This window comes from Streptomyces goshikiensis, from assembly GCF_014650555.1.
GTDB lineage: Bacteria > Actinomycetota > Actinomycetes > Streptomycetales > Streptomycetaceae > Streptomyces > Streptomyces goshikiensis.
Map to the genome: position 1 here is coordinate 112,879 of NZ_BMVE01000006.1, position 56,425 is coordinate 169,303.

53 protein-coding genes, 3 tRNA genes and 1 pseudogene (1 of these 57 cut by a window edge) are annotated in these 56,425 nt (G+C 74.0%); 41 read left to right on the forward strand and 16 right to left on the reverse strand.

Annotated features, from left to right (window positions below):
• Positions 1–173 precede the first annotated feature (173 nt).
• The 5 genes from IE248_RS19235 (at position 174) to IE248_RS19255 (ending at position 5,610) form a co-directional block, all read left to right on the forward strand.
• On the forward strand, positions 174–989 hold the full coding sequence (locus tag IE248_RS19235) for an ABC transporter permease (protein WP_073799336.1): 816 nt from the start codon (positions 174–176) through the stop codon (positions 987–989).
• Positions 982–1,884, forward strand: coding sequence for an ABC transporter permease (locus IE248_RS19240; RefSeq protein WP_373301551.1), 903 nt, complete (start codon positions 982–984; stop codon positions 1,882–1,884). The genes IE248_RS19235 and IE248_RS19240 overlap by 8 nt, the downstream gene beginning before the upstream one ends.
• Before the next feature lie 15 nt (positions 1,885–1,899).
• Entirely contained in the window at positions 1,900–2,874 is a 975-nt protein-coding gene (locus IE248_RS19245) for an ABC transporter ATP-binding protein (RefSeq protein ID WP_190031250.1), read from the forward strand.
• A gap of 81 nt (positions 2,875–2,955) precedes the next feature.
• The gene (locus IE248_RS19250) at positions 2,956–3,744 is read left to right on the forward strand and encodes a DUF1707 SHOCT-like domain-containing protein (RefSeq protein WP_190031251.1); all 789 of its coding nucleotides are present in this window, start codon (positions 2,956–2,958) and stop codon (positions 3,742–3,744) included.
• Positions 3,745–4,254: 510 nt separating this feature from the next.
• Positions 4,255–5,610, forward strand: coding sequence for a DUF445 domain-containing protein (locus IE248_RS19255; protein WP_373301552.1), 1,356 nt, complete (start codon positions 4,255–4,257; stop codon positions 5,608–5,610).
• A gap of 58 nt (positions 5,611–5,668) precedes the next feature.
• Here IE248_RS19255 and IE248_RS19260 read toward each other — a convergent pair whose 3' ends face one another.
• Both IE248_RS19260 and IE248_RS19265 read right to left on the reverse strand, forming a co-directional pair.
• Positions 5,669–5,968: a hypothetical protein gene (locus IE248_RS19260; protein ID WP_073799341.1), complete on the reverse strand. Its 300-nt coding sequence runs from the start codon at positions 5,966–5,968 to the stop codon at positions 5,669–5,671.
• 44 nt (positions 5,969–6,012) lie between these two features.
• Positions 6,013–6,189, reverse strand: a complete 177-nt coding sequence (locus IE248_RS19265; RefSeq protein ID WP_158074344.1) for a hypothetical protein — start codon at positions 6,187–6,189, stop codon at positions 6,013–6,015.
• Positions 6,190–6,361: 172 nt separating this feature from the next.
• Here IE248_RS19265 and IE248_RS19270 point away from each other — a divergent pair, with 172 nt between their 5' ends.
• The 3 genes from IE248_RS19270 (at position 6,362) to IE248_RS19280 (ending at position 8,681) form a co-directional block, all read left to right on the forward strand.
• On the forward strand, positions 6,362–6,898 hold the full coding sequence (locus IE248_RS19270; protein ID WP_229895401.1) for a GNAT family N-acetyltransferase: 537 nt from the start codon (positions 6,362–6,364) through the stop codon (positions 6,896–6,898).
• A gap of 333 nt (positions 6,899–7,231) precedes the next feature.
• Positions 7,232–8,245 carry a hypothetical protein gene (locus tag IE248_RS19275; protein ID WP_190031252.1) on the forward strand — a complete coding sequence of 338 codons (1,014 nt, stop codon included), beginning with the start codon at positions 7,232–7,234 and terminating at the stop codon, positions 8,243–8,245.
• A 10-nt stretch (positions 8,246–8,255) separates the two neighbouring features.
• The gene (locus IE248_RS19280; protein WP_190031253.1) at positions 8,256–8,681 is read left to right on the forward strand and encodes a very short patch repair endonuclease; all 426 of its coding nucleotides are present in this window, start codon (positions 8,256–8,258) and stop codon (positions 8,679–8,681) included.
• Here the strand turns inward: IE248_RS19280 and IE248_RS19285 are convergent.
• The gene (locus IE248_RS19285; RefSeq protein WP_124288851.1) at positions 8,678–9,679 is read right to left on the reverse strand and encodes an SEC-C domain-containing protein; all 1,002 of its coding nucleotides are present in this window, start codon (positions 9,677–9,679) and stop codon (positions 8,678–8,680) included. The genes IE248_RS19280 and IE248_RS19285 overlap by 4 nt on opposite strands.
• A 56-nt stretch (positions 9,680–9,735) precedes the next feature.
• Here IE248_RS19285 and IE248_RS19290 point away from each other — a divergent pair, with 56 nt between their 5' ends.
• The 4 genes from IE248_RS19290 to IE248_RS19305 all read left to right on the forward strand — a co-directional run bounded on the left by IE248_RS19290 (position 9,736) and on the right by IE248_RS19305 (position 12,770).
• Positions 9,736–10,596 carry a class E sortase gene (locus IE248_RS19290; RefSeq protein WP_229895402.1) on the forward strand — a complete coding sequence of 287 codons (861 nt, stop codon included), beginning with the start codon at positions 9,736–9,738 and terminating at the stop codon, positions 10,594–10,596.
• A gap of 53 nt (positions 10,597–10,649) precedes the next feature.
• A complete protein-coding gene (locus tag IE248_RS19295; RefSeq protein WP_073799499.1) occupies positions 10,650–10,988 on the forward strand; it encodes a DUF6412 domain-containing protein in 339 nt (112 codons plus the stop codon).
• Between the two features lie 116 nt (positions 10,989–11,104).
• On the forward strand, positions 11,105–11,791 hold the full coding sequence (locus IE248_RS19300; protein ID WP_073799346.1) for a YidC/Oxa1 family membrane protein insertase: 687 nt from the start codon (positions 11,105–11,107) through the stop codon (positions 11,789–11,791).
• Positions 11,792–11,912: 121 nt separating this feature from the next.
• Positions 11,913–12,770, forward strand: coding sequence for a fumarylacetoacetate hydrolase family protein (locus IE248_RS19305; protein ID WP_190031254.1), 858 nt, complete (start codon positions 11,913–11,915; stop codon positions 12,768–12,770).
• 123 nt (positions 12,771–12,893) lie between these two features.
• Here IE248_RS19305 and IE248_RS19310 read toward each other — a convergent pair whose 3' ends face one another.
• The gene (locus IE248_RS19310; protein ID WP_190031255.1) at positions 12,894–14,009 is read right to left on the reverse strand and encodes a Gfo/Idh/MocA family protein; all 1,116 of its coding nucleotides are present in this window, start codon (positions 14,007–14,009) and stop codon (positions 12,894–12,896) included.
• A gap of 55 nt (positions 14,010–14,064) precedes the next feature.
• Between IE248_RS19310 and IE248_RS19315 the strand changes: the two genes are divergently transcribed.
• The 13 genes from IE248_RS19315 (at position 14,065) to IE248_RS19375 (ending at position 27,216) form a co-directional block, all read left to right on the forward strand.
• Positions 14,065–15,219: an ROK family transcriptional regulator gene (locus IE248_RS19315; protein WP_229895403.1), complete on the forward strand. Its 1,155-nt coding sequence runs from the start codon at positions 14,065–14,067 to the stop codon at positions 15,217–15,219.
• A gap of 465 nt (positions 15,220–15,684) precedes the next feature.
• A complete protein-coding gene (locus tag IE248_RS19320) occupies positions 15,685–16,422 on the forward strand; it encodes a hypothetical protein (RefSeq protein ID WP_053065764.1) in 738 nt (245 codons plus the stop codon).
• Between the two features lie 33 nt (positions 16,423–16,455).
• Positions 16,456–17,220: a GntR family transcriptional regulator gene (locus tag IE248_RS19325; protein WP_073778316.1), complete on the forward strand. Its 765-nt coding sequence runs from the start codon at positions 16,456–16,458 to the stop codon at positions 17,218–17,220.
• Positions 17,221–17,368: 148 nt separating this feature from the next.
• Positions 17,369–18,490, forward strand: coding sequence for a TIGR03364 family FAD-dependent oxidoreductase (locus tag IE248_RS19330; protein WP_190031257.1), 1,122 nt, complete (start codon positions 17,369–17,371; stop codon positions 18,488–18,490).
• A gap of 5 nt (positions 18,491–18,495) precedes the next feature.
• The gene (locus tag IE248_RS19335) at positions 18,496–19,206 is read left to right on the forward strand and encodes a phosphonatase-like hydrolase (RefSeq protein ID WP_190031258.1); all 711 of its coding nucleotides are present in this window, start codon (positions 18,496–18,498) and stop codon (positions 19,204–19,206) included.
• On the forward strand, positions 19,203–20,252 hold the full coding sequence (locus IE248_RS19340; RefSeq protein ID WP_073799350.1) for an ABC transporter ATP-binding protein: 1,050 nt from the start codon (positions 19,203–19,205) through the stop codon (positions 20,250–20,252). The genes IE248_RS19335 and IE248_RS19340 overlap by 4 nt, the downstream gene beginning before the upstream one ends.
• On the forward strand, positions 20,245–21,282 hold the full coding sequence (locus tag IE248_RS19345) for a 2-aminoethylphosphonate ABC transporter permease subunit (protein WP_229895404.1): 1,038 nt from the start codon (positions 20,245–20,247) through the stop codon (positions 21,280–21,282). The genes IE248_RS19340 and IE248_RS19345 overlap by 8 nt, the downstream gene beginning before the upstream one ends.
• Positions 21,269–22,066 (forward strand): ABC transporter permease, encoded by a 798-nt coding sequence (locus tag IE248_RS19350; protein ID WP_190031259.1) that lies wholly within the window; start codon positions 21,269–21,271, stop codon positions 22,064–22,066. Before IE248_RS19345 ends, IE248_RS19350 begins: the two co-directional genes overlap by 14 nt.
• Before the next feature lie 25 nt (positions 22,067–22,091).
• Positions 22,092–23,168, forward strand: a complete 1,077-nt coding sequence (locus tag IE248_RS19355) for a 2-aminoethylphosphonate ABC transporter substrate-binding protein (protein WP_190031260.1) — start codon at positions 22,092–22,094, stop codon at positions 23,166–23,168.
• A 105-nt stretch (positions 23,169–23,273) separates the two neighbouring features.
• Positions 23,274–24,812 carry an alkaline phosphatase family protein gene (locus tag IE248_RS19360; protein ID WP_190031261.1) on the forward strand — a complete coding sequence of 513 codons (1,539 nt, stop codon included), beginning with the start codon at positions 23,274–23,276 and terminating at the stop codon, positions 24,810–24,812.
• A gap of 127 nt (positions 24,813–24,939) precedes the next feature.
• Positions 24,940–25,719, forward strand: coding sequence for an HAD-IIA family hydrolase (locus IE248_RS19365; protein WP_037797633.1), 780 nt, complete (start codon positions 24,940–24,942; stop codon positions 25,717–25,719).
• A gap of 104 nt (positions 25,720–25,823) precedes the next feature.
• Positions 25,824–26,525, forward strand: coding sequence for a hypothetical protein (locus IE248_RS19370; RefSeq protein ID WP_229895405.1), 702 nt, complete (start codon positions 25,824–25,826; stop codon positions 26,523–26,525).
• A 10-nt stretch (positions 26,526–26,535) separates the two neighbouring features.
• Positions 26,536–27,216 (forward strand): class F sortase, encoded by a 681-nt coding sequence (locus IE248_RS19375; protein ID WP_037797631.1) that lies wholly within the window; start codon positions 26,536–26,538, stop codon positions 27,214–27,216.
• A gap of 80 nt (positions 27,217–27,296) precedes the next feature.
• Here IE248_RS19375 and IE248_RS19380 read toward each other — a convergent pair.
• Positions 27,297–27,370: transfer RNA gene (locus tag IE248_RS19380), tRNA-Lys, on the reverse strand.
• Positions 27,371–27,596: 226 nt separating this feature from the next.
• Between IE248_RS19380 and IE248_RS19385 the strand changes: the two genes are divergently transcribed.
• The 6 genes from IE248_RS19385 (at position 27,597) to IE248_RS19410 (ending at position 35,089) form a co-directional block, all read left to right on the forward strand.
• The gene (locus IE248_RS19385) at positions 27,597–28,925 is read left to right on the forward strand and encodes a peptidoglycan-binding protein (protein WP_073799503.1); all 1,329 of its coding nucleotides are present in this window, start codon (positions 27,597–27,599) and stop codon (positions 28,923–28,925) included.
• An 11-nt stretch (positions 28,926–28,936) separates the two neighbouring features.
• Positions 28,937–31,690 carry an SPFH domain-containing protein gene (locus IE248_RS37435; protein WP_229895406.1) on the forward strand — a complete coding sequence of 918 codons (2,754 nt, stop codon included), beginning with the start codon at positions 28,937–28,939 and terminating at the stop codon, positions 31,688–31,690.
• Between the two features lie 209 nt (positions 31,691–31,899).
• Positions 31,900–32,502, forward strand: coding sequence for a lytic polysaccharide monooxygenase auxiliary activity family 9 protein (locus tag IE248_RS19395; protein WP_073799505.1), 603 nt, complete (start codon positions 31,900–31,902; stop codon positions 32,500–32,502).
• A gap of 26 nt (positions 32,503–32,528) precedes the next feature.
• Positions 32,529–34,199 carry an AMP-binding protein gene (locus IE248_RS19400; RefSeq protein ID WP_190031262.1) on the forward strand — a complete coding sequence of 557 codons (1,671 nt, stop codon included), beginning with the start codon at positions 32,529–32,531 and terminating at the stop codon, positions 34,197–34,199.
• 68 nt (positions 34,200–34,267) lie between these two features.
• A complete protein-coding gene (locus IE248_RS19405) occupies positions 34,268–34,939 on the forward strand; it encodes a hypothetical protein (protein WP_190031263.1) in 672 nt (223 codons plus the stop codon).
• 76 nt (positions 34,940–35,015) lie between these two features.
• Positions 35,016–35,089, forward strand: a tRNA-Lys gene (locus IE248_RS19410).
• A gap of 96 nt (positions 35,090–35,185) precedes the next feature.
• Here IE248_RS19410 and IE248_RS19415 read toward each other — a convergent pair.
• A complete protein-coding gene (locus IE248_RS19415) occupies positions 35,186–35,944 on the reverse strand; it encodes an IclR family transcriptional regulator (RefSeq protein WP_008743995.1) in 759 nt (252 codons plus the stop codon).
• Positions 35,945–36,184: 240 nt separating this feature from the next.
• Here IE248_RS19415 and IE248_RS19420 point away from each other — a divergent pair, with 240 nt between their 5' ends.
• Both IE248_RS19420 and IE248_RS19425 read left to right on the forward strand, forming a co-directional pair.
• Positions 36,185–37,318: an LLM class flavin-dependent oxidoreductase gene (locus tag IE248_RS19420; RefSeq protein ID WP_073799357.1), complete on the forward strand. Its 1,134-nt coding sequence runs from the start codon at positions 36,185–36,187 to the stop codon at positions 37,316–37,318.
• Positions 37,319–37,571: 253 nt separating this feature from the next.
• The gene (locus IE248_RS19425) at positions 37,572–39,266 is read left to right on the forward strand and encodes a glycosyl hydrolase family 18 protein (RefSeq protein ID WP_190031264.1); all 1,695 of its coding nucleotides are present in this window, start codon (positions 37,572–37,574) and stop codon (positions 39,264–39,266) included.
• Between the two features lie 113 nt (positions 39,267–39,379).
• Here IE248_RS19425 and IE248_RS19430 read toward each other — a convergent pair whose 3' ends face one another.
• Positions 39,380–41,251, reverse strand: a complete 1,872-nt coding sequence (locus IE248_RS19430; RefSeq protein WP_100582591.1) for a putative bifunctional diguanylate cyclase/phosphodiesterase — start codon at positions 41,249–41,251, stop codon at positions 39,380–39,382.
• 354 nt (positions 41,252–41,605) lie between these two features.
• On the opposite strand from IE248_RS19430, the gene IE248_RS19435 reads away from it, so the two are divergent.
• Positions 41,606–42,841 carry a M6 family metalloprotease domain-containing protein gene (locus IE248_RS19435; protein WP_008743999.1) on the forward strand — a complete coding sequence of 412 codons (1,236 nt, stop codon included), beginning with the start codon at positions 41,606–41,608 and terminating at the stop codon, positions 42,839–42,841.
• 97 nt (positions 42,842–42,938) lie between these two features.
• Here the strand turns inward: IE248_RS19435 and IE248_RS19440 are convergent.
• The 7 genes and pseudogenes from IE248_RS19440 to IE248_RS19470 all read right to left on the reverse strand — a co-directional run bounded on the left by IE248_RS19440 (position 42,939) and on the right by IE248_RS19470 (position 49,064).
• Positions 42,939–43,012 (reverse strand) — tRNA-Lys (locus IE248_RS19440).
• Positions 43,003–43,582, reverse strand: a pseudogene (locus IE248_RS19445) (bifunctional DNA primase/polymerase). The gene IE248_RS19440 and the pseudogene IE248_RS19445 overlap by 10 nt, the downstream one beginning before the upstream one ends.
• 179 nt (positions 43,583–43,761) lie before the next feature.
• Positions 43,762–44,109, reverse strand: coding sequence for a DUF8844 domain-containing protein (locus tag IE248_RS19450; RefSeq protein ID WP_037797628.1), 348 nt, complete (start codon positions 44,107–44,109; stop codon positions 43,762–43,764).
• 96 nt (positions 44,110–44,205) lie between these two features.
• A complete protein-coding gene (locus IE248_RS19455; RefSeq protein WP_073799360.1) occupies positions 44,206–45,537 on the reverse strand; it encodes an AAA domain-containing protein in 1,332 nt (443 codons plus the stop codon).
• Positions 45,534–47,105, reverse strand: coding sequence for a hypothetical protein (locus tag IE248_RS19460; protein WP_190031265.1), 1,572 nt, complete (start codon positions 47,103–47,105; stop codon positions 45,534–45,536). Before IE248_RS19460 ends, IE248_RS19455 begins: the two co-directional genes overlap by 4 nt.
• A complete protein-coding gene (locus IE248_RS19465; protein ID WP_229895407.1) occupies positions 47,093–48,274 on the reverse strand; it encodes a hypothetical protein in 1,182 nt (393 codons plus the stop codon). The genes IE248_RS19460 and IE248_RS19465 overlap by 13 nt, the downstream gene beginning before the upstream one ends.
• Positions 48,201–49,064, reverse strand: a complete 864-nt coding sequence (locus IE248_RS19470; RefSeq protein ID WP_100582588.1) for a phosphatase PAP2 family protein — start codon at positions 49,062–49,064, stop codon at positions 48,201–48,203. The genes IE248_RS19465 and IE248_RS19470 overlap by 74 nt, the downstream gene beginning before the upstream one ends.
• Positions 49,065–49,201: 137 nt before the next feature.
• Here IE248_RS19470 and IE248_RS19475 point away from each other — a divergent pair, with 137 nt between their 5' ends.
• Positions 49,202–49,798 (forward strand): histidine phosphatase family protein, encoded by a 597-nt coding sequence (locus IE248_RS19475; protein ID WP_037797619.1) that lies wholly within the window; start codon positions 49,202–49,204, stop codon positions 49,796–49,798.
• Positions 49,799–49,852: 54 nt separating this feature from the next.
• Here the strand turns inward: IE248_RS19475 and IE248_RS19480 are convergent, their stop codons facing one another.
• Complete coding sequence (locus IE248_RS19480; protein WP_190031266.1) at positions 49,853–51,145, reverse strand: NsdA family TPR-like regulatory protein; 1,293 nt, start codon at positions 51,143–51,145, stop codon at positions 49,853–49,855.
• A 298-nt stretch (positions 51,146–51,443) separates the two neighbouring features.
• Here IE248_RS19480 and IE248_RS19485 point away from each other — a divergent pair, with 298 nt between their 5' ends.
• Together IE248_RS19485 and IE248_RS19490 are read left to right on the forward strand one after the other, a co-directional pair.
• Positions 51,444–51,893, forward strand: coding sequence for a hypothetical protein (locus IE248_RS19485; protein ID WP_063781057.1), 450 nt, complete (start codon positions 51,444–51,446; stop codon positions 51,891–51,893).
• A 31-nt stretch (positions 51,894–51,924) separates the two neighbouring features.
• The gene (locus IE248_RS19490) at positions 51,925–52,812 is read left to right on the forward strand and encodes a spermidine synthase (protein WP_190031267.1); all 888 of its coding nucleotides are present in this window, start codon (positions 51,925–51,927) and stop codon (positions 52,810–52,812) included.
• Between the two features lie 87 nt (positions 52,813–52,899).
• Here the strand turns inward: IE248_RS19490 and IE248_RS19495 are convergent, their stop codons facing one another.
• On the reverse strand, positions 52,900–53,454 hold the full coding sequence (locus tag IE248_RS19495; protein WP_190031268.1) for a hypothetical protein: 555 nt from the start codon (positions 53,452–53,454) through the stop codon (positions 52,900–52,902).
• A 78-nt stretch (positions 53,455–53,532) separates the two neighbouring features.
• Here IE248_RS19495 and IE248_RS19500 point away from each other — a divergent pair, with 78 nt between their 5' ends.
• The 4 genes from IE248_RS19500 to IE248_RS19515 form a co-directional block, all read left to right on the forward strand.
• The gene (locus IE248_RS19500) at positions 53,533–54,222 is read left to right on the forward strand and encodes a response regulator transcription factor (RefSeq protein ID WP_174261686.1); all 690 of its coding nucleotides are present in this window, start codon (positions 53,533–53,535) and stop codon (positions 54,220–54,222) included.
• 7 nt (positions 54,223–54,229) lie between these two features.
• Positions 54,230–55,609 carry a sensor histidine kinase gene (locus IE248_RS19505; protein ID WP_073799367.1) on the forward strand — a complete coding sequence of 460 codons (1,380 nt, stop codon included), beginning with the start codon at positions 54,230–54,232 and terminating at the stop codon, positions 55,607–55,609.
• A gap of 67 nt (positions 55,610–55,676) precedes the next feature.
• A complete protein-coding gene (locus IE248_RS19510) occupies positions 55,677–55,841 on the forward strand; it encodes a DUF5993 family protein (protein WP_229895408.1) in 165 nt (54 codons plus the stop codon).
• Positions 55,841–56,425: the 5' portion of a disulfide bond formation protein B gene (locus tag IE248_RS19515; protein WP_229895409.1), read on the forward strand. The gene runs 114 nt beyond the window's last position; the window shows 585 of its 699 coding nt (coding positions 1–585); it begins with the start codon at positions 55,841–55,843; the stop codon falls past the right edge of the window. Before IE248_RS19510 ends, IE248_RS19515 begins: the two co-directional genes overlap by 1 nt.

Genomic DNA, 56,425 nt, shown 5'->3' on the forward strand with positions numbered 1-56,425 from the left:
TCCGGAACTCCTCGACGCCGTACGAAATATCCACTTCTGTACCTCATGGTGTCTACCCGATGCCAGATGATTCCGCCCCGGACGGGCGTAAATCGTTCGCGTGGCTCGCCCCTCCGCACTAAGCTCGCGCGCTTTGGCCGACGTAGGAACGACGTGGGAAACGGAGGGATACGGTGCGTCAGAGAGCCGCTCTCTACGCGGCGGTGGCGGCGGGCGGTTTCCGCCGGTACGCCACCTACGGGACGGCGACCGCGGCCGGTGTGTTCACCAACACCGTCTTCGGTTTCATCCTCGCGTACACGTACATCGCGCTGTGGGACGAGCGGCCGGGGCTCGGGGGCTACGACCAGGCGCAGGCCCTGACGTTCGTATGGGTCAGCCAGTCGCTGCTGGCCGCCGGGTCGCTCATCGGAGGCGGGTTCCAGGAGGAGATGCAGGAGCGGATCCGGACCGGGGACATCGCCGTCGACCTGTACCGGCCGGCGGACCTCCAGGCGTGGTGGCTCGCCGCCGATCTGGGCCGGGCCGGCTTCCAGCTGCTGGGCCGCGGGGTGGTGCCGCTGCTGGCGGGCGCGCTGGCGTTCCCGCTGGCGCTGCCGGTGGACCCGGTGCGCTGGCTGCTGTTCCTGGTGTCCGTCGTGCTCGCGCTGGTGGTGGGCTTCGCGGTGCGCTACCTGGTGGGGCTGTCGGCGTTCTGGCTGATGGACGGGACGGGGGTCAACATGATGGCCGTCGTCGTCACGATCTTCTTCTCCGGGATGCTGCTGCCGCTGACCGTGTTCCCGGGCGGATTCGGCGAGTTCGTCCGGACCCTGCCGTGGGCGGCGATGCTCCAGGTCCCGCTGGACGTGCTGCTCGGCAAGAACGCCGGTGCCGGGGGAGCGGCCGGGGCGCTGGGTTTCCAGGCCTGTTGGGCGCTCGTACTGCTGGGGCTGGGCCGGCTGGTGCAGTCGGCGGCGACGCGGAAGGTGGTGGTGCAGGGTGGCTGAGGCGGTGGCGGAGGCCGGCGCGGGGGTGGCCCCGGGCGCGCCGGAAGTGCCGGGCGTGCCGGGCGCGCCGGAGGTGCCGGAGCGCAGCCGGGCCCTGGAGGGGGTGCGGGGCTACGGGCTGATCGTGGCGATGTGGATCCGGTCGACGATGACCTACCGGACGTCCTTCTTCCTCGCGACGTTCGGGAACGCGACGGTCCAGCTGCTGGACTTCGTCGCGATCTACATCATGTTCTCGCACGTGGAGGCGCTGGGCGGCTTCTCGCTGCCCGAGATCGCCCTGCTGTACGGGTCCTGCTCGGCTTCGCTGGGCCTGGCGGACCTGCTGCTCGGCAACACCGACCGGATCGGCGTCCGCGTCCGCGACGGCTCGCTCGACACGATGCTGGTGCGCCCGGTCCCGCTGCTGGCGCAGGTCGCGGCCGACCGCTTCGCGTTGCGGCGGCTGGGGCGGATCGTGCAGGGGCTCGGGGTGCTGGGCTGGGCGGTGTGGGCGCTGGACGTGGCCTGGACGCCCGGGAAGGTGCTGCTGGTGCCCGTGATGATCCTGGCCGGGGCGGCGATCTTCGCGGCGGTGATGCTGGCGGGGGCGGCGTTCCAGTTCGTCGCCGGGGACGCGGCGGAGGTGCAGAACTCCTTCACGTACGGGGGGAACACGATGCTCCAGTACCCGCCGACGGTGTTCGGGAAGGACCTGCTGCGCGGGGTGACCTTCATCGTGCCGCTGGCCTTCGTCAACTGGCTGCCCGCGCTGCACGTGCTGGGGCGGCCCGATCCGCTGGGACTGCCGGGGTGGGTGGGGTACTTGAGCCCGCTCGTGGCGTTCGTGGCGTTCCTGCCCGCGTCGCTGGCGTGGCGCGCGGGGGTTCGTTCGTACCGGAGCACGGGGAGCTGAGCGGAGGACATGGGCATGGGTGGCGGAGAAGTGCTGATCTCGTTGGACGGGGTCGAGAAGGTCTTTGACGTACGGCGCCGGGTGAGCCTGATGCGGCGGGAGAAACGCCAGGTCAGAGCGGTGGACGGGATCAGCTTCGAGGTCGCGCGGGGCGAGATGGTCGGCTACATCGGGCCGAACGGCGCCGGGAAGTCGACCACGATCAAGATGCTCACCGGGATCCTGACCCCGAGCGGCGGCCGGCTGCGCGTCGCGGGCATCGACCCGGCGCGGGAGCGGATGCGGCTGGCGCACCGGATCGGCGTGGTGTTCGGGCAGCGTACGACGCTGTGGTGGGACCTGCCGCTGAAGGACTCGTACGGGCTGATGCGGCGGATGTACCGGATTCCGGCGGAGCGGTTCGCCCGGAACATGGAGCGCTGCGTGGAGCAGCTGGACCTGGCCGAGCTGCTCGACGTACCGGTGCGGCAGCTGTCGCTCGGGCAGCGGATGCGCGGTGACATCGCGGCGGCGCTGCTGCACGATCCGGACGTGCTGTACCTGGACGAGCCGACGATCGGGCTCGATGTGGTGAGCAAGGCGAAGGTACGGGGATTCCTGCGGCAGCTGAACGGGGAGCTCGGGACCACGGTGCTGCTGACCACGCACGACCTCCAGGACATCGAGCAGCTGTGCGAGCGGGTGATGGTGATCGACCACGGGCGGCTCATGTACGACGGGCCGCTGCGCGGGCTGCACACGGCGGGCGGGGTGGCGGAGAGCGAGCGGACGCTGGTGGTGGACCTGGAGCGGGAGCTTCCGGCGATCAGCGTGCCGGGCGCGCGGGTGGTGAAGGTGGAGGGGCCCCGGCAGTGGCTGGCGTTCCCGGCGGGGGCATCGGCTGCGCCGCTGGTGGCGGCGGTGGCGGCGGACTATCCGCTGGTGGACCTGTCGGTGCGGGAGCCGGACATCGAGGACGTGATCGCGCGGATGTACGCGGGGCGGGGATGAGGGAGAAATCAGGGAAAGGCCCGGGGTCCGGCTCGGGGTAGGGCGTACTCCTGCGCGGTATGACTGCTTAGGGTGGTCCACATGAGTGACGAGCGGCCGCAGAAGCCGTTGCCGGAAGAGCAGTTGTCGCGGGAGACGACGTCGCTGGAGAAGGCGCCGTCGGTGTCCGGTCCCGGCGCCTCCGCGGCGCCCGCGGCGCCCGTGCTGCCGGGGCAGCCGGTCGCGGCGCCCGCGCTGCGCGCCTCGGACGCCGACCGGGAGCGGGTGGTGGAGCGGCTGCGCGACGCCGTCGCCGAGGGCCGGCTCGACATGGAGGAGTTCCAGGAACGGCTGGAGGCGGCGTACGCCTCGCGTACGTACGCCGAGCTCGAACCGCTGACCCGCGACCTGCCGGCCGTCGGCGGGGCCCCGGCGGGCGCCGCCGCGGCGGTGACCGGGCCGGGGCAGGAGCAGGCCGCGTGGCCCGAGCGGATCGGCGGTGCGGGTACCTCGTCCACGGCGGTGGCCGTCATGTCGGGGTTCCAGCGCAAGGGCCAGTGGACGGTGCCCGCGCGCTTCAACGCGGTGGCCTTCTGGGGCGGCGGTGACCTCGACCTGCGGGAGGCGAGCTTCTCGCAGCGCGAGGTGGTGATCACGTGCATCGCGGTGATGGGCGGCATTCAGATCACGGTGCCGCCGGGTGTGGAGGTCGACGTCCGCGGCATCGGCGTGATGGGCGCGTTCGACCAGCGCGGCAACCCGGGCCCCCTCCAGCCGGGCGCCCCGCGCGTGGTGGTGACGGGCTTCGCGATGTGGGGCGGCGTGGAGATCCGCGTCAAACCCCTCAAGTCCGACCGCGAGAACAAACCCCGCCGCCGCAAGGAACTCTGACGCCCCCTTCCCGGCCCCGCGACCCCAACGCCCCAACCCGCGCCGGAGCCCGTGCCCACGCCTCGGCCCGGAGCCCGTGCACCCCCGGCAGCGCGCCCGGCCCCTCGCGGAGCAGCGCTCACAGCGCGCCGGCGCGCCCCGCTGGGCACCCCTACGGGCCTGGCGACGCGACTCCGCCCGGCGCTGGGCACCCCTGCGGGCCAGGCGGCTCGGCGGCGCGGCTCCGCCCGCTGCCCGTCGCCTCTGTGGCGCGGCCCCGCCCTCGGTGCCGCTCGGCCGCCGGGGCCCGGCGCGCCTTCCGCCGTCCCGGCCCGGGGGCCTGGGTGTGCCCGGCGGGCTCGCGCCCGGCGGGTCCGGCTTGGCCGGCGCCGTCGACGTACGGGAGGGCACGGCGGTGTACGCCGGGTGCTCGCCGGCGAGGCGTATCGGCGTGCCGGGAACTCCTCGGGGCTCCCGGGAGTCGGATGCTATGCAGACAAAACCGGCGCCCCCGGGGGAAGGCAGGAGCACGTGGATCACCGCAGCGCAGCAGGAGGCGGCACAGCCCCGCCACCGCTACCCACCGGAAACGGCCCGGGCACCGGCACCGGCACCGGCATCGGCGGGTTCGTGTTCAACGCGGCCGACGAGGAGCGCCGCCGCGGCGTCCGGCGGATGAAGGCCACCGCGACCGGGCTGCTCGTCCTGGTCGCGCTGGTCTACGCACTCGCCAAGTGGGCCCAGGACACCGGCGCCGGCCCCTGGGCCGGCTACGTCGCGGCCGCCGCCGAGGCCGGCATGGTCGGCGCGCTCGCGGACTGGTTCGCCGTCACCGCCCTCTTCCGGCGCCCCCTCGGCCTGCCCATCCCGCACACCGCGATCATCCCGACCAAGAAGGACCAGCTCGGCGTCTCCCTCGGAGAGTTCGTCGGCGAGAACTTCCTCTCCGCCGACGTAGTCAAGGCCCGCCTCCACGCCCTCGGCATCGGCGGCCGCCTCGGCGCCTGGCTGGCGGAGCCCGCGCACGCCGACCGCGTCACGGCGGAACTCGCCGCCGCGCTGCGCGGAGCCCTGACCGTACTGCGCGATTCCGACGTACAGGCCGTCGTGGGCGAGGCGATCACGAGACGCGCCGAATCCGCCGAGATCGCCCCGGGCATGGGCAAGACCCTGGAGCGGGTCGTGGCGGACGGCGGGCACCACCGCGCCGTCGACCTGCTCTGCGCCAAGGCCCACGACTGGCTGGTCACGCACGGGGAGTCGGTCATGGACGCCGTGCAGGGCGGCGCCCCCGGCTGGACCCCGCGCTTCGTCGACCGCAAGATCGGCGACCGCGTGTACAAGGAGCTGCTCCGTTTCGTCACGGAGATGCGCGACATGCCGCAGCATCCGGCGCGCGGCGCGGTGGACCGGTTCCTCACCGACTTCGCCGCCGACCTCCAGTCCGACACGGAGACCCGCGCGAAGGTCGAGCGGCTCAAGTCGGAGATCCTCGCGCGGGGCGAGGTGCAGGACGTGATCGCCTCCGCCTGGACCGCGATCCGGTCCATGATCCTCTCGGCGGCCGAGGACGAGCAGAGCGAGCTGCGGCTGCGCGTCCGGTCCTCGCTGATCTCCCTCGGCGCCCGGCTGGCCACGGACGGCCGGCTCCAGGACAAGCTGGAGGGCTGGATCGAGGGGGCGGTGGTGTACGTCGTCACCACCTACCGGACCGAGGTCACCTCGCTGATCACGGACACGGTGGCGGGCTGGGACGCCGAGCACACCTCGCGGAAGATCGAGGCCCACATCGGACGGGACCTGCAGTTCATCCGGATCAACGGCACCGTGGTCGGTGCCCTGGCGGGCCTGCTGATCTACTCGGTGTCGAGGGCGTTCGGCGCCTAGACCGCGCCGGGACCACGCCAGCCCCCCCGGACCCCCGGCCCCCCGGCCAGGGGAGCGGTCAGCCGCGGTCCGCGACGGCCCACGCCGCCGCCGCGACGACCCCGGCCGCGCCGAACACCGCCGGCCAGGCCCCGATCTTCTTCGCCAGCGGGTGCGAGCCCGCGAACCCGGCGACGTACAGCGCGCCGAGCCCGGCCGCCGCGGGCGCGCCGGCCCGCCGGTGCCATTCCCGCCCGGCCGCGATGCCGGCGGCGCCGAGGACGACACCGCCCAGCGGCCGCACCTTGGTCCACCGGGCGACGGCGTACCCGCCCACCAGGCCGGCCGCCGCCACCACCGAGGTCGGTATCCGCTCCATGCCGCCCACTCCTCAACTCGTCCTGTCGTTCACGTCCTACGAGGCTAACGCGGCCGCCGCGCCACCCGACGGGCGCCCAGCGCCCCCAGGACGATCACCACCCCGCCGATCACGGCGTCCGGCAGCTCGTCCCGTACGGCGCGCGGCAGCGCCGCCAGGAGGCCGAGCACGAGGAGGAACGCGAGGCCGCACCAGCCGGCCGCCCGCAGCAGTCTGTCCACGGCTGCTCAACGCGCCCGCCGGGCGCCCCGACACGGAAGGCGCCGAGGGGATTTGTCGCACACTCGCCGCATCCGTGCGATGCGTGCTCCGGGAACCGGGAGCCCCTAAATTCGCTCTCCCACCCAAACGGGAAAATCACCGACACACCCCTACATCAGGAGCCGTCACATCGTGATCTGCTACGGACAGGCCGTCCTCGACCTCGCGGACGAACTGGTCGACGCCTACGCCGAGGTTTTCTCGGGCCCCCCGTGGAACGAAGGTGAAGAAACCATTCGCCAGTTCGCCACCCGACTGCAGGCCGACTCCCGTCGCGCTGGATTCCGTACCGCCCTCGCCCAGTCCGCGGCGGGCATCGACGGCTTCGCCACCGGCTGGATCACCCCGGCCGCCTTCCCGAGGAACCGCGCGTACGCCCAGGTCGCGGCGCAGCTCGGCGCGCCGCGCGTACGGGAGCTCCTGAGCGGCGCGCTGGAGATAGACGAGCTCGCGGTACGCCCCTACGCGCGCGGCCGCGGCACCGGACGGGCGCTGCTGACCGAGATCACCGCCGACGCCCCGGACGGGCGGGCCTGGCTGCTGACGTCCCGGCTGGCCACGGACACGGTCGCGACGTACCGGCGGCTGGGCTGGCACGAGGTCGCGGCCCGGCCCGGCACCGAGACGGGCGTCGTCGTCTTCCTGGCCCCGGAACACCCGGGCCACTAGGGCCGGGCGGCCCCCGGGCCCCCCGGCCCCCCCCGGGCCCCCCGGCCGCCGGCTCCCCGGCCGCCGGCTCCCCGGCCGCCGGCTCCCCGGCCTCCGGCTCCCCGGCCCTCCGGCTCCCCGGCCTCCGGCTCCCCGGCCCTCCGGCTCTCCGGCCCCTCGGCCCCGGCCTCCGGCCCTCCGCCCCCCGGCCCCTCGGCCCCGGCCCCTCGGCCCCGGCCCCTCGGCCTCCGGCCCCCCTCGGCCTCCGGCCCCTCCGGCCCCCGGCCCCCCAGCCCCCCGGCGCGGTCGGGCCCGGGAGGTTGCCGGCGGGCTCGCCCCGGGCATACCGGCGGCATGATCACGAACTCGGCAGGGGTCGGCGGCCGGGCCGCGCAGGTGGCCCGCAGGCAGCTCAACCTCGCCACCCGCCACCAGCTCACCGCCGCCGGAATCGCCCCGGGCACCATCACCTCCCGTACCTCCCGCACCGGCGGCCCCTGGCAGCGCTTACTGCCCCGGGTGTACCTGCTCCAGACCGGCCCCCCGGACCACCGCCAACGCGCCCTCGCGGCCGTCCTCTACGCCGCCGAGCCCGCCTCCGACCCGCTGTCCGGGGACACCGCCGCCCTCACCGGCGGCGCCGCCCTGGCCCTCCTCGGCATCCGCGACGCCCCGTACACCCCGGCGGACGTCCTGGTCCGCGCCCCGCGCCGGCCGGCGGGCACCCCGGAGGTCCGCCCGCTGCCCACCACCCGCTGGCCGCGCACCATCACCGTCTCGGGCATCCCCAGCACCCGCCCGGTCCGCGCGGCCGCCGACTTCGCCGCGCGCGCCGAGGACCCGGGGCTGGTCCGCTCGGTCCTGGCCGGCGTCGTCCAGTCCGGCTGGTGCCACCCGCAGGACCTGCACGCCGAACTCCGCGGCTCCCGCCTCCTGGCCCGCCCCGCGATCCGCGCCGCCGCGGCGGAACTCCTGGCCGGGGTCCGCTCGGTCGCCGAGGCCCGGGCCCGCGACACCCTGGAGGCGACGGACCTCCCGACCCCGCTGTGGAACGCCCGCCTCTACACCCCGGCCGGCGCCTTCCTGGCGACCCCGGACGCCTACTGGCCCGACGAGGGCGTGGCCCTGGAGATCGACTCGGCCGAGTACCACTACACCCGCGATGCCTGGCACGCCACCCTCCGCCGCCGCCTGCGCCTGGAGTCCCACGGCATCCTGGTGATCAGCGCGACCCCGTCGATGATCCGCGACACCCCGACGGAAGTCCTCGCGGCCCTCCGCACCCTCCTCACCCTGGCCACCTCCCGCCCCACCCCACCCACAGCCCACGCCCGCGGCCACGTCCAACTGAAGCTTCCGGCTCCCTGACAATGACTGGGTGGAAGCCTTCGAAAGCACTCCCGCCGTCCGCGCTCGCATGAGTCGGCAGAAGAGCAAGGACACCAAGATCGAAGTTGCCTTGCGACGTGCGCTGCACGCGGCGGGCTTGCGCTATCGGGTGCACCGCCGCCCCCTGAAGGGCATACGGCGCGAGGCCGACATCGTCTTCGGTCCAGCGCGCGTCGCCGTCTTCGTGGACGGTTGCTTCTGGCACGGATGCCCCGAGCACGCGACATGGCCCCGCCGCAACGCGGAGTTCTGGCGCGGGAAGATCGAGGGAAACCAGGCCCGCGACCGTGACACCGACGCGCGCCTCGCGGAATCGGGCTGGCTGGCCGTCCGCGTCTGGGAACACGAGGCCGTGGACGAGGCCGCGGAGCGCGTAAGCCGGATCGTGCTGGCGCGTCGAACTCCGGCTTCCTAGTGGGCGGTGCCGTGGCACTCCGAGTAGGGCTTGCCTGAGGTGCACCAGCAGGGGGAGTTGGGGGTGGGGGGCCAGGGGGTGGCTTTGCCGCGGGCGGCGAGGGTGGTGGCGTATTCGGCCAGGAGGGACGGGGAGGCCGGGGAGGTCTTCTCCGAGGCTGCGAAGGCCTCGTAGCTGGGGACGCTCGCCGTGACGATGCCGAGGTTGGTGGTGCCGGAGGCGGCGAGGGCGCGGAGGGACGTCTCGATGTCCCGGAGGTGGGACTCGTGCGAGGTGTACTCGGCGGCCAGGGTCGGGTACGAGGTGACGAGTTCCGCCAGTTCGCGCTGGGGCCAGTGGAGGACGGCCACCGGGAAGGGGCGGGAGAGGGCGGCGCGGCGGTCGCCGAGTTCGGCGCGGAGGCGGGCGATCTCGGCGCGGAGTTCGGCCGGATCGTCGGAGCCGAGGGCCCAGATGCGCTTGGGGTCGTGGAGCTCGTCCAGCGGGATCGGGCCGATGTGGCGGGTGTCGGCGACCATGTCCCAGTCGTCGTGCGGCAGCCCGAGGAGGCGGCGGACGCGGTGGCGGCCCGTCAGGAGCGCGGTGGTGGCCTGGGTCAGCGGCGTGCTGTCCGGGATGAGGAGGACGACGGCCTCGGTGAAGCACTCCTCGGAGAGGGTCAACTCGTCGTGTGCTTCGAGGGCCTCCGCGATGACCTCCCAGGGGGCCGGGTCGGCGGGGGCCGCCGCGCGGATGCCCTGGATGAGGGCGCGGGCCTCGGCCTCGTGGCCGTACTCCCACAGGTTCGCGGCCTGCAGGGCCTTGATGAGGTGCGGATCCGCCGGTTCCCCGGCGAGGAGTTGGTCGTAGAGCGTACTCGCCCGTTCGCGTGCGTCGCCCAGTTCGAGGTGGGCCGCGGCCTGGAGGAGCAATGGCTCCTGGTCCTCGGGGTATCGGGTCGCCGTGCGGATGAGGCGTTCGGCTTCGGCGATGTGCTCGGCAGGCGTGTCGGGGCGCATGGTTCACACCGTACTGCTGCTGGTCAGTTGACGGGGGAGGACTTAGGGTGCCGCCCGTGCGCGATCAGGTGCGGGTGGTGGTGCAGGGGGGTGGCCGGCGGGGGCGCGGGGCCGGGCTCGCGCGGGTGCTGTGGGCCGCCGCCGAGCTGACGGTCACGGTGGGCGTGGTGGTGTTGTTGCTGGTGGTGCACCAGGTGTGGTGGACGAACCGGCAGGCCGCGGCCGCCGCCCGGGAGGAGGTTCAGGAGCTGGAGAGTCAGTGGGCTGAGGCCGAGGCCGATGGCGAGGCTGAGTCTGAGGCTGAGGATCCGGTTTCCGGGGGTGGTGATCTTGAGGGTGGTGAGGTGGCGGAGGAGCCGGGGGGAGGGCGTTCCCCGGGGGTGCCTTCGGGCGGGGGGCGGACGGCCGGGGGCGTGCCCCGGGAGGCTCCGGCGCGGGCCGTCGGCAGTGATGCGTACGCCGTGCTGCGCGTCCCGCGTCTCGGGCTGGTCGTGCCCGTCGCGCAGGGGACCGACAAGCGGGGCGTCCTCGACAAGGGGTACGCCGGGCACTACCCGGGGACGGCGGCGCCCGGGGCGCCGGGGAACTTCGCGCTGGCCGGGCACCGCAACACCCACGGGGAGCCGTTCCGGTACGTGAACCGGCTGCGGGCGGGGGACGAGCTGATCGTCGACGTCAGGGGGCAGCGCTTCGTGTACGCCGTGGACAAGACGCTGGCGCAGACCACCGAGCGGGACACCGGGGTGATCGCGCCGGTGCCGCGCAGTCTCGTGAAGCCGGACGCCGGATACGGCGAGCCCGGCGCGTACATCACGCTCACCACCTGCACGCCCGAGTACAGCTCCCGGTACCGGCTCGTGGTGTGGGGCACCCTCAAGAGCCGACTGCCCACCCGCTCTGTCAGTGGGGGCGGTTAGGATCGGGGCAGAGCAGGATCGAGCACGAGTTCGTGTGGAAGGGGGAGGGTCAGATGGGCGGGCTGCGCGTTTCGCGGTTTTCCGTGAGTTCCCCGGTATCCCTGGGCCCTCTTGGCTCCCTCCTCGTTTCGCTGCTCCTGCTCGGCGGGTTCCTCGGGCTGGTCCTGGGGGAGAGCGGACTGGCCGCCGCCGTGGCCGTTCTGGCCGCCACCGTCGCCGTGGGCACGGCCGCTCTGGCGGCCCGTCTCATACGGCCCGTGCCGCCGCACCGAATACGCACCGCGATCCGTGATCGCGAGCAGCGCACGGCCTTCCTGCCGCAGCGCGATCCCGACGCCTCGGGCCGGTCCCGGCCGAGGGCACCCGGTCGTCTCGTCCTGACGGCCGCGTAGGGGCGCGCAGTACTTCCGCACGCACCGCTTCTCTGATCACTGTCGTCGCCCCTCGCGGGTCGTCGCGCCGAAACGCATTTCTTTCGACGTTCGACGAGACCCCTCGGAGGGCCCGCGTGTCCGTTTTCACTCATCTTGTTGCCCAGCTGGGCCGGCTCCTGGAGCCGGTGCTGGCCGAGTCCGCGACCGCTGCCGCGATCGTGCTGTTCACCGTGCTCGTACGGCTCGCCCTGCACCCGCTGAGCCGTGCGGCGTTCCGGGGCGCGACCCCGGTCGCCGGGTGCCTGCCGGTCCTGCTCCAGCTGCCGGTGTTCTTCGTCATGTACCAGGCGTTCTCCTCCGCGGAGGTCGGCGGCGCGGCGAACGAGCTGCTCGGGCACCGGCTCTTCGCCGCGCCGCTCGGGGCCCGGTGGACCGAGGCCCTGGGGGACGGCGGCCTGTTCGGAGCGCAGGGGCTGGTGTTCCTGGGGCTGTTCGCGGCGATCGGGGTCGTGGCCGCGTGGAGCGCGGTACGGGGGCGGCGCGCCGCGGCGAACGCCCCGGCCCCGGTGCTGCCCGCTGCCCTGGCCCCGGCCGGCAAGGGCGGGGCGGCGCCCGCGGTGAGCCCCGAGCAGGTGGAGGCGATGCGCAAGCTGGGCGGCGTGCTGCCGCTGCTGTCGTTCGGGACACTGGTCACCGCCGCCGTGGTGCCGCTGGCCGCCGGGCTCTACCTGCTGACCACCACCGCCTGGTCGGTGGCGGAGCGGGCCTGGCTCCAGCATCGCAAGGACCGCGCGGGCGAGGGCGTGCGTTCCAGTCTGTGAACAGGGTCTTGCGGATTGATCCGAGTTCTTGGAGGATCAACCAATCTCCGATGGCCGCAACCCATCGGCCGGCCCTGGGCACGCCCATGGGCCGACCACCCACGACCACGGGAGAACGCCCATGAAGCTGCTGCGTGTCGGACCGATCGGCGCCGAGCGCCCCGCGCTGCTCGACCAGGACGGCACCCTCCGAGACCTCTCCGCGCTGGTCACGGATGTGGACGGGACCCTGCTCGCCGACGGCTCCGCGCTGTCCCGGGTACGGGAGGCGACCGAGTCCGGAGAGCTTCCGGTCCTCGACGCGGAGGGACTGCGCATCGGCGCCCCGGTCGGCCGGATCGGCAAGATCGTGGGCATCGGGCTGAACTACCACGGGCACGCGGCGGAGGTCGGCGCGCAGGCGCCGGCCGAGCCGATCCTGTTCCTGAAGGCCCCGGACACCGTGGTCGGCCCGGATGACACCGTGCTGATCCCGCGCGGCAGCGTGAAGACCGACTGGGAGGCCGAGCTCGGCGTCGTCATCGGTGCCACCGCCCGCTACCTGGACTCCGCCGCGCAAGGTCTCGCGCACGTCGCCGGCTACGTACTGGCCAACGACGTCACGGAGCGCGCCTTCCAGAACGAGCGCGGCGGCACCTGGGACAAGGGCAAGAACTGCGAGACCTTCACCCCGCTCGGGCCGTGGCTGGTCACGGCCGACGAGGTACCGGACCCGCAGGCGCTGGACGTGCGGCTCTGGGTCAACGGCGAGCTCAGGCAGGACGGCCACACCTCGGACCAGATCTTCCCGGTCGGCGAGGTCGTGCGGTACCTGAGCCACTTCATGACCCTCCACCCCGGCGATGTCATCGTCACCGGCACCCCGGCCGGTGTGGCCGCGGGCCAGCCGGAGCCGAAGCCGTTCCTGCGGGCCGGCGCCGTCGTCGAGGTGGAGATCGAGGGCCTCGGCCGCCAGCGCCAGGAGTTCAAGAGCGCCTGACGGGCCGTCCGGCGCCCCGGGGGGTCGCGCCGGCGTTCGCGTCGGCGCGGTTCAGGCGCCGCGACGCGAGGGGTGAGGGGGCGGGGCCGCCGGGGGAGCGGCGCCGGCCCCTCACCCGTCGTGCTACGCCCCGTCGGCGCGCAGGTCCACGCTCACCCCGTCGCGCGAGGAGATCCGCGCCGCCTCCAGCACCGCCAGGCAGCGCGCCGCCTCGCGCGCGCCCACCGGGGCCGGCCCGCCCTCGCGCAGGGCCGCCGCCACCGCCGCGTAGTACGCCGGGTAGTCGCCCGCGAGGGTCGGCACCGGTGTCCCGCCTCCGGTCAGCGGGGACTCCCCGGAGCCGATCCGCCCCCACAGGTGCTCCGGCTCCTCGCCCCACGGCTGGTCCGAACCCGCGCCGGGGCCCGGCCGCAGCCCGTCGCGCAGGGCGGCCTCCTGCGGGTCGAGGCCGTACTTCACGTAGCCCGCGCGGGAGCCGAGTGCGCGGAAGCGGGGGCCGAGCTGGGCGGTGGTCGCGCTGACGTAGAGGTGCGAGCGTACCCCGCTCGCGTGGGTGAGGGCGATGAAGGTGTCGTCGTCGGTCTCGGCGCCCGGACGGCGGACGTCGGCCTCCGCGTAGACCCGTACCGCCGGCCCGAACAGCACCAGTGCCTGGTCCACGACGTGGCTGCCGAGGTCGTACAGCAGACCGCCGATCTCCTCCGGGGCGCCGGACTCGCGCCAGCCGCCCTTCAGCTGCGGCCGCCACCGCTCGAAGCGGGACTCGAAGCGCTGGATCTCGCCGAGCTCGCCGTCCGCGATGAGCCGGCGCAGGGTGAGGAAGTCGTTGTCCCAGCGGCGGTTCTGGAAGACGGAGAGGAAGGTCCCGGTCCGCTCGGAGAGGTCGGCGAGCGCGTCGGCCTCGGCCGCGGTGGCGGCGAGCGGCTTGTCCACGACGACGGGGACACCGGCGGTGAGGGCGGCGGTGGCCAGGGGGACGTGGGTCTTGTTGGGGGACGCGATGACGACGAGGTCCACGCGCGGGCCCGGCCCCTCCCACAGCTCGGTGGCGTCGGCCGCGATCCGGACGCCGGGGTGGGCCTCGCGCGCCTGGGCCTGGCGGCCGGGGTCGGAGGTGACGACCGTGTCGAGGACGAGCCCGGGGGTGGCGGTGACCAGGGGGGCGTGGAAGACGGAACCAGCGAGTCCGTAGCCGACGAGGCCGACGCGGAGGGGGGTACCGGGGGCGATGGCGTTCATGGCTCTACTTTGGCAACAGCGTTGCTTAAGTGCAAGGAGGGTGGAAAATGGGCGGGTGGACACGGTCAGCAAGGCGATCACGGCGAATACGGCGACGGCGAACGGCGGGGTGCGCGGTGGGGTGCGCGGTGGGGTGCGTGGCGGGGTGCGCGGCGGGGTCAACCTGCCCGCGCTGCGCGGGCACAACGACGCGCTGGTGCTCCACCTGCTGCGCGGGGCCGGGCCGTCGGGGCTGGGGCGGTCGGAGCTGGCGGAGCGTACGGGGCTGACGCCGCAGGCCGTCAGCAAGATCACGGCGCGGCTGCGCGGCGAGGGGCTGGTGGCGGAGGCCGGCCGGGGCGCGTCGACCGGGGGCAAGCCGCGGACGCTGCTGCGGCTGGTGCCGGAGGCGCGGTGCGCGGTGGGGGCGCACATCGACCGCGACGAGCTGCGGGTGGTCCGGGTGGACCTGGCCGGCCGCGTCACCGCCGACTGGCGGGAGCCGCTGGACTTCGGCGCCGGGCCGGGGGTGGTCCTCGACGCGGTGGCGGACGCGGTCGTACGGGCCTTCGCGCACCCGGAGTCCGGTGCGGGGCCGTCGCCGGTGCTGGGGGTGGGCATCGCAGCGCCGGGCCCGCTCGACTGGCGGACCGGGGTGCTGGGGCGGGTGACGGGGTTCCCGGAGTGGGAGGGGTTCCCGTTGCGGGAGGAGCTGGCGGGGCGGTTGGGGGTGGCGGTGGTCTTGGACAAGGACACGAACGCGGGTGTGGGCGCGGCCGACGGGGGCGGGGATTTCGGGGCCTCGGTGTACCTCCACGTCGGCACCGGGCTCGGGGCGGGACTGCGGCTGAACGGTGAGGTGTACCGGGGGGTGCGGTCGGCGGCCGGGGAGTTCGGGCACCAGGTGCTGATGCTGGACGGGCCGGTGTGCCGGTGCGGGGGGCGGGGGTGCGTGGAGGTGCTGTGCCTGGACGCGGTGGCGCGGGGGGACCTGGCGGAGGCGGCGCGGGTGCTGGGGGAAGCGGCGGCGAACCTGGTCGCGCTGCTGGACGTGGACCGGGTGGTGCTGGGCGGGCGCGTCGTGGAGGCGGCGGCGGGGGTGTTCGTGGAGGGCGTCGCGGGGGCGCTGGCGGGGCGGGGGGCCGTCGCGACCGTTGCCCTGGCCGGGCGGGGGGTGGCCGAAGGGGCGGCGGAGCTGGTCCTGGGCCCGTTCTTCGGCCGCCCGGCCTGACCCTGGGCGGGGCCGCCTCGCGTCTTCCGCCCGGCTGGTTGGCCGGGTGCGGCGCCGTTGCCGGGGGCCAGCCCCCGGACCCCCGCGCCTCAAACGCCGGCGAGGCTGGATTTGGTGGGCGTCCGTGCCTGGGTTCGGCCCCGAGCCCCCGCGCCTCAAACGCCGGCGGGGCTGGATTTGGCGGGCGTCCGTGCCTGGGTTCGGCCCCGGGCCCTCGCGCCTCAAGCGCCGGCTCGGCGGGGGGTGGGGTGCGCCGATCAGGCGTAAAGGGAGGGTGGGGTGGGCGTGGTGGGGTGGGGGTGGGGAGGGGGCGTGGGAGGGTGCGGGCAAGGCCGGGGTGATCTTCATTTCGTCATATCGGTTGTGTGGTGTCCCATGGGTATTTGGCCCGTTGTGTGGTCGGCGGGCCCCCGGTCCCGGTTGTTTCGAAACGTCCATCGTCCGGCGAGCAAGCGAAGGTCTTCCATGCGACTGCGCAAAGCCCTTGCCCTCTCGGCCGTCCTCTCCGGCGTCCTCCTCGCCGCCACCGCGCCCGGCGCCGCCGCGGACATCGGTACCGGCGGCGGCGCCCGGCCCGCGCCCGCGTTGCCCTCGCGGGCGCAGGCCAGCTGCGGGGACGGGAAGAACACCGCGTTCCCCATCGGGGCGCGGATCCGCGGCGGCCCGGCCGTCTACCGGACCGGCGGCGGGGCGCAGACCTGGTTCCTGGACCTGACCAACACCACCGGCTCCGCCTGCACCGCCATCCACCCGGTCGTCGTGTTCACCGACAAGGCCCACGCCCTGCGCCCCGCCCACCTCCGGATGGAGTTCGAGGCCCCCGGCGGCAGCTTCCCCGTCAGTCTGGAGCGGACCGACCGCGACGAGATCGTCGCCGTGTTCGACGGCGGCGACGCCTTCCCCGGCTTCTCCGTCGGCGCCGGCGGCTCGCTGACCGTCAAGGTGCGCCTCGCGTTCTCCCCCGACGCCCCGCACGGCGAGGTCGTCGCCGACGCCGCGCTCGTCCAGCGCAAGGGCGACGACGGCGACTGGGTCGGCGAGGCCGGCGGCTACCGGTTCTCGGTCGAGGGCCCGGACGAGGAGGCGGGCGAGGCGGGGGCCCTGGCCCACACCGGGCACCGCGAGTGGGCGTACGGGAGCGCCGCCCTCGCCGCCCTCGCCGCCGGCGGCGGGCTGCTGCTCGGGGCGCGCCGCCTGCGCTGATCCCCGTTCACCCGGCCCGCGTAAGGTCCGAGCGTGGAAGAACAGATCCAGCCTCACCGCCCCGGCTCGCCCGTCCGTTCCGGCATCCCCGAACACGGCCGCGTCCCGAAGTACTACGCCGTCAAGGCCCGCATCGCGGAGCTCCTCGACGAACTCGGCGAGGGCGGCCTGCTCCCCACCGAGCGCGACCTCGCCGAGCGGTACGAGGTGTCCCGCGAGACCGTACGGCAGGCCCTGCGCGAGCTGCTCCTGGAGGGACGGCTGCGCCGCGCCGGGCGGGGCACCGTCGTCGCGGGGCCGAAGCTGGAGCAGCCGCTGGCGCTGGCGAGCTACACCGAGGGCGTGCGCCGCCAGGGCCGCCGCCCCGGCCGGAACCTGATCGGCCTGGAGCGGTTCCCGTGCCCGCCGGAGCTGGCCCGGGGCATCGGGGCGGAGGCGGGCGAGCCCGTCTGGCACCTGGAGCGCGTCCTGCTGGCCGACGACGAGCGGGTCGGCCTGGAGAGCACGTACATCCGGGTGGCCCGGGCGCCCCGCCTGGACCGCGATTTCCAGCCGGATTCCTCCTTCTACGGCTACCTCCGCGACAGCCTCGGCATTTCCTTCGGGGACGCGGACGAGAAGCTGGAGACCGTACTGGCCACCCCGCGCGAGGCCCTGCTGATCGGCACCCCGCCGGCCCTGCCGATGCTCCTGATCCACCGTTTCTCGCGGGATCAGGACCGCCGTCCCCTGGAGCGGGTGCGTTCGCTTTATCGTGGGGACCGGTTCAGTTTCACGACCCACCTGAGGCCCGAGTAGCAGGGCGCAGGCCACCCCAAAACCAATGAAAAGGGGCGCAATGTCATCACGAAAAGATAACGGGTCTAGTCCAAGCGTTGGGGGCTGTTCACCGGCCCGTTGCCACCCCGATCCCCTCGGGACACGGGCCGCGCCCACCGTGGACGCCGTGAGAGTCATAGTCGTCGGAGGCGGCGTGGTCGGCACCATGCACGCCTGGCAAGCAGTCGAACGCGGCCACGAGGTCGTCCAGATCGAGCGAGAAGCGGAGGCCCGCGGCGCGTCGCTGCGCAATTTCGGCCAGATCTGGGTCAGCGGGCGTGCCGGGGGCGAGGAGCTCGACACCGCCCTGCGGGCCCGTGAGCTGTGGGAGCGCATCGGAGCGGAGGTGCCCGGCCTGGGCTTCCGCGCCATCGGCTCCCTCACCCCGGTGCGCACCGCCCGCGAGTACGCGGTCGCCGAGGCGGCCGTCGCCCGCCCGGACGCCGCCGCCCGCGGCTACAAACTGGTCACCGCCGCGGAGGCGCGGGAGATCAACCCGGCCCTGCGCGGCACCTTCGAAGCCGCCCTGTGGTGCGAGCGGGACGCGGCCGTCGAACCGCGCACCGCCCAGCTCCACCTGCGCGAGGCACTGCGCGCCACCGGCCGGTACACCTTCCTCCCCGGACGCGAGGTCCGCGAGGTCGTCGGCCCCGGCGCCGTCCGCGACGACCACGGTGACGTCCACCGCGGCGACGCCGTCGTCCTCGCCACCGGCGCCTGGCTGTCCGGCCTGGTCCGCGAGCTGGTCCCCGAGCTGCCCGTGCGCCGCGTCCGGCTCCAGATGATGCAGACCGCCCCGCTCGGCGAGCCGCTGACCACCTCGGTCGCCGACGCCGACAGCTTCCGCTACTACCCGGCGTACCGGAGCGGAGCCCTCGACGAGCTCAACGCCGAGCAGGCACAGGCGCCGACCGCCGCCGCGCACAAGATGCAGCTCCTGATGGTCCAGCGCCTGGACGGCGGACTGACCATCGGCGACACCCACGAATACGAGCACCCCTTCGCGTTCGACACCCTCGAAGACCCCTACGAGCACCTCACCGAGGTGGTCGAGTCCTTCCTGGGCCGCCCCCTGCCGAAGATCCGGCACCGCTGGGCGGGCGTGTACGCGCAGTGCACCGACACCACCCGCGTCGTCCACCGCCAGCAGGTGGCCGACGGCGTCTGGCTGGTGACCGGACCCGGCGGGCGCGGGATGACCTGCTCGCCCGCCATAGCCGAGACCACCGCGAACGAACTGGGCTGGTAAAAGAGATGACCGACACCACCGCCAACACCGCCAACACGCTGATCGTCCTCGACATGGCCGGCACCACCGTCGCCGACGGCGGCCTCGTCGAGCGCGCCTTCGAGCGCGCCGCCGAACGCCTCGGCGTCGAGCCCGGCAGCGCCGACCACGCCGCCAAGCTCCAGTACGTCCGCGACACCATGGGCGAGTCGAAGATCTCGGTCTTCCGCCACCTCTTCGGTACGGAGGAACTCGCCCGGCGCGCCAACTCCGCCTTCGAGCAGGCCTACGGGGAGCTCGTCGACGGCGGCCTGATCGCCCCGATACCCGGCGCCCGCGAGGCCATCGAGAAGCTCCGCGCCGAAGGCCGCACCGTCGTCCTGACCACCGGCTTCGCCCGCGTCACCCAGGACGCCCTCCTCGACGCCCTCGGCTGGCAGGGGCTGGCCGACCTGACGCTGTGCCCCGCCGACACGGGCGGCCGCGGCCGCCCGTACCCCGACATGGTGCTCGCCGCGTTCCTGCGCACCGGCGCCGCCGCCGACGTCCGCGAGGTCGTGGTGGCGGGCGACACGGCGTACGACATGCTCAGCGGCCGCCGCGCCGGAGCCGGGATCGTGGCCGGCGTCCTCACCGGCGCCCACGGCCGCGAGACCCTCGACGAGCACGGCGCGACCCACGTCCTCGCCTCCATCGCCGACCTCCCCGCGCTGCTGGCAGGGGAGCCCGGCGCGTGAGCGGGATCCGCTTCGACTCCGTATCGGTCGCCTACGCCGGCAACACCGTCCTGGACTCCCTCGACCTGACCGTCGAGCCGGGCGAGGTCATGGCGCTGCTGGGGCCCTCCGGCTCCGGCAAGACCACGGCGCTGCGCGCGGTCGCCGGGTTCGTCCGGCCCGTCGCCGGCCGGGTGCTCATCGGCGGCCGGGACGTCACCGCGCTCCCGCCGCACAAGCGCGGCATCGGGATGGTCGTCCAGCAGTACGCGCTGTTCCCGCACATGCGGGTCGAGGAGAACGTCGCCTTCGGCCTGCGGGCGCAGAAGGCACCCAAGGCCGAGATCCCGGGCCGGGTCGCCGAGGCCCTGGAGATGACCGGGATGGCGTCCTACGCCGGGCGCTACCCGCGCGAGCTCTCCGGCGGTCAGCAGCAGCGCGTGGCCATCGCCCGCGCGCTCGCCATCCGCCCCGGGGTGCTCCTGCTCGACGAGCCGCTCTCCGCGCTCGACGCGCAGCTGCGCTCCGGGATGCTCGCCGAACTGGCCCGGCTGCACCGCGAACTGCCCGACGTGTCGATCCTGTACGTCACGCACGACCAGGTGGAGGCGCTCACCCTGGCCGACCGGATCGCCGTCATGGACCGGGCCCGGCTACGGGACTGCGGGACCCCGCAGGAGCTGTACCGGGCCCCGCGCACCGAGTTCACCGCCTCCTTCGTCGGCAACGCCAACCTGCTCCCGGTGACCGTGGCCGACGGCGGCGCGGTGTTCGAGGGCCGCGGCCTGGAGGTCGACCGGGGCGGCGCCGCGCCGGGCGCCCGCGCCACGCTGTGCGTACGGCCGCACCTGATCGGTCTCGGCGAGGGCCCCAACGCCCTGCGCGGCACGATCGCCGAGGTCCAGTGGCGCGGCTCCACGCACCGGCTGTACGTGAACGTCGACGGCCACCGGGTCAAGGCGGACCTGCCCGAGCTGCGGGAGACCCCGGCGCTGGGCGACGAGGTGACCCTGCACTTCGAACCCCGCGACGCCGTGCTGCTGGCCGCAGGGGTGTCGGATGGCTGAGGCCCCGCGCCTGGACGTGCCCGGGGCGGTCACCGCCCCGGGCGCGTCCGCCCCGTCGCACACCGGCGCCCCGTTCACCCCCGGCCCCCGGCACCCGGCCGCCGCCCCCGGCGCCACGGATCGCCCCGCCGCCCGAGGCGCCGACGCCGCTACGGGCCCCGCCACCACCCCGGATCGTGCCAGCGGCGGGCGCGCCCGCGCGGGGGTGCGTGTCGTGCCGGCGTGGTTGTGGGGGGTGCCGCCCGTGGTCGTGCTCGCGCTGGTGTTCCTCTATCCCCTCGCGCTGGTCGTCCAGCAGTCCCTCACCCCCGAGAACGGCGGCGGGGCCTTCGACGCCTACGCCTCCGTCTTCGCCTCGCACGGTTTCCGCGAGGCCCTCGGGACCACGGTCTGGCTGGCCGTCGGCGCCACCGTCGGCTGCCTCGTCCTCGGGTTCGCGCTCGCCCTGGTCATCGCCTTCGTCCCCTTCCCCGGGGCCAAGGGCGTCGCGAAGTTCATCGATGTCTTCCTCTCCTTCCCCTCCTTCCTCATCACCCTCGCCCTCCTCTTCATCTACGGGACGGTGGGCATGGCCAACGGGGTCTGGAGCGACCTGACCGGCGCCGCCGACGGCCCGTTCCACTTCCTCGCCACCCCCTGGGGCGTCCTGCTCGCGGAGATCACGTACTTCACGCCCTTCGTGATGCGCCCGCTGCTCGCCGCCTTCTCCCAGCTGGACACCGCCCAGCTGGAGGTGGCCTCCTCCCTCGGCGCGAGGCCCGCCCGGATCGTCCGGCGGGTCATCCTCCCCGAGGCCCTCCCGGCCCTCGCCGCCGGCGGGAGTCTCGTCCTCGTGATGTGCCTCAACGAGTTCGGCATCGTCCTGTTCACCGGGGCCAAGGACGTCACCACCCTTCCGATGCTCGTCTACGGCAAGGCGATCCTGGAATCCGACTACTCCGCCGCCTGTGTGGTCGCGGTCGTCAACATCGCGATATCCGTCGGCCTGTTCGGCCTCTACCGGGTGGTGAGCAAGCGTGCTGGTGCATAGCAAGACCGGCCGCTGGGCCGCCTGGAGCCTCTTCGGCCTCCTCTTCCTGCCCCTGTTCGCGCTGCCGCTGCTCGTCGTGGTGGCCGCCTCCTTCTCCACCCACTGGTCAGGGGCCTTCCCCTCCGGCCCGACCGCCGGGAACTACGCCTCCGCCGTGCGCGGCGAGTCCCTCCAGGCCCTGACGACCTCGCTGGTCACCGCCCTGGTCGCCAGCCTGCTCGCGCTCACCGTCGGCAGCTGGGCGGCGCTGGCCGCCGCCGGGCTGAAGAGACGTGGGAAGCGTTGCCTCGACGCCCTGTTCATGCTCCCGGTCGCCGTGCCGTCCGTGGTCGTCGGCCTCGCCGTGCTGGTCGCGTTCAGCAAGCCCCCGCTGCTGCTCAACGGCACGAGCTCGATCGTGATCCTGGCGCACACCGTTCTTGTCACCGCGTTCGCCTACCAGTCGGTTTCGGCTGCGATCCTCCGTCTCGACCCCGCGTACGAACAGGCGGCCGCCTCCCTGGGGGCCCGCCCCGCGTACGTGCTGTGTCGGGTCAAGCTCCCCCTCCTGCTGCCGTCCCTCACCGCGGCGGCCGGACTCTGCTTCGCCCTGTCCATGGGCGAGCTGAGCGCCACGATGATGCTCTACCCGCCGGACTGGATGCCCCTCCCGGTCCGGATCTTCACCGCCACCGACCGCGGTTCGCTCTTCAGCGGCTCCGCCGTCGCCGTGGTCCTGATGGCCACCACCCTGCTGGTCCTGCTGGCCGTCTCCCGCATCCGCACCAGAGCCACGTACCGCTGACTCCCTTTCCCCGTAAGGAAGTTCCATGCCGAGCAACAAGTACCCGCGCCTCACGGCCGCCGTCACCGGCTGCCTCGCCCTCACCACCGGCCTCACCGCCTGCGGCGGCTCCTCCAACGCCGCCGACTCCAAGGGCGCCGAGAAGGTCGTCACCGTCTACAGCGCCGACGGCCTCAAGGGCGACAAGGGCGACGGCTGGTACGACAAGGTCTTCGCCGCCTTCATCAAGAAGACCGGCATAGAGGTCAAGTACGTCGAGGGCGGCTCCGGCGAGATGGTGCAGCGTGCCGTGCGCGAGAAGAGCAACACCCAGGCCGACGTGCTGATCACGCTGCCGCCGTTCATCCAGCAGGCCGACGGCAAGGGGCTGCTCCAGGCCTACAAGCCGCAGGGCTCGGACCAGGTCAAGGGCGGCGACAAGGCCACCGACGGCAAGTGGACCTCGGTCGTCAACAACTACTTCGGCTTCGTCCACAACAAGAAGGAGCTCCCCGAGGCCCCCAAGACCTGGGAGGAGCTGCTGGACGGCAGGTTCAAGGGCAAGCTCCAGTACTCCACCCCGGGCGTCGCGGGCGACGGCACCGCCGTGCTCATCAAGGCGATGCACGACTTCGGCGGCAAGGAGCCGGCGATGGAGTACCTGAAGAAGCTCCAGGTCAACAACGTCGGCCCGTCCTCGTCCACCAGCAAGCTCGCGCCGAAGACCGACAAGGGCGAGCTGCTCGTCGCCAACGGCGACGTCCAGATGAACTTCGCGCAGTCCAAGTCCATGCCGAACCTGGGCATCTGGTTCCCCGCCAAGGACGGCGGCAAGCCCACCAGCTTCGCCCTCCCGTACGCCGCCGGCCTGGTCGACAAGGCCCCGCACACCGAGAACGGCAAGAAGCTCCTCGACTACCTGCTCGGCGAGGACGCCCAGAAGCTGGTCAGCGAGGTCGGCGGCGGCTTCCCGGCGCGCTCCGACGTCAAGCCGACCGATGCCAACGCCGTCGAACTCACCAAGCTGATGACCGGTGTCGAGATCTTCGAGCCCGACTGGGCCGACATCGACAAGAACCTCACCGCCTACGTCGACGCGTGGAAGTCCGCGACCGGCAGCTGACCCTTAACCCCGCGGCCACCCTCGGCCGCGACAGTGACACTCGCATAACGGGTATGGACCGAAGACCGCCCTCGCGCCTTCCCACGATTACTCCCGGAGGAGTACGTGCCCACTGTCCTGTCAGGACGCGCCCTCGCCGTGACCGCCACCGCCACGGCCCTGCTCGCCACCGCACTCGCCACCCAGACCGCCGCCGGCGCCGCCACCACCACCGCGGCCGCTGCCGGCACCGACAAGGTCCTCGTCATCGGCCTGGACGGCGTGGTCCTCGACCGCGTCAAGGCCGCCAACGCCCCCAACCTGAAGGGCCTGATGGCCCAGGGGCTGACCGCGAAGAGCACCCTGTACGCGAACCCGATGGCCGCCACCTCCTCGGGCCCCGGCTGGTCCACCATCGCCACCGGCGTCTGGCCCGACAAGCACGGCGTGAAGGACAACTCCTTCACCGGCAAGAACTACACGGCCCACCCGGACTTCCTGACCCGCGCCGAGAACGCCAAGCCGTCCCTCAACACCTACGCGGCCGCCGACTGGGAGCCCATCACCTCCACCGATCAGAACGGCCCGATCTTCTCCGCCAAGGTCGACAAGCGCCTCAGCCTCAAGGGCGACCGCGACGGCTACGGCGCCGAGGACCCGAAGATCGCCACCGCGGCCGCCGCCGAACTGCGGGACCAGAACCCGGACGCCTCCTTCGTCTACCTCGGCCAGGTCGACTCCGCCGGACACTCCTACGGCGCCGCCAGCCAGCAGTACCTCGACGCCATCGGCCGCGTCGACGCCCTGGTCGGCCAGCTGCTCACCGCCGTCCAGAACCGCCCGACGTACGCCCAGGAGAACTGGAAGATCCTGGTCACCACCGACCACGGCCACACCGACGCCGGCGGCCACGGCGGCTCCACCCTCCAGGAGCGCGGCACCTTCGTCATCGCCAAGGGCGCCGGCATTCCCGCCGGTTCGGTACGCGAAGACGTCAAGCTCACCGATGTCGCCGCGACCGCGCTCGCCCAGGTCGGCGTCAACCCCGGCTCCGCCATCGACGGCGTCCCGGTGAACGCGCCGGACGACAACGACCCGTTCGACACCGTGCGCCCGAACCTCCGGGCGCGCGTGGACGAGACGGGAATCCCGGCGGGCGTCAAGGGCTTCACGCACACCCCGCCGGCCGGCTGGGCCGTGGACAACACGAAGATGGGCACCGGCGGCGTCACCGAGTGGGCCGGCTGGGCCTTCGCGACCGACGAGTTCTGGAGCCAGTCGCAGCGCGACCAGTGGCGCGAGCTGAACGTCCGCTCCCGTGACGTCTTCGCCGTCGCCGACTCCGACGAGTGGGACGACAAGAGCCACACCGGCACCTTCGACTCCACCCTGGTCACGCCCAAGTGGCCGGTGACCGGCGGGGGCACGAAGACGCTGGCCTACCAGTCGCACTACCGCCACGAGGCGGGCCAGACCGCCCAGGTCCTGGTCTCGTACGACGGCGGCGCACCGGCCGTCGTCAAGACCTACACCGCCGACGCGCTCGCCAAGAGCGAGGCCCTGACCCTCCAGGTCCCGGCCGGCGCCACCGACGTCCAGATCCGCTTCCGCTACAGCGGGAACAACAACTGGTTCTGGGCCGTCGACAACGTCCGCCTCGGCTGACCGGCGTCTCGTGGTCCGGGCTGTGGACGCCCTCCGCGTCCACAGCCCGGCCCCGCTAGGGTGGCAAAGACCACAGGTCACAGGTCGCGGGTCAGGGGCCCGACCACCAAGAGCGGAGAACAGTCCAGTGGCAGAGCGCAAGCCGATCGAATCCTGGCTCACCGACATGGACGGGGTCCTCATCCACGAGGGCACCCCCATCCCCGGCGCGGATGCCTTCATCAAGCGGCTGCGCGAGTCCGGCAAGCCCTTCCTGGTGCTGACCAACAACTCGATCTACACCCCGCGCGACCTCCAGGCGCGCCTCCACCGGATGGGCCTCGACGTCCCCGTCGAGAACATCTGGACCTCGGCGCTCGCCACCGCCAAGTTCCTCGACGACCAGCGCCCGGGCGGCACCGCGTACGTCATCGGCGAGGCCGGACTGACCACCGCCCTGCACGACATCGGCTACATCCTGACCGACCACGAGCCCGACTACGTGGTCCTGGGCGAGACCCGGACGTACAGCTTCGAGGCGATGACGAAGGCCGTCCGTCTGATCAACGGCGGCGCCCGCTTCATCTGCACCAACCCCGACGAGACCGGCCCCTCCACCGAGGGCCCGCTCCCGGCCACCGGCGCCGTCGCCGCGCTGATCACCAAGGCGACCGGCAAGCAGCCGTACTTCGCCGGCAAGCCCAACCCGCTGATGATGCGGACCGGGCTGAACGCCATCGGCGCGCACTCCGAGAGCAGCGCCATGATCGGCGACCGGATGGACACCGACGTGCTCGCCGGACTGGAGGCGGGCATGCAGACGTTCCTCGTGCTGACCGGCCTGACCTCGGTCGCCGACACCGAGAAGTTCCCGTACCGGCCGACCAGGACGGTGGACTCGATCGCGGACCTCGTCGATCTGGTCTGACCTTCCGGCCCGTCCGGCCTTCCGACACGTACGGGCCAAGCGCGCGCCGCTCCGGATGCGGAGCGGCGCGCCGCGCGTGAGGCTCCTTGTTGAGGAGGTTCACCATGCGCAGTGCTCTCATCGCTCTCCGTGCCGTCGGGGTGGCCGTCGCCCTGACGGCCGTCTCCGCCGTGACCGCGCCCGTCGCCCTCGCCGGTGAAGACGACCGCGGCAGCGTCTCGGTAGACCCGAACCCGGCGGAGCCGGGGGCGCGGGTCACGCTGCGCGTTCATGGCTGTAGCGGCCACTGGGCGTCGGCCAAGTCCGCCGTGTTCGTGGCGGACGTCAACCTGACCGGCCGCGACGGTGGCCGCGATGGCGGCCGCGATGGCGGCAGGGGCGGAGGTCATGACGGAGGCAGGGACGGTGGTCGTGACGGTGGCCGTGACGGCGGTCGCGGGCTCACCGGCGACGCCTTGATCAGCTCCCGCGCCGAGCCGGGCTGGCACGACATCCGGGTGAAGTGCGACGGCAGGGAAGGCGCCGTGCGCGGCTCGATCCAGATCAGCCACCACCGCCAGGAACCGTCCCGCCCCTACCCGCACCACACGCCCGTCTGGCCGGTCCACGCGGGCGGCGGCGGGATGGCCGCCGAGCTCGCCGCGCCGCCGGCCCCGCCGGCCGAGGCCGCGGCGGCGAAGAAGCACCACGGAGAAGGCGCCCCGGGCCTGCCGCACACGCTGATCGGCGCCGCCCTGGCCGCCGCTGCCACGCTCGCGGTCGCGGGCCGGGCGCTCACCCTGCGCCGGCGCCGCAGCGGCGAGTGAGGGCCGGCCGGTGACGGCCTCCGGCGAGCCGCGGTCCAGCGGCGGCGCGAAGCTGCTGACCTTCGCCGCCTGGTCGGTGCTGGTCCTGGGCCTGTGGCTGTGGGGCCGGGAGATCACCGGGGTCCCCGCCCCGCTCCCCGGCCTGGGCGGCGGCGCGGTCGCCGGCGCGCCCGGCCTGCGGCTGCCCGCGGCGCACACCCCGCTCGGCGCGGCCCCGCCCGCCCGTGTCGACATGCCCTCCATAGGCATCCAGGCCCCGGTGGTCTCCCGGGGCCTGGACAAGGACGGAGCGATCGACCCGCCCCCGTACGACCGGCCGGGCACGGTGGGCTGGTGGGGCGGCGGCGCCCAGCCCGGCACGGCCGGGACCGCGCTGCTGGTCGGCCACGTGGACACCGCCTCCAAGCCGGCCGTCTTCTACGGGCTGAGCTCCGCCAAACCGGGCGACTCGGTACGGGTGGTGCGCGCGGACGGGACCGTCGCCGAGTTCACCGTCGAGGACGTCCAGGTCTACGAGCGTGCCGGCTTCGACCCCCACAAGGCGTACGGGCCACGGGTGCCCGGCCGGGCCGAGCTACGGCTGGTGACCTGCGGCGGAACGTACGACAAGGCGGCCAAGCAGTACTCGGCGAACGTGGTGGTCTCGGCGTACCTGACGGGGGAGGGGGCCCGGACCGGAGCAACGGCATGACGGGACGGCGGGACGGCGGGCACGCCGGGAAAACGAAGAAGCCCCTCGCAGCTTTCGCTGCGAGGGGCTTCCTCCGTCTGTGCGCCGCCAGGGACTCGAACCCCGGACCCGCTGATTAAGAGTCAGCTGCTCTAACCAACTGAGCTAGCGGCGCTTGCTGACAGGGAAAACTCTACCCCACCTGCGGAGGTGCTCGTGACCAGCCACGCCGACCTTGTCCGATTAACCCATGTTTGAGGGGATTATCGTGCACGATATGTCTGGCTGAGCGGAATCTGATGCCCCGCCAGATTCGTGCAGGCCGATCAATGGACGAGCAGGGGAGTGGACGGAACCGCATGACGATGCAGCCTCCGACGCATGTGCAGACGCCGATGCCCATGCCTGTGCCGGTCTTCCAGGAGTACGAGCCCGCCGGCGACTGCGTGTGCCCGGGGTGTGCGCAGCGCCGTCGCACCCTCGCCCGCGCGCGGGCCATACCGCTCCGGGACGGCGGCCACCCGGCCGCGCGCGGTGCCCGCCGGGCGCTGGTGCTCGCCACCGCCGCCGGAGTGGTCCTCAGCGGGGGCGGAGTCGCGCTCGCGACGGCCGGCCCGGTCCCGACCCCCGGCCCGGTCGAGCAGGACGCCCCCGGCACCCCGCAGGGCGGCCGGGCTCCGCTGCACGGGCCCAAGGGCAAGCCGGGCGGTGTGCCCGGGGCACCCGGGGCGCCCGCCACCGTGAAGCGGATCGACCGGGCGACGATCATCAACCGGGCGAAGCTGTGGCTGGACGCGGAGGTCCCGTACAGCATGTCCGAGTACTGGACGGACGGCTACCGGCAGGACTGCTCGGGCTACGTCTCGATGGCCTGGAACCTCGGTTCGAACGAGTGGACCGGCAGCCTCGACACGTTCGCCACGAAGATCACCAAGGCGGAGCTGCTGCCGGGGGACATGCTGCTGTTCCACAACCCCTCGGACCCCACCAACGGCTCGCACGTCGTCATCTTCGGCGGCTGGGTCGACGAGACGCAGACGCACTACATCGCCTACGAGCAGACCCGGCCGAACACCCGCAAGCTGGCTACGCCGTACGGGTACTGGACCAACGCGACGAAGTACCTGCCGTACCGGTTCAACGGGGTCACGGGAGGCATCGTTCCCGACGACCCGGCCGGGGGCGCGAAGCCGGGCACCTCGACGGTGTTCCCGGGCGTCGCGAAGTTCGGGCCGGGCACGAACAACGAGTACGTCAGGCAGCTCGGCAAGATGCTGATCGACCGGGGCGGGCTCCGCTTCTACCCCAAGGGCGCGCACGCCAAGTGGAGCGACGCGGACAAGCTGGCCACTCAGGCGTTCCAGCAGGCGCAGGGCTGGACGGGCGCGGACGCGGACGGGATCCCGGGCGCGCACACCTGGCGGCTGCTGGTGGAGAAGACGGGCAACGACATCCGCCCGACGGCCGGCGGCGCGGCCGGTCCGGGCGGGGTACGGGCCTACCCGGGCGCGGCGGTCTTCCGCCCGGGCGCGTCCCACGCGGCCATCACCGCCCTCGGCCGCCGGCTGGCGCAGAAGGGCTTCGGCAAGTACTACACGTCCGGCCCGGATTCGCGCTGGAGCGAGGCCGACCGCCGTGCCGTCGAGGCGTTCCAGCGCGCGCAGGGCTGGCGCGGCGCCGAGGCCGACGGCTATCCGGGCCCGGAAACCTGGCGCCGGCTGTTCGCATGACGGAGGCAACCATGTACCCCACCCGCACCACGTTCGCGACGGGAACCTTCGCCGTCCCGCCACGCGTCTCCCGCCCGGGCCGCTGGCAGGAGGTGGGCACCCTCCCGCCGTCGCCGGCCCCCCGCCCCGGACGCTGGGTCGACGCGGCCGCCGCCGTGCCCGTGCCCGGGCCTGTGGCGGTACCGGCGGCCGCCGACGCCCGGCCCGCGGCGCCGGTGCCCGGGCCCGCGCCGGAGCCCGACTCCGCCGCGCTGTCGCCTGCGGCGTGCTCCGCCGCGCCGGAACCCCGGTGTGAGCCCCCTGCCCCGTGGGCCGAGCCCCGTGGCGGCCACCCGGCCCCGGAGGCCGCCCCCGGCCACTGGGCGGAGTCCGCGGCGCGGGACGCCCGGTCCGAGGTCCCGCCTCCGGCGGCGGCGCCCGACCCGTGGACCGCCGCCGCCGTTCCGCTGTCCGCGGCGGGAGCCCTGGGTGAGATCCCCGCTCCGGCGGCGGCGCCCGACCCGTGGACGGATGCCGCTGTTCCGCTGTCCGCGGCGGGAGCCTTGGGTGAGATCCCCGCTCCGGCGGTGGCGCCCGAGTCGGGCCCGGCCCCGCTGCCCGCTGTTGGGGGCGAGCACCCGGACTCCGTCGAGGCGGCCGAGCCCGGCACCGGCTCCTGGACTCCTGCGGGGCAGGCTCCGGCCTCCCACCCGGAGCACTGGGCGGAGGCCGGCACGATGCGGCCCCACCCGGCGCAGCCGGCGGAAGTCCGGGGCGAGGTCCCTGCCCCGACGGCCGCGCCCGGGTCGGGTGCCGGATCGTGGACCGAGGCTGCCGCGCCCCGCCCGGCGCGACTGGCCGCCGTCGGCGGCCCGGAGGCCGAGCACGGCTCGGCCGGATGGGGTACGGCCGGGGACGTCCGAGGCGGGCACCCGGTGGCGGAGGCCGACCCCGGCCACGCCCGCCGGGCACCCGCAGCCGAGGCCGATTCCGACCGACGGCCGGACGCCCGTGCCGAGGCCGACGTGCCGGAGGCCCAGGCGTCCCGCCCGGCGCAGCCGACCGACGTCGGCGGGCCGGAGGCGGAGCACGGCCACGGCCGGTGGGCTGAGGAAGCGCCCCGGGCTTCCCTTCCGGGGCAGTTGGCCCCGGTGGGCGGCCCGGAGCCCCTGGACGAGGCCGGTCCCGGCCATGGGCCGGAGCCCGCTGTCCCGGCCCCCGCGGTGGAAGCCACCGTGCCGGATGCCCGAGCGGGTGTCCCGGCCCCCGCGGCGGAGGTTCGGGCCGAGACCGGTTCCGGGCGGTGGGCCGAGGCCGCTGTACCGGGCGGCCGGGCCGATGTTCCGGTTTCCGGGGTGGAGGTCGGTCTGTCGGAGGTTCCGGCCGAGGGCGGGCCCGGCGGGCGGGGCGAGGCAGTCGTGCCGGGCGGCCGGGCTGGTGTCCCGGTCCCCGGGGCGGAGGTTCGGGCCGAGGTCGGGGTGTCGGACCGGTCGGCCTCCGGGGTCGAGGCCGGGGTGTCGGACGGGTCGGCGGCCGGGGTCGAGGCCGGGGTGTCGGAGGGGGCGGGGGCCGGGGCGGCGGTGGGCGTGCCGCATACGCGGGGCGGGGATGAGGCGCGGCCGGGGCGGGGTGACGTACCGGCCGCCCGGGTCGACGCGCCCGGGCCCGGGGTCGTCGACCTGGTCGCGCGGGCCGTGGCCCGGGGGATCAGGGACCCGGAGGCGGCGGACGGCCGGGACGGGAGCCGGCTCCGGGCCGGCCGTGGGGCCGGGGTCGCGGAGGTGCCCGTACGCCTCCCGTTCCGGGCGCAGCCGCAGCCGCGGCCGCCCGTACCCCCCCGGCCCGCCGCGCCGGCGCGCCCGCGTGCCGACGCCGGCCGCCGCGTCCCCCGCGGGGACGACCGGCTCCGGGAGCACCGCGGGCCCGTGCTGCCCGGCTGGGTGGCCGTGTTCGTCGGCGCCCTCGCCCTCACCGGCTGCGCGGCCGTGCTCTGGCGGGCCGGCGTCGTCCCGGCCGTCGTCGTCGCGGCCTTCGGGGCGACGCCCCGCGCCTACCAGGGGCTCCGCGTCACGCACTGGCCCCCGCTCGCCTTCCTCGGTGTCGTCGCGCTGGTCGCCCTCGGCGGTCTCGGCCGCGCCAGGGCCGGTCACGCCTGGGTGCTCACCCTGTTCGGCCGCTACCGCGGCACGGTCCGGCGTACCGGGCTCACCTGGGTCAGCCCCCTCCTGCTGCGCCGCCGCGTGGACGTCCGGCTGCGCCACTGGCGCAGCGACCCCATGCCGGCCGTGGACGCCGGCGGTCTCGCCCTGCGGGCCGTCGTGCAGGTCGTCTGGCAGGTGAAGGACACCGCCCGGGCCACGCTCGCCGTCGAGGACCACACCGAGTACCTCGCCGAGCAGGTGGAATCGGCCATGGCCCGGGTCCTGTCCCGGCTCCCGGCCGACGCCTTCCACGAGGACGCCCCGACCCTGCGCGACGCCGAGGCCGTCGGCGACGCGCTGACCAGGTTGCTGGCCGCCGAGACGGAGGCGGTGGGGATCGAGGTGTACTCGGCGCAGCCGACCCGCATCGAGTACGCGCCCGAGGTCGCGGAGGCGATGCGCCGCCGCCGGGTCGCGGCGATCGACGCCAAGCACCGGGACGCCGTGCTGACCTCGGTCGTGGACGCGGTGGACGACACCGTGCACCGGCTGACCTCGCGCGGGCTCGTGGAGCTGGACGACTACGAGCGCAAGGCCCTGGTGAAGGACCTCACCGTCGCCTTCTACACGGGCCGCCCCGAGTAGGGCCGGCGGGCGCGAGCGCGGCACGCGGGAGCGCCGCGAGCGGACGAACGGGTGGCCGGGACCGACCGGACCACCCGTTCTCGCATTGGTCTAGACACGGCCAACTCCCGTCAATACTGTGGTACTTGGTCTAGACCTGGCACCCATCCCCCTGCGCGCGCCCCCCCCGCACCCCCCCACGTCCAAGGAGCACCATGCGTACCGTCCGCATGCCCAGATTCCCCCGGCGAGCCGGCGCCCTCGCGCTCGGCGCCTGCATCGTCGCCGGCGTCGGCCTCCTCGGCGCCCCCAGCGCCAGCAGCCACGGCTACACCGACACCCCCATCAGCCGCCAGAAGCTCTGCGCCAACAAGACCGTCCTCGACTGCGGCCCCATCCAGTGGGAGCCGCAGAGCGTCGAGGGCTTCAAGGGCTTCCCCGCCGCCGGCCCCGCCGACGGCGCCATCTGTTCCGGCGGGCACAGTGAGTTCGCGCAGCTCGACGACCCGCGCGGCGGCACCTGGCCCACCACCAAGGTGACCAGCGGGCAGAGCTACGGCTTCCGCTGGCAGTTCACCGCCAACCACTCCACCACCGACTTCAAGTACTACGTCACGAAGAACGGCTGGGACCCCACCCGGCCGCTCACCCGCGCCTCCCTCGACCCGCAGCCCTTCCTGACGGTCGCCTACAACGGCGCCCGCCCGGCCATGACGACCGTCCACCAGGGCGTCATGCCCGGCGGGAAGACCGGCCGGCACATGATCCTCGCCGTCTGGACCGTCAACGACACCCCGATGGCCTTCTACTCCTGCTCCGACGTTCAGTTCTGACGCAACGTCAATTACCCTCCGGCGGCATGCGGACGACACCCGAAACCGTCGCGGAGCTCATCGCGCGCCAATGGGGCGACCACCGGCCCGGTCTGAAGAGCGAGGACACCGTCCTCAGCCGGCACCGGACCGCCCAGGAAGCGGCCGCGCGCGCCGCGCTGCTCGTCGACCTCCTGCCGCCGGGGGCCGAGCCGCACCTCGGGGTGCTGCTCGACAACACCCCGGAGTTCCCGTTCTGGCTCGGCGCGGCGGCCCTCGCCGGGGCCGCCGTCGCCGGGATCAACCCGACCCGGCGCGGCCCCGAGCTGGCCCGCGACATCCTGCACACCGACTGCCGGATCCTGGTCACCGAGCGCGCCCACCTGCCGCTGCTGCGCGGCCTCGACCTGCCCGGCGTACGGATCCTCGTGACCGGCACCGAGGAGTACGAGGCCCTCCTCGCCCCGTACGCGGCCGCCAAGCCCGGCGAGGCGACCGTCGCACCCCCGGGCCCGGGCTCCCGGCTGCTCCTCTACTTCACCTCCGGCTCCACCGGCGCCCCCAAGGCCGCCATCTGCACCCAGGGCCGGCTCGCCGCCGCGGGGGACTCCCTGGCCCGCCAGTTCGCGGTCACCCCGCAGGACGTCCACTACATCTGCATGCCGCTCTTCCACGGCAACGCCGTCATCGCCGACTGGCTCCCGGCCCTCGTCGCAGGCGCCCCGGTGGCGCTGCGCCGCCGCTTCTCGGCCACCGCCTTCCTGGACGACGTACGGGCCTTCGGGGCCACGTACTTCACCTACGTCGGCCGGGCCGTCCAGTACCTCCTGGCCACCGAGCCCCGCCCCGACGACCGCGAGCACACCCTGCGCCTCGGCTTCGGCACCGAGGCCGGCGCGGTGGACGCGGCCCGCTTCGCCGAGCGGTTCGGGGTCCGGCTGGTGGAGGGGTACGGGGCCACCGAGGGCGGCGCCTCGGTCGTGCGTACGCCGGACACCCCGCCCGGCGCCCTGGGCCGGGCGGGCACCGGGGACGACCTGGCGGTGATCGACCCCGGCACGGGCGCGGAGTGCCCGCCGGCCGTCCTCGACGACCGGGGCCGCCTGGCCAACGGGGACGAGGCCATCGGGGAGCTGGTCAACCGGGGCCGCAGCCTCTTCGAGGGCTACTGGCGCAATCCCGACGCGGAGGCCGCCCGTACCCGCGACGGCTGGTACTGGACGGGGGACCTCTTCTTCCGCGACCCCGCCGGGTTCCTCTACTTCGCGGGCCGCACCGACGACCGGCTCCGGGTCGACAGCGAGAACCTGGCCGCGGCGGTGATCGAGAACATCCTGGCCCGCTGGTCCGACGCGGCGGCGGTCGCCGTGTACGCGGTGCCCGACGAGGTGGCGGGCGACCAGGTGATGGCCGCGCTCGCCCTGCGGGAGGGCGCCGTCTTCGACCCGGAGGCCTTCGCCGCGTTCCTCGCCGCGCAGCCGGACCTCGGGACGAAGATGTCCCCGCGCTACGTCCGGATCGTCGGCGCGATGCCGACCACGGCCACGAACAAGGTCCACCGGGTCGGCCTGCGCAAGGCCGGTTTCCGTGCCGCCCCGGACCCGGTCTGGTGGTCCCCGCCGGGTGCCGACGGCTACCGCCCGCTGGACCCGCAGGCGCTGGCGGAGCTCCTCGCGGCGTACGAGGCGCAGGGCCGGGCCGAGCTTCTGGACCGCTGACGGGAACCCCCGGGGCCCGATGCCCCTCTTCACGGGGAAACGGGGGGATGAGCATGACAATTGTTTCCGTGACCCTTTCCACGACCGCACGGGTGGCCACGACGGGCCTGTGCTGCTTACTCCTGGCGGCCTGCGGCACCTCCGTGGCGGGCCGGTCGGCGGCCCCGTCCGGCGCGGCCCCGGCCTCGCCGACCTGCACCCCGAACCTGCCGACCGAGGAGGACACCGGCACGCCGAACATCCCGACGGAGGAGGACACCGGCACGCCGAACATCCCGACCGAAGAGGACACGGGCACGCCGAACATCCCGACCGAAGAGGACACCGGCACCCCGAACATCCCCACGGAAGAGGACACCGGCACGCCCGACGTCCCCACGGAGGAGGACACCGGCGGCCCGGACCTCCCCACCGACGGCACCGCGGCGGCCCCCTGCGCCGTCGTGGCCGGCTGGTACGACATGACCCGCGACTTCAACGCGTACTACGCCGCGCACCGCACCAACGATGACGACAGCTGGATCCCCCGCGAGGGGGTCACGGAGGTCCGGGTCCGCAAGACGGCGAAGACCGCCGAGGCCTGGGTGACCTTCACCACCGAGAACGTCGGCAAGGGCGTGGGTGAGGACGCCCGCCGGATCGCGGCGGTGTTCGGCGCGTGGCGGCACGAGGTCTACGGGGACACCGGCACGGTCGGCGTGCGCACCGAGGGGGACACCAGGGTGGTCACCACCTGGTGACCGCGCCCCCGCCCGGCCCGGGGAGTACTGGTTTTGAGCACTCCTCGGGACCGGGTAGTATTTTCTCTGTCAGCAGGCGCCGCTAGCTCAGTTGGTTAGAGCAGCTGACTCTTAATCAGCGGGTCCGGGGTTCGAGTCCCTGGCGGCGCACCTGTCCTTCGGGCGGTTTCCGGTTCACCGGGAACCGCCCGAAGTGTTTTCCGGGGCGTACCGCGCCCCCGGAGCCCTCGGAGTCCCTCAGGGCACTCAGAGCGTGAGCGACAGCAGCAGCGGCGCGGCCTTCCGGTTCAGCGCGTCCGCCGCGGCCCGCAGCCGGTGCGCGTGCTCGACCGGCATCGACAGCGCCAGGCAGCCCACTGAGGCCCCCGCCGTGATCGGCACCGCCGCGCAGACCGTGCCCACCGCGTACTCCTGGAGGTCGAGCACCGGGACCGTGGCCGGCTGGGCGTCCAGCTTCGAGAACAGGATCCGCTCGTTCACGATCGTCTTCGACGTGAGCCGCGCGATCTTGTGGCGGGAGAGGTGGTCGCGCCGGCCGTTCTGGTCGAGCTGGGTCAGCAGGCACTTGCCGACCGCGCTGGCGTGCGCCGCCGAGCGGAAGTCGACCCACTCGTGCACCTTCGGGGTGCGGGGGCTGTCCGCGAACTGCGTGATCTTGACCTCGCCGTCCACGTACCGGCTGATGTAGACCGCCGCGCCGACGGAGTCCCGCAGCCGGTCCAGGGTTTCCTGGAGCTTGTCCTGGAGCGCCTGCTGCCGGTCGATCCCCGAACCCAGCAGCACCAGGGAGTCCCCTATGGCGTACGCGCCGTCCGAGACCTGGAGCACGTACCCCTCGCGGCGCAGCATCAGCAGCATCGGGGTGAGGTGGACCGCGGGCAGTCCCGTCTCGCGCGCGATCTGCGCGTTGGTCACGCCGCCGGTGTGGCGGGCGATCGTTTCGAGTACGCGAAGGGCGTACTGCACCGAGTGGAACGGCGCGGTCGGCTCGGGCTTCAGCGCCACGGTTTTCCCCCTACCAGGTTGTTACCGCTTGCCTTACCACGATAGCCATCAAGGGGCCGGTGTGGAGCGCCTGTTGAGGAGTTTGATGGCTCAATCACGTCCCTCCGTCAGGCGCTACCCGCCTGGCATATGCCGCAGGCATTGTCACGGTCCGGATTCCCGGAATACGCCGGGAATGCCCGGCGCTGTCCCATGGTTCGACTTCTTCGTACGGACACACCGAAAGGGACGGGAGCGACGATGAGTGACACCAGGGACGCCGGTCGGGACGCGGGCGACGAGGGGCCGGCGGGACAGGCCCACCCGGTCCGGGGAACCGCCCGCGGCCGCGCTCCGGTGCCGCTGTCCGTGCTGGACCTCGTCACCGTCGGCGCCGGCAGCACCGCCCACGCCGCCCTGCGCACCAGCGTCGAGATCGCCCGGCTCGCCGAGTCCCGGGGCTACACGCGCCACTGGGTCGCCGAACACCACTCCATGCCCGGGGTGGCCAGCTCCTCCCCGGCCGTGATCCTGGCCCACCTCGCCGCCCACACCTCCCGCATCCGGCTCGGCTCGGGCGGGGTCATGCTGCCCAACCACGCCCCGCTCGCCATCGCCGAGCAGTTCGGCACCCTGGAGGCCCTGGCCCCGGGCCGGATCGACCTCGGGCTCGGCCGCGCACCCGGCACCGACGGGCGCACCGCCGCCGCGCTGCGCGGGCCCGGGCGCCTGGACGAGGCCGCGGAGGAGTTCCCGCGCCGGCTCTCGGAGCTCACCCGCTTCCTCGACGACGACTTCCCCGACGGGCACCCGTACTCCCGCGTGCACGCCATACCCGGGCCCGCGCAGGGCCTCACCGGGCGGCCGCCGCTGTGGCTGCTCGGCTCCTCCGGGTACAGCGCCCGGCTGGCCGGCGAGCTCGGCCTGCCCTTCGCGTACGCCCACCACTTCTCGCCGGCCGGGACGCTGCCCGCGCTCGACCTCTACCGGCAGTCCTTCCGGCCCTCGGCCGCCCTGGACGCCCCGTACGCGGTGATCGGGGTCGCCGCGCTCGCGGCCGACACCGAGGCGGAGGCCCGCGCCCAGGCCCGGGCGGGCGCGCTGTCGGCGCTCCTGGTGCGCACCGGCCGGCCGCGCCTGGTCCCGACGCCCGAGGAGGCGGCGGCGTACGCGTTCTCCCCGGCGGAGCGGGAGTTCACCGAGGGCTGGCTCGCGCACATCCCCCACGGCACCGCCGAGGAGGTCCGCGGCCGGCTCGACGAGCTGGCGAAGCTGACGGGAGCCGACGAGCTGATGCTCACCGCCGGCGCGCACGCAGGGGCCGCCCGGGTGCGCTCGTACGAGCTCATCGCAGATGCGTACGGGATGACGGAACTCCCGGCCGGGCGCGGCTGATCGATTGCGAACGGGGTTTGGCTGGTTTGTTGCCGAAACCTTGCGCGGAGGTGCCTAAAGGCACCCTTAAACCGCTCGTCACCCGGGGTGGCGGGCGGTTTCTGATGTGCGCTCATGTCTCTGACGAGGGGATTTGGCGCGGGAGTGGTCTAGTCCTTCTTTGGTCCAAACCATTGACTCGGGCGCGGGGTGATCGCTATCACTTCTCCCACCTGACCTCTCGCTTCCCCTCCCACCCCCACGGAGTCAGTTCATGCACATCCGTAAACCCCTCATCGCGGCCGCCGCCACGGTCGCGCTGGCAGCCGGAGCGCTGGCCTCCTTCGCGGGACTCGGCACGGCGGCGGCCGCCGGCTCCTCGACCACCGCGACCGCCGCGACCCCGGGCGGTGTCCGGATCGCCTACTACGACCAGTGGAGCGTGTACGGGAACGCCTTCTATCCCAAGCACCTCGACACCCGCGGCATCGCGGGCAAGCTGGACGTCATCAACTACTCGTTCGGCAACATCCACCCCACCAACCTCACCTGTTTCGAGGCGAACAAGGCGGCGGGCGACGACAACAACCCCAACGCCGGTGACGGCGCGGGCGATTCGTACGCCGACTACCAGAAGTCCTACGGCGCGGCGGACAGCGTCAGCGGGGTCGCCGACAAGTGGGACCAGCCGATCGTGGGCGTCTTCAACCAGTTCAAGCAGCTGAAGGCGAAGTACCCGCACCTGAAGATCAACATATCGATCGGCGGCTGGACGTACTCCAAGTACTTCAGCGACGCGGCGAAGACCGACGCCTCCCGCAAGAAGCTCGTGTCCTCCTGCATCGACCAGTACATCAAGGGCAACCTGCCGGTCGAGGGCGGCTTCGGCGGCGCGGGCACGGCGGCCGGGATCTTCGACGGCATCGACATCGACTGGGAGTACCCCGGCTCCGCCGGCGGCCACCTGGGCAACCACTACGCCCCCGAGGACAAGCAGAACTTCACGCTCCTGCTCAAGGAGTTCCGCGAGCAGCTCGACGCCTACGGCGCGGCCAACGGCGGGAAGAAGTACCTGCTGACCGCGGCGCTCCCGGCCGGCCAGGACAAGATCAAGTACATCGAGACGGACAAGATCGGTTCGTACCTCGACTACGCGAACATCATGACCTACGACATGCACGGCGCCTGGGACGGCGACGGGCCGACGTACCACCAGTCCCCGCTGGACAACTCGGCCGCCGACCCGACCGACCCGATCGCGCCGGGCACCCAGAAGTACGGCGTCAAGAACGCCATCGACTCCTGGATCGACGGCAACCCGGCCTACGGGATCGCGGGCGGCTTCCCCGCCGGCAAGCTGACCCTGGGCTACGAGTTCTACTACCGCGGCTGGAAGGGCGTCCCCGCCGGGACCACCCACGGCCTCGCCCAGACGGCGACCGGCCCCTCCGCCGCCCGGCCCACCAGCCAGCAGGCCGGCATCGCGAACTACAAGGAGCTCGGCGGGATCGTCGACAACCCGGCGACCACCTTCTGGGACGACCAGGCGAAGGCCTCGTACTTCTACAAGGACGGCGAGTTCTTCACCGGCCTCAACCAGAAGTCCGTCCAGGCCCGCGTCGACTACGGCAAGCAGCGCGGCCTCGCCGGCGCGATGATGTACTCGCTGCTCGGCCTGGACAACAACACCACGCTGCTGAACCAGATCTCGGACGCTCTCGGCGGAACCACGGTCCCGCCCACCACCCCGCCCACGACGCCTCCGACCACTCCGCCCACCACGCCTCCGACGACCCCGCCGACCACCGGCTGCGGCTCGGTCGCGGCGTACGCCGCGGGCACCGTCTACACCGGCGGCCAGGAGGTCTCCCACAACGGCCACAAGTGGAAGGCCCAGTGGTGGACGCAGAACGAGGCGCCGGGCACCACGGGTGAATGGGGTGTCTGGAAGGACCTCGGCGCCTGCTGATCTCCCCCCACCCCGCGCCGAGCGGTCCTCCGCCCCGCACCCCGCGTTCCCGGGTGCGGGGCGGAGGTGCGTCAAGCGGAGGTGAGTCCAGGGAAGGCGGCCGGCCGGCCCGGTCAGACGAGGGGGTGCGGGGCGGGGCCGTCCTGTTCCGGGGACGCCGCGGACGCGGCCTGGCGGCCGATCATGCGGGCGATCACGTCCGGGGCCACCGCGCGGGAGTACAGCCACCCCTGGCCGGTGTCGCAGCCGACCCGCCGCAGCCGGGCCGCCTGGCCGACGGTCTCCACGCACTCCGCCGTCACCGTCAGCCCCAGCCGGTGCGCGAGCTGGACCAGCGCCTCCACGATGGTCTCGTCGGCCGGATTCGGGTGCGCGCCGTCGTCGTAACGGAAGCCGCGCACGAACGAGCCGTCCAGCTTCAGCACAGAGACCGGCAGCCGGCTCAGGTAGGCCAGGTTCGAGTACCCGGTCCCGAAATCGTCGATCGCGATCCGCACGCCCATGTCGCTCAGCGCCTGGAGGGCCTGCAACGGCCGCCCCGCCGAGCCCATCACGGCCGACTCGGTCAGCTCCAGCTGCAACAGCTGCGGGGCCAGCCCCGTCTCGGCCAGGATCTCCGCGACGTCGCCCACCAGGTCCGAGTCCCACACCTGGCGCACCGCGACGTTCACGGAGACGAACACCGGGGCGTCGCTGGGCTGCTCGATCTGCCAGCGCCGGGCCTGCCGGCAGGCCGTCCGCAGCACCCAGCGGCCCAGCTGGACGATGGACCCGTCCTCCTCGGCGATCCCGATGAACCGATTCGGCGTCAGCGTGCCGAACTGCGGGTGGTTCCAGCGCACCAGCGCCTCCACGCCGCGCACCGCGCCGCTCTCCAGGTCCACCAGCGGCTGGTACTCCAGCGCGAACTCACCGCGCTCCACGGCCGGCCGCAGCGTCGAGCTGAGCGCCTGGCGCGTCATGCGGTGCGCGTTGCGCTCCGGGTCGAAGAGGGTCCAGCGGGCCTTCCCGTCCGCCTTCGCCCAGTACAGGGTGGTGTCCGCGGCCTGCATCAGCGCGGTCGCCGAGGTGTCCGCCGAGGCCCGCTCCACCACCCCGATCGACGCGGACACCGACAGCCGCTGCCCGGCCAGGTCGAACGGCTCCTGTACGGCGGCCAGCGCGCTCCGCGCCAGGTCCGCGAGCTGCTCGGTGCCGGTGGAGTCCTCGACCAGCAGGGCGAACTCGTCCCCGCCGAGCCGCGCCACCAGGTGCCCGCCGGTGCGCCCGTACCCGGACTGGTCGGCGCACTGGGTCAGCCGGGCCGCCACGGCGGTCAGCAGCCGGTCGCCGACCCGGTGCCCCAGGGTGTCGTTGACGGCCTTGAACCCGTCGAGGTCGAGGTAGCACAGCCCGATCCGGCCCGTGCCGCCCTGCTCGTACGAGGAGTGCTCCAGGGCGGCGGAGAGCCGCTCGAAGAACAGCGTCCGGTTGGGCAGCCGGGTGACCGGGTCGTGCATCTGGAGGTGCCGCAGCCGGGCCTGGAGGTCGCGCCGGTCGCTGATGTCGGCGACCGACAGCAGGACTTCGCTCGTGCCCGGCACCGGCCCGAGGGTGACCTCGGTCCACAGCGAGTGCCCGTCGGGGTGCTTGAGCCGCCGCGTGCACCGCAGCCGGGCCTGCCGGCCGCGCAGCACCTCCTGGTACGCCTGCCAGGTCCGGGCCTCCGCCGCCAGGTCCACCAGGTCGGCGGCGTGCTGCTCGACGAGCGCGTGCGGCTCGGTGCCGAGCAGGGCGGCGAGGGCGTCGTTGGCGGCGACGACGTGGCCGCCCCGGTCGACGACGGCCATCGCGAGGTGGGCCGCGTTGAAGGCGGCCCGGTAGTCGCGCCGTTCGGACTCCGCCCGGGACGAAGGTGCCGTCGCCGGCACCGCGGGGTGACGCTCCGTAGTGGCCGATCGGATGCTGTCGGCCGCCGAACCGGTTCCCTCTGAGGTTCCGCTCACCGTTGGCTCCCGCAGTGCTCGTGAGTGTCCGTGCAGGAAAGTGTGCCGATCATAGAGGCACCGGACGGCCCTATCCAGCGGCGTCGCCGCGCGGGGCGCGGCACTTCGCCGCGATGACGTCTCGGCGGCCCGCCGGCGGGCGATCGTTTCTGCGCGGCTGTGAGCACCCGTGGACCTCGTCTGATCTCGCCTGATCTCGTGTGATCGGTCGTGACGTTCTGTAGGTGCCGCGTGAATCCCGGGGGTCACCGACTTGCCGTATCGCTCACTCGTGTGGGGCAGCGGAACAGGGCATTAATCAGACAATCGCCTCAAGGTGGCTAGAAAGGTACCAATCCACCACCGGAGGTCGATGTGCCGCGACAGCAGACACCCGGGGGAGTGGACCGCTCCCGCCTGCGAAGCGCGGCGGCGGGGTTGACGTCCCTGGCGGCCCTCGCCGCGATGTCGCTCGTCGCGGGACCCGCGGTGGCCGTCCCCGGGTCCGGACCCTGCGCGCTGAGCCGCACCAGCGCGCACCACTCGCTGGGCCTGGACACCTGGAACGCCGCCTACCCCAAGCCCGAACGCACCCTCAACGCCGTCATGGTGTTCCTGTCCTTCCCCGACCACCGGACCACCCTCACGCCCGGGGAGCTGACCCGCGACTACTTCCCCGCCACCAGCAACTTCTTCGAGCGGGCCTCCTACGGGCGGTTCCGGCTGGTCCCGCACCCGCAGGAGCACTGGATCCGGATGCCCAAGCCGTCGGCCGCGTACGGGATACAGCGCGACTGGGCCCCCGAGAAGCGGGCGGCCTACCTCCGGGACGCCGTCGCGAGCGCCGACCCGGAGGTGGACTTCAGCAAGTACGACGTCGTGTACTTCGTCGCCGACCCGGACGCGCCCGGGGTGGACTCCGACGCCACGAAGGTCGTCAACTTCGACCGGCCCCTCGTCGCCGACGGAACCGAGCTGCGGCGGATCGTCACCGTCTTCGAGCAGCACCCGCCGGACCGGAACGTACTGGCGCACGAGACGGGGCACGTCTTCGACCTGCCCGACCTCTACCACCGGCCCAGCGACGGCAAGGGCGACTGGGACACCTACGTCGGAGACTGGGACGTCATGGGGAGCCAGTTCGGGATGTCCCCGGACCTGTTCGCCTGGCACAAGTGGAAGCTGGGCTGGCTGGACGCCTCGCAGGTGGACTGCGTGCAGTCGGGCTCCTCGCTGCACACCCTCCAGCCGCTCGCCGAGGCCCCGCCGCCCGGCGGCACCGGCGGGACCCGGCTCGCGGTGGTCCGTACCGGCGCCGGGAGCGCGATCGCCATCGAGGCGCGGGGCTCCGCCGGCAACGACGGGGACACCTGTACGGAGGGGGTCCTCGTCTACCGGGTCCGCAACGGGGCGGCCTCCGGCGGCGGCCCGATCGAGGTGCTGGACGCGCATCCGAACTCCGAGGCCTGCTGGGACCGTTCGGTGTACCCGCCGCTGGCGGACGCGCCGCTGGAGGTGGGGGAGACGTTCACGGTGCCGGGCGAGCGGATCACCATCGAGGTGGCCGACCGGACCCAGTCCGGCGCGTACACGGTCAAGATCACGACCTAGAGGTCCGGCCAGTCGTCCGGCGGTCGCCTGGTGGCGCCGGCCGCCGGCGCAACGAAGAAGCCCCCGCAGCTTTCGCTGCGGGGGCTTCTTCCGTCTGTGCGCCGCCAGGGACTCGAACCCCGGACCCGCTGATTAAGAGTCAGCTGCTCTAACCAACTGAGCTAGCGGCGCTTGCTGACGAGGAAGACATTAGCATCAGGACCGGCGGAAGGAAAAATCGATATCCGCAGCTCGGGCGGCGCGCACGAACGCCCAGAGCAGCGCCTCCGGGCCCGGCAGCCACGGCGTCCGGCTGTCGGGCGCCACCAGCCAGCGGGACGGGCCGGGGCCCGCCGCCAGGGGTGGGACGGTGACGGCGTCGCCGGCTCCGTGACAGAGCGGGGCCGCGACCGGAGACGCCCACTCCTCCCACGCCAGCAGGGCGGGCAGCCGGTGTGCCACGCCGGGGGCGGCGAAGAGCAGCAGCCGGCCGCGGTGCACGGCGGCCGGACCGGAACCGGGCCCCTCGGACCAGAGCAGGTCGAGCATCCGGCGGCCGAGCACGAGCGGGACGTTGACGACGTCGAAGGCGGTCCCGCAGGGCAGGGCGGCGGCCGCGGCGGGCCGGGCCTGCCACAGCGCGAGGGTGGTGCGCGGGTGGGCGGAGGCGGAGGCGAGCCACGCGGCGCCGGACGGGGTGACGTCCGTCGCGGGGGCACTGGGCCGGACGTCGAGGGCGGGGCAGCCGGTCAAGGTCGTCATATGCCAGATGTACCGCCCGTAGCGCAGCGGTTCCTCGGAGTTACGCAAATCCGGGACGGCGGCCCCCGGGGTGGAGTATGTTGCGCGCCGCATATGCCAGATGTGTCACGCGTCACGTACTCCGCAGGGCCGCCGAGCCGCCGGGGCCGCCGAGTCGCAGGGCCGCCGGGCCGTCCGGCTTACGGCGCCTCGGGGGACGGGCCGCGCTGCAGGTCCTCGCCGAACTCGATCATCCGGCGCGCGTAGTCCTCGGTCCACTCCGCGCGCGCGGCGATCACGGCGGGCGGGAGCCGGTCGAACCGCCGCGGATCCGCCAGCTGGGCCGCCGCCACCGCCTGGAACTCCACGGCCCGGTCCTCCGCGGCGCGGAACGCCAGCGCCAGCTCCGTCGCGCGCGCCAGCAGCTCCGCCGGGTCCTCGATCGACTCCAGGTCGAAGAAGTGCTCCGGATCCTGGGCGGCCTCCGAGGGCTCGAAGAGCAGCGGCGCGGGCCGCATCCTCCGCTCGGTCCGCTCGGGCTCTGCCATGCGTGTCCTCCTGCTGGTACGGATTCGGGCCACCGTCCATTGTCCAACGCCGCGCAAGGGCACGGCAGGGCGCCCGCGGGGGCGCGTGCGCCCCGCCTACGGCTTCCAGCGCACCCGGTGTTCCGCCAGGTGGGCGAGGACCGAGTGGTTGGCCTCCCAGCCGTCCGGGAACTTCACCGTGACGCCCAGCTGCACCGGCTCCGTCGACGGGTGGTCGTCCAGCAGCTCCGCTATGCCCGCCCGGGCCACCACCACGCAGGCGTGCCGGTGCCGGGAGGCCAGGACGCACAGCCGGCCCGTCTCCAGGTGGAACGCCGTCGCGTCGGGGCGGCCCGACAGCGGGTGCAGCACCACCGTGAGGTCGTACTCGCGCCCCTGGAGCCGGTTCGCGGTGTCCACCGTGACCCCGGTGACGCCCAGCGCGGCCAGCGCCGCGCGGACCGCGGCCGCCTGGTCGCGGTGGGCGGTGCCGACGGCGATCCGGCCCGCCGTCAGCGGGGCCGGGCCCTCGCTCTGCTCGTCCCGGGTCACCGCCCCGCGGTCCAGCGCGCGCCGCACCACCAGCGCCACCGCCCGTACCGCCTCCGGATCGGTGCGCGGGGTGTGCCGGGCGGGCAGCTCCAGCAGGCCCCAGCCCGACTCCGCGGCCTCGTCCAGCACCCGGTCCGGGCCCGAGCCGTCGCCCGCGACCCCGTACGACAGCCGCCGCTCGCCCGGGCCCGTACCGCTGCGGAACTGCGTGTACGGGTAGAACGCCCGCGAGACCAGCGGCGCCGCCGAGGCCGGGAGCCGCCAGGACACCGGCAGCCGGTGCTGCGGCAGCCGGGGGTTGTGCGCCAGCAGCGTGGACACCGCAGAGGCGGACGGGTCGTAGGACAGCCCCGCCCACTGCTCCGCTCCGACCACGCTGAACGGGTCGAGCTGTCCCGGGTCGCCCACGAACAGCGCCCGGTCGAACAGCCCGGCCACCGCCAGCAGCGCGTCCGAGCGCATCTGGTACGCCTCGTCCACGATGGCGTGCTCCCACCGCTCCACGTCCTTGACGTAGGCCCACTTCGCCGCGGTGGAAATGGTGACCGGCAGCTCCGCGAGGTCCGCCGGCTTCGCCGACAGGGTGACCGAGGGCAGCTCGCGCAGCGCCGGGTCGTAGGCGTCGCCGTCGCTGCTGTGCAGCCGGCCCACCTTCAGCTCCGGGTCCTTGTCGGCGAGGCGCAGCACCAGGTCGTCGACCTGGGCGTTGGTCTGCGCCACCACCATCAGGCGGCGCCCCGCGGCGGCCAGTTCCCGGGCCGCCCGGACGACGAGCGTGGACTTGCCGGCCCCGGGCGGGGAGTCGACGACGACGCCCCGCTCGGTGCCGTGCAGGGTGTCGTGCAGGATCGCGGCGGTCGCCCGGGCCGCCTCGGCCCCCGGGTCGAAGGAGGTCACAGCACGTCCTCGGCGGTCACGGGGTCGGGCAGGGCCGGTCCGGTCAGGTGCCCGGGCGGCCCGCCGTGCGTCCACGGGGTCTGCTCCGGGTCGGGCAGCTTCGGGCCGCCGCGCGCGTCGTGCTCGAACAGCGTCCAGCACACCCGGTCGCCCTTCTCCGGCACCGAGCCCGGCTCGGGCTCCCGGCCGCGGCCCATCTTGTCGAGCAGCCGCAGCACCAGCCGCCCGTCCTCCTCGAAGCGCACGAACTCGGCGGCCTGCGGGCGCCCGTCCAGCGAGCGGAACACCTTGCCGCCGGCGCCGTCCTCCAGCTGCGGGCGGTCCTCCGTCGCCACCGTCACCAGCGGGCGGGGGCTCGGCCGCTTCGACTCCGTCCACTCCATGACCACCTCGGTGACCTCGCCGGCGAAGGCCTCGCCGGCGAACCGCCGGCCCGCCATCACCAGGGCGTCGTCCAGCGCCTCCTGGGCGTCCAGGCGCACCTGCTCGGTCTCCCGCGTCGCCAGCTTCTGCGCCGCCGTCACCGCGTCGTCGCGGCGCGGCTGCGGGGGCTCGCCCGCGCGGACCCGGTCCCGGTGGCCGGTGTACGACCAGCGGTCGCGGGTCCAGCGCTCCTCGGCCCGTTCCCCGGGCGGCAGTCCGCGCAGCAGCTCCAGCGCCTGCCACACCGACCACCAGGTGCCGGTCATCTGGTCCACGACCAGGCGCCGGATCTCCCGCTCGGCGAGCCGCGGCCCGTCCCCGTCGCGGGGCTCGCCCGCCCGCGCCGCGTCGAACCTCGCGATCGCCGGGGCCAGCAGCTTGTTGTCGAAGGCCGGGTCGGTCGCGGGACCGGCGGGCGGGACCAGCAGCTGGCCGGCCTCGTCGCGGCCGAGCTCCGCGCGCAGCGCCGCCTCGGCGCCGGACATCCCCTGGCCGGGGTCGATCCACTCCAGCAGGGCCCGCAGGTGCTGGTCCTCCAGGTTGCTCTGGCCGGTGGCCCAGTGCCGGGACAGCAGGTCCGTCGCCGCCAGCAGCATCGAGGACCCCGGGACCCGGGCGCGCTCGCCCAGGTGCGTGAACCAGCGGCCCAGCAGCGGCACCTGGGTGGGCACCGGGTACGGGTTGTCCGGGTCCTCCTCGGCGGTCCGGCGGAAGCGCATCGACCGTCCCAGCAGGCGGACGTACTCGATCCCGGCCCGGCCCGGCACGATCAGCTGCGGCGCGTCCACGCACAGCTCGGCCTCGACCTTGACGCGCTTGCCCGTCTCCGGGTCGGTCTCGGTCCGCTCGGCCGGCTCGACGGCATCGGCGTACGCGTCGATGTAGGGCATCACCTGTCGCGCCAGGTCCGCCAGGAAGTCCCAGCGCAGGTCCCGGTCGCGCGGCTGCGGTATGACGAGGATCCGCGGGTCGTTCGGGTCCGTCCCGACCATCGCACCGAGCGGCGCCCCGGCCTCGCCCGCCGTCGTCAGCGGTACGAAGACCAGCGGATTCCCGCTCAGATGCCGGTGCCGTACGGTCGCCAGCGGCTGCGCGCGCCCCGCGCGGACGGCCTCCAGCCGGGCCAGGGTGGTCAGCAGGGACATGCGGCGTCCTCCGGCGCGGTCCGGGCGGGGGCCTGCTCCAGCGCCTCGGCGCGCAGCCGGGCCGCCCGGTGCAGCGCGGCCGCGGTCGGGTCCTCGCAGGAGGCGCGTCCGGCGGCCGCCGCGAGGGCGGCCCCGACGGTCGTCAGCGCGCCCAGCTCGCCCCGTACGGAACGGCCCAGGGCGCTCACCTCGTCGGCGGCGCGGGCCCGCTCCCGGCAGTGGAAGGCCAGCTCGCAGGCGGCCAGGCACTCGGGGGCGTAGGCGGCGTCCACGGCGGAGACGGCCTCGGTGAGCTCCTCGGCGGGCCGCCCCGGGTCGAAGCTGAGCCCCGCGGGCAGGGCCGCGGCGAGCTCCTCGACCCGGGTCAGCCGCTCCAGCTGGCGCCGGGTCACGGCGTGCTCGCGGCGGATGTCGACGGCGGCGGCGGTGGGCAGGTTGGAGAAGTCCTTGGGGCAGACCAGCAGGATCCGGTGGCCGACGGTGGCGCCGCCCAGCTTCTCGGCGGTCTTCTCCAGGGCCAGGACGTAGACGGCGGCCTGCCGGGCGGCGGCGCCCACCTTCGCGGCGTCGGCGGCCCCGTCGATCATCGGGAACGACTTGATCTCCACGACGGTCCAGCGGCCGTCGGGATGCACCACGACGGCGTCCGGCTCCAGGTAGGCGGGGGAGCCCGCCACCTCCAGCGCCAGCATCGGGTGGTCCAGCAGGGTCCAGCCGCCGCGGGCGGCCCCGGCGGTCGCCTCGCGCAGCGCGAGCGCGGTCCGGGCGGCGCGCCCCTCGGGCCCGGCGGCGGTCAGGTCGGGGACGCGGGCCCCGGGCCCGGGCGGTTCCGTACCGGCATCGAGCCGGGAGTGGACCAGCCGGAGCAGCTCGGCGCCGCCGTCCCCCTTGACCTTGGCCTCGAAGGAGTTCCCGCGGATGATCGCGAACTGTGACTGCCCGAAGGCGGCTGGCGACCCGAGGGCCGCGGCGAGCGCGGTCTTGTCCACTCCGGCGCCGTCCAGCAGGGCGCGTCTGCCACAGCCGGGGTTGGCGGCGAGCGCCGCCAGCGCCCGGGCGTCGAGCGGGCGCGGTGGCACGGCGGGGCCGCGCAGGTCAGCGAGCCGCTGCCGCAGTGTCGTCGTCTGCGGTGTGTTCTGCGGAGGGCCGCTGGGCGGGTAGGAGCTCACGGGCGGAAGTGTCCCATCCGCCACTGACAATCGTGGACTTACGGCGGAAACCGGCAGCTCCCGTGCCGAAACCGCGGGTCAGGGGGGTGCGCGCGAGGAGGAAACCGAGGCCCATCACGGCCGCCCCGGCGGCCGCGTCGAGGAAGTAGTGGTTGGCGGTGCCCATGACCACCAGTGTGGTGATCGCGGGGTAGGCGATGCCGAACGCCTTCACCAGCGGGTGCCGGCCGTGCGTCCACAGCAGGATCCCGCACCACAGGGCCCAGCCGACGTGCAGGCTCGGCATCGCCGCGTACTGGTTGGTGAGGGCCCCGAGCCCGCGCGGGGCGCTGGCCTCGGCGCCCCACCAGCCGTAGGAGCTGTACTGGGCCATCGTGTCCGTGAAGCCGTGCGCGGCGTCGAGCAGCCGGGGCGGGCAGGTGGGCATCAGGCTGAAGCCGACGAGCCCGAGGAGGGTGGAGGCCACCAGCCAGGTGCGGGCGCTCCGGTAGTGCGCGGGCCGCCGGTGGTAGATCCAGAGCAGGACGGCCGGGGTGACGAGGTAGTGCATCGAGGCGTAGACGAAGTCGGCGGGTATGCCGAGCCAGCCCGTCTCCGAGAAGAGCCGGTTGAGCGGCCGCTCGAAGTCGATGCCCAGCGGACCCTCGACGTCCAGGATCGCGAGGCCGTGGTCCGTGGCGAGGGCCACGTCCCCGCGGGCCAGGAGTCTGCCGCCCGAGTACGCCGCGTAGACGAGTCCCAGGAGCAGCAGTTCTGCCCACCATCGCGTGGGCCGCTGCCGTTTGGTCATACGCCGTAAGACGCTCGTGGACCGGGAGGAGTTGCCCGGTGTTCGTGTGTTGGATGATGGACGGACGACGGAATGGCAGGGAAAGCACCCCATCTGCGCGAATCCGTACGCATCCATACGGACCGGGAGAAATTCATATGGCCCCCCGCATCCTGCTGGCCCGCCACGGCCAGACGGCGTGGTCCAAGCTCGGCAAGCACACCGGGCGCACCGACGTGCCCCTGCTGGAGGAGGGCCGGCGGGGCGCGAAGCTGCTCGGCGAGCGGCTGGCGCGCGATCCGTGGCGGGGCCTGCCCGGGGTCGAGGTCCGCACCAGCCCGCTGGTGCGGGCGAGCGAGAGCTGCGAGCTCGCCGGGTTCGGCGTCCGGGCCGATCCGTGGGACGCGCTGATGGAGTGGGACTACGGCGACTACGAGGGCATGACCCCGGCCGAGATCCAGGCGGTCCGCCCCGGCTGGCTGATCTGGCGCGACGGGGTCCCCGGCGGGGAGTCCGTCGCCGACGTCGGGGCCCGGGCGGACGAGGTCGTCGGCTGGGCCCGCTCGGCCGAGCGCGACGTCCTGGTCTTCGCCCACGGCCACATCCTGCGCACCCTGGCCGCCCGCTGGCTCGGCTTCGACGTCTCCTTCGGCGCGCGCATCCGGCTGGAGCCGACCTCCCTGTCGGTGCTGGGCTGGGCGTACGGGGCCCCCGCGCTGGAGCGCTGGAACGACACCGGCCACCTCGACGCCTGACCGGCGGCCCGGCCGCCCCTGCGGCGCGGCGGGGCCGTGGCGCGGCCGGGCCGCTCAGGCCGAGGCGTGGCGGTTCAGGAAGGCGCCCACGCGCGGGGAGCGCTGGTGCGGGACCAGGGTCTGGGCCGTGGCCGACAGCATCGACCGGACCCGGGTGGACTGCACCTCGGTGAGCAGGTCCAGGACCCGCCCGCCCGCCCAGGCCGCCTCGTCGGGTGCGCCCGCGTGGGCCAGGTCGTCGGCCAGCTCGGCGGTGTAGAGGGCCACGTTCCGCGCGAAGTGCGGGTCCTGGAGGTCGGCCGCGCGGCGGGCGTGCCGGGCCGCGCGGGCGTGCTCGCCGAGCGTCGCCCAGCACCGCGCCTCCAGAAACTCCAGTTCGGCCTCGCCGAAGAAGGACATCCACTCCGGGTCCGCCCCCGCCTCGCCCCGGGAGAACTCCGTGTGCGCCCGGGACAGCGCCTCCTCGCAGGCCCTGCGGTCGCCCAGCCCCGCCCAGCCGCCGGCCTCCCGCAGCGCGAGCAGCGACAGCAGCCTCGGGGAGCCCAGCGAGCGGGCCGCGCGCCGGCCCGCCTGGGCGGCGCGGACGGATTCGCGGGAGCGCCCGCAGTCCCGCGCCAGGAACGCCATGTTGCTGAAGGCGTGCGCCTCCAGGCCCGCGTCCCCCGCGAGCCGGGCGGTGGCCAGCGCCTCGGCGTAGTGGGAGCGGGCGTCGTCGAAGCGGCCCGAGTCGTGTGCCAGCCAGCCCACCGATACGGCCAGTTCGCCCGCGCCGGAGTGCAACCGGTCCTCGGTGGACTGCCGGGTGGCCCCGGCGTCGAGCAACGCGTAGGCGGTGCGCAGGGGTTCGGCGGCCCGCCGGTACAGCGCGTCGGCCCCGTGCCGGTCGTCCAGCAGCCGGATCTGGCGTACGGCGTCCTCGACCGCCGCGGCCTCGGACTCGCCGGCGCGGGAGGGGACGCGGCGGCCGTCGCCGAGCAGGGTGAGGCCCAGCGTGGCGGCGGCCACGGTCGCGGAGCCGCCCGCCATGAACGCGCGACGCAGCACGTCGCTCTCCTTGGGGGTGAGGGGGGTGCGCTGCGCCAGCCGGCCGCGGACGGCCTCGCGCGGGGAGAAGCCCAGGTCGGCGAGGGTCCGGCCGGGGAACATGTGGAGGAAGACCCGCTCGTAGGCGTAGTTGGGGCAGCGGATCTCGCCGGACTCGACCCGGCCGATATAACGGGCGTCGCAGGAAACCGTTTCGCCGATCTCACGGGCCGCCCGCCGCACCACGGCCGCGAACTCGGCCGGGGAGCGGTGTCCGCGCATTCGCCGGAAGGTGGAGTTGGGTGAGTGGGGGGACGCCGCCATGGACGTGACCTCTCTGGCAAGGAACGCGCTGCCGGTCATGTGACGTGTGATGCGGGTGCCCGGCGCGCATGAACGTACCGCCAGCGGCCGTTCCCGCGCACGGTGTTTGGCTACAAAACGGATATCTCACCCACGATCCGCCATGAACTGCCATCCTTTGCGGCATCCTTCCGCCGCACCCGTTGACGCTGTGGCGCGTTGAATCCCCGTGCGGAGTGGGAGGCGGCTCCCGGGTCTCCGGCGCAGACTCCTGCACGCGTATGCGGATCGAGGAGGGATTCCCTTGGTGGAGGCCGGCATGGCGAGCACTGGAACGAACACCGCGCCCGAGCCCGGAGCGGGCACCCCGCTGCTGGTGGCGGCGCCGGACCTGGTCACCGTCCCCGCCCGCCAGGGGCTGGAGGCGGTGGACATCATCCGCCGCACCGCGGCGCACGCCACCGCGGGCGTCGGCGTCGGCCCCGTGCTGCACGACGGCTCGGGCGACACCCTCGGCTTCCTCGTCCCGCCCGGCACCGCGGACGCCTGGGACCTGCCGGGCAGCGCCTGTACGCAGACCAACGGGCGCGGCATGCGCTTCGGCGACGTCGAGGTCGTGGTCGACGCCGGCGCCGCCTCGCCCACGGCGGGCTGTACGGGCTGGCTGCTCCCGCCCGAGGCCGTCGGGCCGGTCACCGACCCCGAGGTGCTGCGCGCGGCGCTCGGCGAGGCGGCCCGGCTGATCGAGGCCGCCGACAACTGCCGCTGACGCCCGCGCCGCCCCGGCCCGTCACAATGGGATGGTGGCAGGCAAGGGTGGCAAGGGCAAGGGCGAGGCACCGCGCGGACGCGGCGCCGCCGAGGCGGTCGTCGGGCAGGTGGCCGGCGGCCGGGCCGAGCTGGCGCCCGACCGGGAGCGCGGCAACGCCTGGACGCTGCTGATCGACGGGGCCCCGCAGTCGCACGTCGACCTGGACGACCCCGGGTACCTGGACTTCGCGTACCAGCGCCGGATCGGGCACCTGATCGACCTCGTCGCGCCCGCCCGGCAGCCCCTGAACGTGGTGCACCTGGGCGGCGGCGCCTTCACCCTCGCCCGCTACACGGCGGCCGCCCGGCCCCGCTCCACCCAGCAGGTGGTGGAGATCGACGCCGGGCTGGTGGCCTTCGTACGGGAACACCTGCCGCTGGACCCGCAGGCGCGGGTCCGGGTCCGCGCGGTGGACGCGCGGGCGGGCCTCGCCAAGGTCCCGGACGGCTGGGCGGACCTGGTGATCGCGGACGTGTTCAGCGGGGCGCGGACCCCGGCGCACCTGACGAGCGCCGAGTTCCTGGACGACGTACGCCGTGCGCTCGCGCCCACCGGGTGGTACGTGGCCAACCTGGCGGACGGCCCGCCGCTGGCGCACCTGAGGGGCCAGATCGCCACGGCCGCGTCCCGGTTCGGGCACCTGGCGGTCGCGGCCGACCCGGTGGTGTGGCGGGGGAAACGTTTCGGCAACGCGGTGCTGGTGGCCGCCGACCGGGAGCTCCCCGTCGCCGACTTCACCCGTCGGGTGGCGAGCGACCCGCACCCCGGGCGGGTCGAGCACGGCCGTGCCCTCGCGGACTTCGCGGGCGGGGCGGCCCCGGTCGCCGACGCCTCGGCGGTGGCCTCGCCGGAGCCGCCGCCCTCGGTGTTCCGGTAGGGGCCGCAGGGGCCTCCCGGGGAGCGCGGGCGGACGCGGATCAGCGATGGGCGGATCAGCGGATCAGCGGATCAGGAGATCAGCTGATCAGGGATCCACGATCTCCACGGTCGGCGCGTGGTCGTGCCAGGTGCAGAACACCGACACCTCCCGGCCGTCGCGGGTGAAGGTGACCCGGATCCAGAAGTCCTGCTTCCACACCTGTATCCGCCAGCCGGCCGCCGGGGTCGCGGAGACCAGCTCGGCCGAGGTGTCCCCGAGGTCGAACACGACCCGCCCGCCCGAGACGGTGTACCCCTTCACGTCCCCCGCGGCGGGATCCTCCGGCTGCCTGCCCTGGTACCCGGCCGACGGCTTCCGCGAGGACTTCGCCGGGGCGGGCGAGGAGGCGGACGGGCTGCCGGAGGCCGGGGCCGAAGCCGAGGGGGAGGCCGAAGCGGACGGCGAAGCGGAAGGCGAAGGGGAATCCGGCGGTTCAGACCCCTGCGTCGAGGAAGACAGCGGACGCGTCGTCAGCGGAACCGCGAGCGGAGGATCGTAGGCGGTACCGGACATGACGGTGTGCACGCCCCACCACGACAGCGTCACCGCCGCCGAGGTCGCCAGTGTCCAGGCCATGGCATGGAGAAGTCCTCTTCGCATCGGGGGACATACTGCACCACCCGCCCCAGTGGTGGCCCGACACCCCGCGCGGTCCCTCACATGGACTACGGTGCCGCCATGGCAAGTGTGCTCGTGGTCGAGGACGACCAGTTCGTACGTTCCGCCCTGATCCGGCACCTGACCGAGGCCTCCCACACCGTGCGGAGCGTCGGCACGGCCCTGGAGGCGCTCCGCGAAGTCGCCCACCACCGCTTCGACGTGGTCATCCTCGACCTCGGACTCCCCGACCTGGACGGTTCCGAGGCGCTGAAGATGCTGCGCGGCATCACCGACGTACCGGTGATCATCGCCACCGCCCGCGACGACGAGGCCGAGATCGTCCGGCTGCTCAACGACGGCGCCGACGACTACCTCACCAAGCCGTTCTCCGTCGAGCACCTCTCCGCCCGGATGGCGGCCGTACTGCGCCGCGCCCGCTCCGCCGCCGGGGCCGAACCGCCCTCGCGGGTGCTGCGCGTCGGCGGGCTGGCGATCGACCCGCTGCGCCGCCAGGCCGAGCTGGACGGGGCCGTACTGGACCTCACGCGGCGGGAGTTCGACCTGCTGGCGTTCCTCGCCGGGCGGCCCGGGGTGGTCGTGGCCCGGCGCGAGCTGCTCGCCGAGGTCTGGCAGCAGTCGTACGGCGACGACCAGACCATCGACGTCCACCTGTCCTGGCTGCGCCGCAAGCTCGGCGAGACCGCCGCCCGCCCCCGCTACCTGCACACGCTGCGGGGTGTGGGGGTCAAGCTGGAGCCGCCGCTGTGAGCCGCGGATGAGATGGGCCCTGGTCAAGGTGTGCCTCGCGGTCACCGCGATGGTGGTCGTGGCCTTCGCCGTGCCCCTCGGGCTGGTGGTCCAGGAGATGGCCAGCGACCGGGCCTTCTCCAACGCCGAGCGGCAGGCCGCCACGATGGGGCCGACCCTGTCCATCACCACCGACCCCCTCCAGCTGCGCAAGGCGGTGGAGTCCACGCAGATGGGCGCCGCCCGGCGGATGGCCGTCCACCTGCCGCCCGTGGGTGACGACGCGGCCGCGGACATCGGCAAGGGCTGGGCGGGCGAGCACGCGGTGGCCGAGACCCGCAGGATCGGGCGGGCCACCACCGCCCGCGTGGCGGGCGGGGGTTCGGCGCTGCTCCAGCCGACCGCGCTCGGCTCCGGGGACATCGCGGTGATCGAGATCTACGTGCCGGAGAGCGAGGTCAGCAATGGTGTCGCGACCGCCTGGGTGGTCCTCGCGGGCGTCGGCCTGGCCCTGATCGTGGGCTCGGTGGCGGTCGCGGACCGGCTCGGCGCCCGCCTGGTGCGGCCGGCCGAGCGCCTCGCGGACGCCGCGCACCAGCTGGGCGAGGGGCGGCTCGGGGCGCGCGTGCCCGAGGACGGCCCCAAGGAACTCCGCTCGGCGGCCGTCGCGTTCAACTCGATGGCGGACCAGGTGGTGGAACTCCTGGCCAACGAGCGGGAGCTGGCCGCCGACCTGTCGCACCGGCTGCGGACGCCGCTGACGGTGCTGCGGCTCAACACGGCCTCGCTCGGGGACGGCCCGGCCGCCGAGCAGACCCGGGCGGCGGTGGAGCAGCTGGAACGGGAGGTCGACACGATCATCCGTACCGCCCGCGAACAGCGCTCGCCCGCCGCGGCCGCCGGCGTGGCCGGGTGCGACGCCTCCGAGGTGATCCGCGACCGGATGGCCTTCTGGTCGGCGCTCGCGGAGGACGAGGGCCGCGAGGTGCGGCTCGCGGGCGTGGACCGTCCCGTACGGATACCCGTGGCCCGGCCGGAGCTCGCGGCCGCGCTGGACGCGATGCTCGGCAACGTCTTCCGGCACACGCCCGAGACGACCCCCTTCGCGGTGGACGTGCACGACGCGGGGGACGCGGTCATCGTCCTCGTCTCGGACGCGGGCCCCGGGATCGCCGACCCCGACGCCGCCCTGCGCCGGGGCAACGACGGCGGCCGCGACGGCTCGACGGGGCTCGGCCTGGACATCGTCCGCCGCGTCGCGGAGTCGACGGGCGGCGACGTACGCCTCGGCCGGTCCGTGCTCGGCGGGACCGAGGTCCGGGTGTGGATCGCCCTGGACGCCCGCGCCCGGGGCGGCCCGGACGGCGCCCGGGTCCGCCGCGGCCGCCGCAAGAGGCGGGGCAACTGATCTAACCGGCAGCCGCCGGGGGCGCGCCTCGCCGCCGGTGTCCCTCCCGCTCGGTACGGTCCGCGGCATGGACACCCTGATCTTCGGCGGCCTCCTCGCCACCCTGATCGCGATGTACCGGGAGTCGTCCCGGACCGTCGTGCTCGCTGCCTGGTGGGTCTTGCTCCTCGCCGTGGTCCTGCTGACGGCGCACTATGTCACCGGCGGTCCGGCCCCGACCCTGAGCTACTGATGACGGCGACGATGCACAGCCTCCTCCCGGAGGCCCCGCTGGAGGGCGGGCTGCTGGGGCGGGTCCAGTACTGGTTCGCCTGCTGCTTCGTCGTCGGCTGGACGGGAGTCGTCTGCGTCGGGCTGATCCGCCAGTTCTGGCTGGGCGAGGTCCCGTGCCAGCTGTGCCTCGTGCAGCGGATGTTCATGGTGCTGGCGGCGCTCGGCGCGTGCCACGTCATCCGTACGGCGCTGACGTACGGGGCGGTGACCGGCCGGGACTACATGACGGGCTGGGGGCTGGCGCTCGTCGCCGCCACCGGGGGCTCGTTCGCCTCGTGGCGGCAGACGGCGCTGCACATCCTGCCCGGCGCCAAGGGCCAAGGCGCCGAGGTGCTCGGGCTCCACCTGTACGTGTGGGCGTGGATCCTCTTCCAGCTCTCGGTCGCCGCGATCGGCGTCGTGCTCGCCTTCGCCCACGCCACGGCGGACCGGGCGATCCCGACCTCCGGTCCCGGTCCGTACCGGGCGGTGGGACTGTTCGCCCTGTGGTTCCTCGGGGCGGCCGTCGCGCTCAGCCTGGCGGCGGTCTTCCTGGAGCAGGGG

Excerpts from the sequence above, each read along its gene's own strand:
- IE248_RS19275 (WP_190031252.1), top strand. The coding sequence starts at position 7,232 with ATGATCACGAACTCGGCAGGGGTCGGCGGCCGGGCCGCGCAGGTGGCC.
- IE248_RS19495 (WP_190031268.1), bottom strand. The coding sequence starts at position 53,454 with ATGCGAAGAGGACTTCTCCATGCCATGGCCTGGACACTGGCGACCTCG.
- IE248_RS19480 (WP_190031266.1), bottom strand. The coding sequence starts at position 51,145 with ATGGCGGCGTCCCCCCACTCACCCAACTCCACCTTCCGGCGAATGCGC.
- IE248_RS19310 (WP_190031255.1), bottom strand. The coding sequence starts at position 14,009 with ATGAACGCCATCGCCCCCGGTACCCCCCTCCGCGTCGGCCTCGTCGGC.
- IE248_RS19475 (WP_037797619.1), top strand. The coding sequence starts at position 49,202 with ATGGCCCCCCGCATCCTGCTGGCCCGCCACGGCCAGACGGCGTGGTCC.
- IE248_RS19450 (WP_037797628.1), bottom strand. The coding sequence starts at position 44,109 with ATGGCAGAGCCCGAGCGGACCGAGCGGAGGATGCGGCCCGCGCCGCTG.
- IE248_RS19245 (WP_190031250.1), top strand. The coding sequence starts at position 1,900 with ATGGGTGGCGGAGAAGTGCTGATCTCGTTGGACGGGGTCGAGAAGGTC.
- IE248_RS19485 (WP_063781057.1), top strand. The coding sequence starts at position 51,444 with ATGGCGAGCACTGGAACGAACACCGCGCCCGAGCCCGGAGCGGGCACC.
- IE248_RS19425 (WP_190031264.1), top strand. The coding sequence starts at position 37,572 with ATGCACATCCGTAAACCCCTCATCGCGGCCGCCGCCACGGTCGCGCTG.
- IE248_RS19370 (WP_229895405.1), top strand. The coding sequence starts at position 25,824 with ATGCGCAGTGCTCTCATCGCTCTCCGTGCCGTCGGGGTGGCCGTCGCC.
- IE248_RS37435 (WP_229895406.1), top strand. The coding sequence starts at position 28,937 with ATGTACCCCACCCGCACCACGTTCGCGACGGGAACCTTCGCCGTCCCG.
- IE248_RS19335 (WP_190031258.1), top strand. The coding sequence starts at position 18,496 with ATGACCGACACCACCGCCAACACCGCCAACACGCTGATCGTCCTCGAC.
- IE248_RS19490 (WP_190031267.1), top strand. The coding sequence starts at position 51,925 with ATGGTGGCAGGCAAGGGTGGCAAGGGCAAGGGCGAGGCACCGCGCGGA.
- IE248_RS19470 (WP_100582588.1), bottom strand. The coding sequence starts at position 49,064 with ATGACCAAACGGCAGCGGCCCACGCGATGGTGGGCAGAACTGCTGCTC.
- IE248_RS19400 (WP_190031262.1), top strand. The coding sequence starts at position 32,529 with ATGCGGACGACACCCGAAACCGTCGCGGAGCTCATCGCGCGCCAATGG.
- IE248_RS19260 (WP_073799341.1), bottom strand. The coding sequence starts at position 5,968 with ATGGAGCGGATACCGACCTCGGTGGTGGCGGCGGCCGGCCTGGTGGGC.
- IE248_RS19285 (WP_124288851.1), bottom strand. The coding sequence starts at position 9,679 with ATGCGCCCCGACACGCCTGCCGAGCACATCGCCGAAGCCGAACGCCTC.
- IE248_RS19250 (WP_190031251.1), top strand. The coding sequence starts at position 2,956 with ATGAGTGACGAGCGGCCGCAGAAGCCGTTGCCGGAAGAGCAGTTGTCG.
- IE248_RS19345 (WP_229895404.1), top strand. The coding sequence starts at position 20,245 with ATGGCTGAGGCCCCGCGCCTGGACGTGCCCGGGGCGGTCACCGCCCCG.
- IE248_RS19385 (WP_073799503.1), top strand. The coding sequence starts at position 27,597 with ATGCCTGTGCCGGTCTTCCAGGAGTACGAGCCCGCCGGCGACTGCGTG.
- IE248_RS19420 (WP_073799357.1), top strand. The coding sequence starts at position 36,185 with ATGAGTGACACCAGGGACGCCGGTCGGGACGCGGGCGACGAGGGGCCG.
- IE248_RS19355 (WP_190031260.1), top strand. The coding sequence starts at position 22,092 with ATGCCGAGCAACAAGTACCCGCGCCTCACGGCCGCCGTCACCGGCTGC.
- IE248_RS19295 (WP_073799499.1), top strand. The coding sequence starts at position 10,650 with ATGGGCGGGCTGCGCGTTTCGCGGTTTTCCGTGAGTTCCCCGGTATCC.
- IE248_RS19320 (WP_053065764.1), top strand. The coding sequence starts at position 15,685 with ATGCGACTGCGCAAAGCCCTTGCCCTCTCGGCCGTCCTCTCCGGCGTC.
- IE248_RS19505 (WP_073799367.1), top strand. The coding sequence starts at position 54,230 with ATGAGATGGGCCCTGGTCAAGGTGTGCCTCGCGGTCACCGCGATGGTG.
- IE248_RS19460 (WP_190031265.1), bottom strand. The coding sequence starts at position 47,105 with ATGTCCCTGCTGACCACCCTGGCCCGGCTGGAGGCCGTCCGCGCGGGG.
- IE248_RS19395 (WP_073799505.1), top strand. The coding sequence starts at position 31,900 with ATGCCCAGATTCCCCCGGCGAGCCGGCGCCCTCGCGCTCGGCGCCTGC.
- IE248_RS19510 (WP_229895408.1), top strand. The coding sequence starts at position 55,677 with ATGGACACCCTGATCTTCGGCGGCCTCCTCGCCACCCTGATCGCGATG.
- IE248_RS19500 (WP_174261686.1), top strand. The coding sequence starts at position 53,533 with ATGGCAAGTGTGCTCGTGGTCGAGGACGACCAGTTCGTACGTTCCGCC.
- IE248_RS19305 (WP_190031254.1), top strand. The coding sequence starts at position 11,913 with ATGAAGCTGCTGCGTGTCGGACCGATCGGCGCCGAGCGCCCCGCGCTG.